43 protein-coding genes and 5 tRNA genes (2 of these 48 running past the window's edge) are annotated in these 57,671 nt (G+C 55.1%); 33 read left to right on the top strand and 15 right to left on the bottom strand.

From position 1 onward, the window contains the following. From FDY93_RS05295 to FDY93_RS05275, 5 genes are all read left to right on the top strand, one after another. Nucleotides 1–541, top strand: the 3' end of a protein-coding gene (locus FDY93_RS05295; protein WP_138234701.1) for an ATP-binding protein. 3,095 nt of this gene lie to the left of the window's left edge; 541 of the gene's 3,636 nt are visible here — the last part of the coding sequence; its start codon lies off the left edge, out of view; it ends in the stop codon at nt 539–541. Between the two features lie 157 nt (nt 542–698). After that, complete coding sequence (locus FDY93_RS05290) at nt 699–1,145, top strand: hypothetical protein (RefSeq protein WP_138234700.1); 447 nt, start codon at nt 699–701, stop codon at nt 1,143–1,145. Between the two features lie 83 nt (nt 1,146–1,228). Next, on the top strand, nt 1,229–1,699 hold the full coding sequence (locus tag FDY93_RS05285; RefSeq protein ID WP_138234699.1) for a GAF domain-containing protein: 471 nt from the start codon (nt 1,229–1,231) through the stop codon (nt 1,697–1,699). Between the two features lie 14 nt (nt 1,700–1,713). Then, the gene (locus tag FDY93_RS05280) at nt 1,714–2,457 is read left to right on the top strand and encodes a spermidine synthase (RefSeq protein ID WP_138234698.1); all 744 of its coding nucleotides are present in this window, start codon (nt 1,714–1,716) and stop codon (nt 2,455–2,457) included. Between the two features lie 113 nt (nt 2,458–2,570). Further along, a complete protein-coding gene (locus FDY93_RS05275) occupies nt 2,571–3,026 on the top strand; it encodes a hypothetical protein (protein ID WP_138234697.1) in 456 nt (151 codons plus the stop codon). Here the strand turns inward: FDY93_RS05275 and FDY93_RS05270 are convergent. Genes FDY93_RS05270 through folD form a run of 3 tightly spaced genes read right to left on the bottom strand, consistent with a single transcriptional unit; the run spans nt 3,007 to nt 5,680 of the window. Next, nucleotides 3,007–4,074 (bottom strand): class I SAM-dependent methyltransferase, encoded by a 1,068-nt coding sequence (locus FDY93_RS05270; protein ID WP_138234696.1) that lies wholly within the window; start codon nt 4,072–4,074, stop codon nt 3,007–3,009. The two genes, FDY93_RS05275 and FDY93_RS05270, sit on opposite strands and share 20 nt — an antisense overlap. Nucleotides 4,075–4,101: 27 nt before the next feature. Next, on the bottom strand, nt 4,102–4,842 hold the full coding sequence (gene rsuA, locus FDY93_RS05265; RefSeq protein ID WP_246068467.1) for a 16S rRNA pseudouridine(516) synthase RsuA: 741 nt from the start codon (nt 4,840–4,842) through the stop codon (nt 4,102–4,104). After that, entirely contained in the window at nt 4,835–5,680 is an 846-nt protein-coding gene (gene folD / locus FDY93_RS05260; RefSeq protein ID WP_138234695.1) for a bifunctional methylenetetrahydrofolate dehydrogenase/methenyltetrahydrofolate cyclohydrolase FolD, read from the bottom strand. The genes rsuA and folD overlap by 8 nt, the downstream gene beginning before the upstream one ends. A gap of 264 nt (nt 5,681–5,944) precedes the next feature. On the opposite strand from folD, the gene FDY93_RS05255 reads away from it, so the two are divergent. The 18 genes from FDY93_RS05255 (at nt 5,945) to FDY93_RS05170 (ending at nt 24,394) form a co-directional block, all read left to right on the top strand. Beyond that, nucleotides 5,945–6,021, top strand: a tRNA-Pro gene (locus FDY93_RS05255). A gap of 17 nt (nt 6,022–6,038) precedes the next feature. Continuing rightward, nucleotides 6,039–6,115: transfer RNA gene (locus tag FDY93_RS05250), tRNA-Arg, on the top strand. A gap of 210 nt (nt 6,116–6,325) precedes the next feature. Continuing rightward, nucleotides 6,326–6,401 (top strand) — tRNA-His (locus FDY93_RS05245). Nucleotides 6,402–6,580: 179 nt separating this feature from the next. Next, entirely contained in the window at nt 6,581–7,204 is a 624-nt protein-coding gene (gene cysC / locus FDY93_RS05240; RefSeq protein ID WP_138234694.1) for an adenylyl-sulfate kinase, read from the top strand. Between the two features lie 285 nt (nt 7,205–7,489). Continuing rightward, the gene (locus FDY93_RS05235) at nt 7,490–9,952 is read left to right on the top strand and encodes a DUF6351 family protein (protein WP_246068466.1); all 2,463 of its coding nucleotides are present in this window, start codon (nt 7,490–7,492) and stop codon (nt 9,950–9,952) included. A gap of 207 nt (nt 9,953–10,159) precedes the next feature. Beyond that, nucleotides 10,160–10,235 (top strand) — tRNA-Val (locus FDY93_RS05230). 65 nt (nt 10,236–10,300) lie between these two features. Further along, nucleotides 10,301–10,377: transfer RNA gene (locus FDY93_RS05225), tRNA-Asp, on the top strand. Between the two features lie 200 nt (nt 10,378–10,577). Continuing rightward, nucleotides 10,578–10,940, top strand: a complete 363-nt coding sequence (locus FDY93_RS05220) for an MbcA/ParS/Xre antitoxin family protein (protein WP_138234692.1) — start codon at nt 10,578–10,580, stop codon at nt 10,938–10,940. Further along, nucleotides 10,937–11,719, top strand: coding sequence for an RES family NAD+ phosphorylase (locus FDY93_RS05215; protein ID WP_138234691.1), 783 nt, complete (start codon nt 10,937–10,939; stop codon nt 11,717–11,719). The genes FDY93_RS05220 and FDY93_RS05215 overlap by 4 nt, the downstream gene beginning before the upstream one ends. A 31-nt stretch (nt 11,720–11,750) precedes the next feature. Next, nucleotides 11,751–12,704, top strand: a complete 954-nt coding sequence (locus tag FDY93_RS05210; RefSeq protein WP_138234690.1) for a 1-aminocyclopropane-1-carboxylate deaminase/D-cysteine desulfhydrase — start codon at nt 11,751–11,753, stop codon at nt 12,702–12,704. Between the two features lie 245 nt (nt 12,705–12,949). Beyond that, the gene (locus FDY93_RS05205) at nt 12,950–13,825 is read left to right on the top strand and encodes an NAD(+) kinase (protein ID WP_138234808.1); all 876 of its coding nucleotides are present in this window, start codon (nt 12,950–12,952) and stop codon (nt 13,823–13,825) included. Then, nucleotides 13,822–14,535, top strand: a complete 714-nt coding sequence (locus tag FDY93_RS05200; protein WP_171018899.1) for a glycosyltransferase family 2 protein — start codon at nt 13,822–13,824, stop codon at nt 14,533–14,535. The genes FDY93_RS05205 and FDY93_RS05200 overlap by 4 nt, the downstream gene beginning before the upstream one ends. After that, complete coding sequence (locus FDY93_RS05195; protein WP_220446102.1) at nt 14,535–16,064, top strand: glycosyltransferase family 4 protein; 1,530 nt, start codon at nt 14,535–14,537, stop codon at nt 16,062–16,064. The genes FDY93_RS05200 and FDY93_RS05195 overlap by 1 nt, the downstream gene beginning before the upstream one ends. After that, entirely contained in the window at nt 16,054–18,219 is a 2,166-nt protein-coding gene (locus FDY93_RS05190; protein WP_171018898.1) for a glycosyltransferase, read from the top strand. Before FDY93_RS05195 ends, FDY93_RS05190 begins: the two co-directional genes overlap by 11 nt. Nucleotide 18,220: 1 nt before the next feature. After that, a complete protein-coding gene (locus FDY93_RS05185; RefSeq protein WP_138234686.1) occupies nt 18,221–19,960 on the top strand; it encodes a polysaccharide pyruvyl transferase family protein in 1,740 nt (579 codons plus the stop codon). 96 nt (nt 19,961–20,056) lie between these two features. After that, on the top strand, nt 20,057–22,723 hold the full coding sequence (locus tag FDY93_RS05180) for an LTA synthase family protein (protein ID WP_138234685.1): 2,667 nt from the start codon (nt 20,057–20,059) through the stop codon (nt 22,721–22,723). Between the two features lie 120 nt (nt 22,724–22,843). Continuing rightward, on the top strand, nt 22,844–23,638 hold the full coding sequence (locus FDY93_RS05175; protein ID WP_171018897.1) for an ABC transporter permease: 795 nt from the start codon (nt 22,844–22,846) through the stop codon (nt 23,636–23,638). A 12-nt stretch (nt 23,639–23,650) separates the two neighbouring features. Then, nucleotides 23,651–24,394, top strand: coding sequence for an ABC transporter ATP-binding protein (locus tag FDY93_RS05170; RefSeq protein WP_138234683.1), 744 nt, complete (start codon nt 23,651–23,653; stop codon nt 24,392–24,394). 76 nt (nt 24,395–24,470) lie between these two features. Here the strand turns inward: FDY93_RS05170 and FDY93_RS05165 are convergent, their stop codons facing one another. Next, the gene (locus FDY93_RS05165; protein WP_166216155.1) at nt 24,471–25,718 is read right to left on the bottom strand and encodes a glycosyltransferase; all 1,248 of its coding nucleotides are present in this window, start codon (nt 25,716–25,718) and stop codon (nt 24,471–24,473) included. A gap of 68 nt (nt 25,719–25,786) precedes the next feature. On the opposite strand from FDY93_RS05165, the gene FDY93_RS05160 reads away from it, so the two are divergent. Next, nucleotides 25,787–26,935, top strand: a complete 1,149-nt coding sequence (locus tag FDY93_RS05160; RefSeq protein ID WP_220446101.1) for a glycosyltransferase — start codon at nt 25,787–25,789, stop codon at nt 26,933–26,935. Beyond that, complete coding sequence (locus FDY93_RS05155) at nt 26,935–28,029, top strand: glycosyltransferase family 4 protein (RefSeq protein ID WP_138234680.1); 1,095 nt, start codon at nt 26,935–26,937, stop codon at nt 28,027–28,029. Before FDY93_RS05160 ends, FDY93_RS05155 begins: the two co-directional genes overlap by 1 nt. Nucleotides 28,030–28,067: 38 nt before the next feature. Here FDY93_RS05155 and FDY93_RS05150 read toward each other — a convergent pair whose 3' ends face one another. The 6 genes from FDY93_RS05150 to FDY93_RS05125 form a co-directional block, all read right to left on the bottom strand. Then, nucleotides 28,068–29,723 (bottom strand): BatD family protein, encoded by a 1,656-nt coding sequence (locus FDY93_RS05150; protein WP_138234679.1) that lies wholly within the window; start codon nt 29,721–29,723, stop codon nt 28,068–28,070. Between the two features lie 62 nt (nt 29,724–29,785). Continuing rightward, nucleotides 29,786–31,654 (bottom strand): VWA domain-containing protein, encoded by a 1,869-nt coding sequence (locus FDY93_RS05145; protein WP_138234678.1) that lies wholly within the window; start codon nt 31,652–31,654, stop codon nt 29,786–29,788. Then, nucleotides 31,651–32,709, bottom strand: a complete 1,059-nt coding sequence (locus tag FDY93_RS05140; protein ID WP_171018896.1) for a vWA domain-containing protein — start codon at nt 32,707–32,709, stop codon at nt 31,651–31,653. Before FDY93_RS05140 ends, FDY93_RS05145 begins: the two co-directional genes overlap by 4 nt. Continuing rightward, nucleotides 32,702–33,286: a DUF4381 domain-containing protein gene (locus FDY93_RS05135; protein ID WP_246068475.1), complete on the bottom strand. Its 585-nt coding sequence runs from the start codon at nt 33,284–33,286 to the stop codon at nt 32,702–32,704. Before FDY93_RS05135 ends, FDY93_RS05140 begins: the two co-directional genes overlap by 8 nt. A 2-nt stretch (nt 33,287–33,288) precedes the next feature. Then, complete coding sequence (locus FDY93_RS05130; RefSeq protein WP_138234676.1) at nt 33,289–34,254, bottom strand: DUF58 domain-containing protein; 966 nt, start codon at nt 34,252–34,254, stop codon at nt 33,289–33,291. A 12-nt stretch (nt 34,255–34,266) separates the two neighbouring features. Beyond that, on the bottom strand, nt 34,267–35,226 hold the full coding sequence (locus tag FDY93_RS05125; RefSeq protein WP_138234675.1) for an AAA family ATPase: 960 nt from the start codon (nt 35,224–35,226) through the stop codon (nt 34,267–34,269). A 276-nt stretch (nt 35,227–35,502) separates the two neighbouring features. On the opposite strand from FDY93_RS05125, the gene FDY93_RS05120 reads away from it, so the two are divergent. Together FDY93_RS05120 and FDY93_RS05115 are read left to right on the top strand one after the other, a co-directional pair. Further along, nucleotides 35,503–40,389, top strand: a complete 4,887-nt coding sequence (locus FDY93_RS05120) for an NAD-glutamate dehydrogenase (RefSeq protein WP_138234807.1) — start codon at nt 35,503–35,505, stop codon at nt 40,387–40,389. 119 nt (nt 40,390–40,508) lie between these two features. Next, a complete protein-coding gene (locus FDY93_RS05115) occupies nt 40,509–41,549 on the top strand; it encodes a quinone-dependent dihydroorotate dehydrogenase (RefSeq protein ID WP_138234674.1) in 1,041 nt (346 codons plus the stop codon). A gap of 133 nt (nt 41,550–41,682) precedes the next feature. On the opposite strand, the gene rmf is transcribed toward FDY93_RS05115, so the two are convergent. Beyond that, nucleotides 41,683–41,886: a ribosome modulation factor gene (rmf, locus tag FDY93_RS05110; RefSeq protein ID WP_138234673.1), complete on the bottom strand. Its 204-nt coding sequence runs from the start codon at nt 41,884–41,886 to the stop codon at nt 41,683–41,685. Between the two features lie 359 nt (nt 41,887–42,245). On the opposite strand from rmf, the gene rlmKL reads away from it, so the two are divergent. Next, complete coding sequence (gene rlmKL, locus FDY93_RS05105) at nt 42,246–44,462, top strand: bifunctional 23S rRNA (guanine(2069)-N(7))-methyltransferase RlmK/23S rRNA (guanine(2445)-N(2))-methyltransferase RlmL (RefSeq protein WP_138234672.1); 2,217 nt, start codon at nt 42,246–42,248, stop codon at nt 44,460–44,462. 22 nt (nt 44,463–44,484) lie between these two features. On the opposite strand, the gene FDY93_RS05100 is transcribed toward rlmKL, so the two are convergent. Then, nucleotides 44,485–46,839: a bifunctional serine/threonine-protein kinase/formylglycine-generating enzyme family protein gene (locus FDY93_RS05100; RefSeq protein WP_138234671.1), complete on the bottom strand. Its 2,355-nt coding sequence runs from the start codon at nt 46,837–46,839 to the stop codon at nt 44,485–44,487. A gap of 21 nt (nt 46,840–46,860) precedes the next feature. Next, nucleotides 46,861–47,859 (bottom strand): PP2C family protein-serine/threonine phosphatase, encoded by a 999-nt coding sequence (locus FDY93_RS05095; protein ID WP_138234670.1) that lies wholly within the window; start codon nt 47,857–47,859, stop codon nt 46,861–46,863. Nucleotides 47,860–48,148: 289 nt separating this feature from the next. Here FDY93_RS05095 and FDY93_RS05090 point away from each other — a divergent pair, with 289 nt between their 5' ends. Both FDY93_RS05090 and FDY93_RS05085 read left to right on the top strand, forming a co-directional pair. Next, nucleotides 48,149–49,024, top strand: a complete 876-nt coding sequence (locus FDY93_RS05090; protein WP_138234669.1) for an FHA domain-containing protein — start codon at nt 48,149–48,151, stop codon at nt 49,022–49,024. A 2-nt stretch (nt 49,025–49,026) separates the two neighbouring features. Then, entirely contained in the window at nt 49,027–49,281 is a 255-nt protein-coding gene (locus FDY93_RS05085; protein WP_138234806.1) for a glutaredoxin family protein, read from the top strand. 86 nt (nt 49,282–49,367) lie between these two features. Here the strand turns inward: FDY93_RS05085 and FDY93_RS05080 are convergent, their stop codons facing one another. After that, on the bottom strand, nt 49,368–51,392 hold the full coding sequence (locus tag FDY93_RS05080; protein WP_138234668.1) for a transglycosylase SLT domain-containing protein: 2,025 nt from the start codon (nt 51,390–51,392) through the stop codon (nt 49,368–49,370). 170 nt (nt 51,393–51,562) lie between these two features. Between FDY93_RS05080 and FDY93_RS05075 the strand changes: the two genes are divergently transcribed. After that, nucleotides 51,563–53,467 (top strand): ATP-binding cassette domain-containing protein, encoded by a 1,905-nt coding sequence (locus FDY93_RS05075; RefSeq protein WP_138234667.1) that lies wholly within the window; start codon nt 51,563–51,565, stop codon nt 53,465–53,467. Between the two features lie 63 nt (nt 53,468–53,530). Here the strand turns inward: FDY93_RS05075 and FDY93_RS05070 are convergent, their stop codons facing one another. Further along, complete coding sequence (locus tag FDY93_RS05070) at nt 53,531–53,980, bottom strand: universal stress protein (protein ID WP_138234666.1); 450 nt, start codon at nt 53,978–53,980, stop codon at nt 53,531–53,533. Nucleotides 53,981–54,190: 210 nt separating this feature from the next. Here FDY93_RS05070 and FDY93_RS05065 point away from each other — a divergent pair, with 210 nt between their 5' ends. Both FDY93_RS05065 and topA read left to right on the top strand, forming a co-directional pair. Next, complete coding sequence (locus FDY93_RS05065; protein ID WP_181954058.1) at nt 54,191–54,760, top strand: hypothetical protein; 570 nt, start codon at nt 54,191–54,193, stop codon at nt 54,758–54,760. Between the two features lie 293 nt (nt 54,761–55,053). After that, nucleotides 55,054–57,671, top strand: partial view of a type I DNA topoisomerase gene (topA, locus tag FDY93_RS05060; protein WP_138234665.1) — the 5' portion only. Its footprint extends 124 nt past the window's final position; the window shows 2,618 of its 2,742 coding nt (coding positions 1–2,618); its start codon is at nt 55,054–55,056; its stop codon lies beyond the right edge, outside the window.

Genomic DNA, 57,671 nt, shown 5'->3' with positions numbered 1-57,671 from the left:
ACAACTCGCCCGCCGCGAACTGGACCGCATCAGTGATTACCGCAACTATCGCAATTACGAAATCTACAAGGAACCGGAGGGCAAAGAGCCTATTGCGCTGAGCCAGTACGGCACCGGCTCAGGCGGTCAGCTGGAAACCCCGGCCTACATCATCCGCTCCGCGGCGGTCACGTCCGCATTCCGTTTTAATGACGGCAGCAGCCACCTGAAAATGGTACTGGTGGATGAGGCCTTCTCGAAAATGGACGAATCCCGCTCGCGGGAGGTGATCCGCTATCTGACGGAAACCCTGGGGCTGCAATTACTGTTCATCATGCCCAGCAGTAAATCCGGCCCATTTATGGACCTGATTTCCAACCAGTTCGTGTTCAGTAAATGCCCGAGCCCTAAACCCATCGGTGAGCTCAAAACCCGTGTGTATGTTGACCGCAAGGTGTGCAATCAGGAAAAGATTGCCGCACTCTGGGCTAACCACCGCCGCACCATCCGCCAGCAGGCGAGTCTGGAGTTTCTGGACATGCTGGAGACAGTGGAAGGCTGAATCGGATCTGATGAAATCGTAGCGGCCCAGCCAGTCATTTATTGAACTTGCGTTTTACGCGCCAGTTCGCGGAAGATATCTCCACTTCCGCTAGTATTCGGCGGGCCATTAACGGCACATCTAAACATACATTCGCGCTTGAGCAGGGGAGGCTGGGATGCGTCAGTTTTCGATTTTGTTGGTCTTCGTGGTGGCTTTCGGCGGTGCTGCAGTGCTATATGAACAGGAAAGTCGCAAGGTTAAAGGCGTGTTGTCCCAGATCACCGATCTGCAGGCCAAAGTGGGAGACATGCAGGCCGAAATCAATCGGCTGAACGCGGAGCTTGAAGCGGTGAAGGTTGCCGAACGCCGCCGCCCGAGTCTGAACAATATCGCCGCCCGGGTGCTGAATAACGAGCCCGCCAAACCGGTGTCGGCAAGTGGCCAGTCGTCTGGCGCTGCGGCGAGCCTGGTAGCTGGTGATGTGACCGCTCCTGGCCCCGCCATTCGCGGCCGCGGTGAGTCTGGGGATGACGCCGAATGGTCCAGGCCTACGGTGGATGCAGAGGCGCGTGAATCCCTTGGTGCTGACGGAACCGAAGCGGTGGCTGATCCTTATCGGTAGTCGACCGACAAATCGCGACAAGTCTTTACAAACAGGCCCGCTTAACCAAGCGGGCTTTTAGTTTTAAATGTCTGGAATCTGTTATGACGGTAACCGCATTCTATCAATCCTTATGTGACCAGCTGTCCGGGCTGTTGTCAGGTGAGCGTGACTGGCTGGCGAACACGGCCAATGCCAGCGCGCTGTTGTTTCTGGAGCTCCCGGACATCAACTGGGCCGGGTTTTATTTCCTGTGCGGTGATGAGCTGCGATTGGGGCCATTTCAGGGCAAACCGGCCTGTACGCGTATCCCGGTAGGTGCGGGCGTGTGCGGTACTGCAGTCAAGATGGGTCAGTCGCAGCTGGTGGAAGATGTCCATCAGTTCCCGGGACATATCGCCTGTGATGCTGTTTCCGCATCGGAAGTCGTGGTGCCGTTGTACAACGGCGATCGCTGCATCGGCGTGCTGGATATCGACAGCCCGCAGGTGGCCCGGTTTACCGAGCAGGATCTCGCCGGTATTGAGGCGTTTGCGCAAACGCTTCTGCGGCACTCCGACCTGCCGACAGAATAGATAAAGGCTCGGGGATGGCGCTGATCTGGCGGAAGCAGGTTGGGATTACCCGTTACGAGGTCAGGACTCACGGGGCTACGGTGCGGCTCTACAGTAACGGTGTGTTTCACTCTCAGTGGAATCCGAATGATCCGCTCAAGGGTTCTCTGTGGGAATTGCTGTTACTGCCAGCATTTTTTCGGTCGCGACAAGAGCTGCGGCGGGTATTGATTCTAGGCGTCGGCGGTGGTGCGCTGATCCGTTTGTTGCAACACTTTGTGGCGCCGGATCAGATAGTTGGCGTGGATATTGATCGCCATCATTTGAGCATTGCGCAAAAGTTTTTCGGGGTGCGCGAAGCCAATCTCATTTGTGCCGATGCCAGACAATTTGTTGCCGAGCTTGCTGCTAGTAATTCCGAATCTTTCGACTTGATCGTGGATGATCTGTTTGGTCATTGCGACGGTGTGGCAGAGCGGGCCATTACTGCGGATCTCCGCTGGAGCAGCCAGCTATTGAAGCTGCTCGCTCCTGATGGACTGATAGTCAGCAACTTCGGTAGTCGCCAGGAGCTGCTGCAGAGCGGCTGGCGTGCTCCGGCGATGCGTGCACACATGGCGGGCGCTTATTCTGCCGATCTTCCCGGCTATGAAAACAGTATTGGCATATTCAGCAGGGCGCCGCTTTGCCGTTCGGTTCTGACGGATGGGGCACCAGCGCAGATCAATCCCTCCAACCCCTCGCGCAGACTGGACGCCCGCTTGCGGAAACTTCGGTGATAGTGCCCGGTACGGTAGCGGATAGCGCGCACCCAAGACACAAACCGGATTGGCGCCTGAATGATCCGTGAGTCTATACTGATTTTAGGCAGTTGTTTTCCCGGGATCAGTTGATGCGCTACAAGACCTTGGAAGATGTGATTCAGGAGGGGAGGGAGTTCCACCTGAAACTGAGTCGGCTATATGAAGAATTCGAATTAGTGGCTGCGAATGCGCGGGCGGTTTTATTGTTGGACCAGCTCAAGCGGCGTGAATTGTCGATGACGCATACACTTGAGAATTTCCGTGAGGACATCGGTGAGGGCGCACTGCATACCTGGGTCCAGTTTGCCCCGGAGGGGCGTGAGCCAGAGCTGCTGCAGCGTCTGAGAAATACCGATATCACGGATGTGGAAGCCATTGGCAAGGTGGCGATGGACATTGAGGTCTATCTGGCGGATCAGTACCGGGATCTGTTGCTGATCGCGGATACGCCAAGCGCCAAACACGCGCTGGAGCGTTTGTTGGAGCTCGAGCAGCTGGAAGAGCATACCCTGTCTACCAACCTGTTTAATTTGCGCGATATTTGACGGTCTCTATATTGGATTTGGTCAGTCGATAAACGCAGAAACCGTGCTCCTTGTTCAGCAGTTCCACCTTCTGGAACAGTCTCTCGGCCTTCCTGCCGATGGGTATGAATTCATTGACCACAAAAAGCGCAGTGCCTTCGGGGCACAGTATGCGCGCCGCTTGTTGCAGAAAGCGGTCGGTGAGATCACCTTCCACCTGGAATCCCTGGTGAAACGGCGGGTTGCAGATCACCAGTTGCGCGGTGCCGGTTCTGATTTCCGATCCCGCATCGCCGGCAGTTACCGTGCCGTGAATATTTCGCGCCTGAAAATTTTTCCCACAGGCGAGAATTGCCGCCGCGTTGTTGTCCGTCGCCTGAATATAAAGTTTCTCCCGCGAGGGAAGTAAACTGGCCAACTGAGTGCTCAGGTAGCCGTACCCGCAACCGAGATCGACGACACGAAAATCCGCGGTGTTGTCTGCCGGCAGGCATTGGGGTAGTTCCCTCACCAGCAAGGCGCTGCCAACATCAATTTTATTCCAGCCAAACAACCCTGGCTTGGACCAGAGACCATCCAAGGCTTCCGGCTGGCGCAGGCGTGTGTAGTCGGTATCTTCCAGCGGCACGCCGGTTTTTCCGGCATGAAAAACGCTGGTGCTCAGATAATCATTGCCATGTTTCTGCAGTTGCTTGGGGCTGCCAAGTCTTGCTGCGGCCTTTTGCGCATAGGTTTTGATACCGCTGGACTTTTCGCCGAGAAGCAGCAGCTCTCCACCATACTGCAGTACTTCTGCCGCAGCGTTGATGACATGGTGTACCGCAGCTTTTTCCTTCGAAACGGGATAAACGATGCGGGTATATTTCTCGCCCTTACTGCCCAATTCAAAATCACAGAAGTTTGCGGGAATACCGGTCGCTTCGGCCGCGCAGACAATATCCCAGCGATTGCTGAGCAGGCTGCCGGCAAAGTGGATGCCGGCAGACAGCAGCGCTTTGCTGTTTTCGTCCGCAATCCAGAGGGTGTATTCGTCGCTGTCGCGAAGAAGTTGAGAGAGCAGGGTTTGCATAGTCCAGATATCTGTTTATCGCCGCGATCAGTCCGCTTCGGACGCGCTGGCATCTGCTCCGCCGACACTGGCGATTTCCTCGGCGCTGAGCAGGCGGTATTCCCCTTCGGTGAGTTCTTCATCCAGCACAATGTCTCCGATGCGCTCGCGGTGCAGTTCCAGCACCCGATTGCCGAGTGCGCCGAACATACGCTTGACCTGGTGGTAGCGGCCCTCGCTGATGGTAATGCGGACCTCATTGCGGTAGAGAATTTCCAGTTCCGCGGGTTTGGTGCGCTTCTTTTCGTTGTTCAGCCAGATACCTTTGGCAAACTTGTCGACCGCGCTCTCATCAATGGGGTTGGCCAGATGCGCGTAATAGGTCTTGGCGCAGTGATGCCGGGGCGATGTGATCCGGTGAGACCACTGGCCGTCGTCTGTGATCAGTACCAGGCCGGTAGTATCAATATCCAGGCGGCCCGCAATATGCAGCTTGTGTTTGTTGGGTTCGTCCAGCAGGTCGAGCACCGTCGGGTGCTCACCATCTTTGGTGGCGCAGACGTAACCCAGTGGTTTATTCAGCATGAAGTAGCGCGGGCCGGCCTCCGTGAGCAGATCGCCGTCCAGGCAGAGCTCGTCGGTGTCGAGGATTTTGGCGGACGGGTCGGTCACCGTCACGCCATTGACGGTGATCCTCTGTTGTTTCGCCGCCCGCTTTACTTCCGCCCGCGACAGGTCCGTGACCTGGCTGATGGCCTTGTCGAGGCGCAGGGATTTACCTTCAGCCAATCTTCTTCTCGCCGGAATCAACGGACTGATAGATCAGGGTGTTGATGGTCATGGGACCAACGCCACCGGGAACCGGGGTGTAAGCGGCGACGCGATCCACCAGCGGGCCGAGTTCGATATCGCCAACACCACCCGGGTGGTAGCCGGCATCCACCACCACGGCGCCATCTTTGATCCATTCGGCCTTGATAAATTCCGGGCGGCCCACGGCGCCAACAATGATATCGGCGCGGCGAATATGGTCCGCCAGGTCCTTGGTGCGGGAGTGGCAGATGGTAACGGTGGCATTGGCGTTCAGTAGCATGGCCGCCATAGGCTTGCCGAGAATCGGACTGCGGCCGACAACCACTGCGTGCTTGCCTTCAAACTCGATATTGTAGGCTTCGAGCAGACGCATAATGCCCTTGGGCGTCGCACACCCATAGGCCTCTTCACCCATGGCCATGCGGCCAAAGCCCAGACAGGTCACGCCGTCGACGTCTTTTTCCAGCGCGATTGCATCGAAACAGGCGCGCTCATCAATCTGCTCCGGTACCGGATGCTGCAGAAGGATGCCATGTACATTCGGGTTGGCATTCAGTTCTTCGATTTTTGCCAGCAACTCGTCAGTAGTGGTGGAAGAGGGCAGCTCTACCTGCAGGGAATCCATGCCAATACGGCGACAGGCATTGCCCTTCATCTTTACGTAGGTCGCCGAAGCGGGATCGTCCCCCACCAGAATGGTGGCGAGGATCGGCGTTTGGCCGCCGCTTTTTTCTTTCAGTGCGGCTACGCGGGAAGAGAGTTCTTCTTCGGTTTTCTGGGCAAGGGCCTTGCCGTCCAGAACCAGTGCAGACATAGAAATATCTCAACTTGATCGAAGAGCTGGCGTCAGAGAACGGCAGGCTCTACTTGGAGGTTGTGTGGAAGCTTTATGAAAGGGCGCTATTTTCGCACAGGCGGCGAACAATTTCCCCATCCAGTCGCGGCCGGTGACCGTGCGGCCGGGTACGGATAGAGGAAAGGTTAAACTACTTTAAAAATAATAGGTTAGCGGCGTTGACACCCCCGGGGGTCGCAAGTAATATGCGCGCTCTCGAACGGGGGCAACCCCATAGGGAATCGGGGCATAGCGCAGTCTGGTAGCGCGCCTGCTTTGGGAGCAGGATGTCGGGGGTTCGAATCCCTCTGCCCCGACCAGATTTCCGGGTTTTCTTGCGCCCGTAGCTCAGCTGGATAGAGCATCCGCCTTCTAAGCGGATGGTCGCAGGTTCGAGTCCTGCCGGGCGTGCCATTATTTATGGTGGCTGCGAGCTTGGTGGACTTGTGATTGTCCGCTGCTGGCCTCAAGTCGCAGGACTATTCCGGCCAGTCAGCACCGCTGACTGGCGCCAGAACAATCGCAAAGCTGAGCTTTGCAAACAATTGTTCTGGCCCTGCCGGGCTTTATGCCAGGGCAGGACATTGGTGTCGCCACAGGACATCAATTAAAACTTTATCAATGGTGGCCGTAGCTCAGTTGGTAGAGCACAGGATTGTGGCTCCTGAGGTCGCGGGTTCGATCCCCGTCGGCCACCCCATATTTGACCTGTTGGTCCCATGAACCCGGCTTTATGCCGGGTTTTTTGGTTTTAGGCTTTTATTGTTCTATGGGTTGCCTTTACCTGGGTTAGGGCGATCTAGGATAATGTGCGCCAGTTTTGTAATTTCGGTCGTGGAATTGGCCGAATCCAGCCACTTTGGTAGTTAGGGGAAGAATGTGACGGAAGTAGTTGAGCGCAAGGCAACCAATGTTCACTGGCACGATGGGGAAGTAACCCGTGGTGACCGTGCTGCGATGCTGGGGCATAAAGGGGTCACTTTGTGGTTCACCGGCCTGTCCGGCTCCGGCAAAAGCACCGTAGCGGTTGCGGTAGAGAAAGCGCTTGCCGCTCGCGGTGTGCTGAGCTATCGCTTGGATGGCGATAATATCCGTCTTGGCATCAATTCAAACCTGGGCTTCTCCGCGGAAGATCGCCAGGAAAATATCCGCCGTGTGGGTGAAATCTCCAAGCTGTTTGCGGATACCGGCGTGGTTGTGCTGAGCAGCTTTATCAGTCCCTATGCGGAAGACCGCGCCATGGTGCGCAAGGTGCATGAAGAGGGCGACCTGCCGTTTATGGAGGTCTTTATCGACTGTTCGCTGGAAGCGGCGGAAGAGCGCGACCCCAAAGGCCTGTACAAAAAGGCCCGCGCAGGGGAAATTCGCGGCTTTACCGGTATCGACGATCCCTACGAGGCGCCGGCAAACCCGGAGTTGCATCTGCGCACAGACCAGATGACCCTGGAAGACGAAGTGGATGCGGTGATCAAGTCTCTACAGGCGCGCGGCATTATTGTCTGACGCCTTTTGGATTGGCGGCCCGCCGTTTAATTTTTCGGCGTGCTGCCTGCCCCTGCTTTTGGGGCAAAAAATGGTGCGATTTGCTTACAATATCCGGATTTCATTCTTCTAATAGCCGCTTTCTGCGGTCTAAATTTTAAAACGACCCGCACGACGCACTTTCTGCGTATTCCTTTCTCATTTTCTTCGAGTTTACTACTCCGCCAAGTCTCCGACGCTTTTCCCGGCGCCACATATACTGTTGCTGTGCCACCTCGATTGCTTGATCTGACAGGCTGATGCAGTGTGATTGCGCGCTGCGCTGGCACAGGGAAGACGAAAAGGTGTACGGAGGCGTATATGGCTTGGAGCGAACGGAATTTCTCCGCGCGGCGGTTCGGCACTCGGCGGATGATAAAGGCCGTCGCAATTTCATTTTTTGTGTTGTTGGGATTCGGCGGTTGGTTTGTGTATGAAAAACTGCCCAGAATTCCAGGTGTTCCTAAGGCACCTGTCGTCGGTGTGCCCCAAGGCGCCCTGGATCACGCTCCAAAACCAGCCTATGCTGGGGAGCATCCGCGTAAGAGTGGTCGCCCAACCGAATATTTCCCGTTCCCGATTGCAATTGGCGAATCAGGTCCGGTAGAAACCCTGTTCTCTGGCCCTTCCACGTATCCTTTCCTTTGCGGCGAAAATACCGTTACTAACGCCCAGCCACTGGTCGATAACCACAATGGTGAAGGTATACCCGTGTTTGCGCTGGATGACACTGGCAACCAGACGGATGAAGTCATCGGGTACAGCCGGGATTGCAGTCACACGACGTCCGTCTCTTATTACTACCGCAGTACGCAGGACGGTGCTTTCCATCCATTGGGAAACGCGAACAATGACATCGATCAAGTAACTGTTAATGGCAAAACCACAGACTTTGTCGTGCGCCTGGAGACGGGAACAATCAATCGTTTTTTCTATGCGATTGCAGCACTACGTGGTGACAGCGAGACGGCGGACAAGCCGACAATCAGCAACTGGAACAAGCGCCTGATATATCAATTTCGCGGCGGTGTGGGCGTTGGGCGCCGTCAGGGCAATATGAGCCGGAAAGCGATTATCGAACGCCGAGAAGATCAGCTCGCCCGAGGCTACGCGGTAGTCTACTCCACGGCAAACCAGACCAGTAATCACTACAATATCTGGCTTGCGGAAGACACGGCTCGGCGCCTTAAAAAGCAATTTATCGCGCTGTATGACGAGCCCATGTATACCGTGGGAATCGGTGGCTCCGGTGGTGCCATCCAGCAGTATCTGCTGGCCCAGAACGCCCCCGGTGTTCTCGATGCCGCACTTCCCCTCTACTCCTATCCGGATATGGTGAGCCAGACCACTTATGTGTTCGACTGCGAACCGCTGGAATATTTTTTTGACGTGGTCGCTGCCGATAATCCTCGCTGGAAGGATGTGACCGAGCGCGAGGCGGTTATCGGTCTGGCTTCACAGAAAGAATTTGATCATCGGTTCAAGGCTCTGGAAAACGTTGCAGCGCTGTTTGACGGCCGCTACCGCAATACTGCGGAAGGCTCATCGGAGTGCGTTCAGGGGTGGCGAGGGCTAGTGCCACTGGTGAACAATCCCAACTTTGTGCACTTTAGCCAAAGCTTTGCCGATCCGGTCGCCAGGAATACTCACTGGACCCACTGGGAGGATCTTCGCGATTTTTACGGTGCGGGACCGGATGGCTATGCCAACAGTGCCTGGGATAATCAGGGGGTCCAGTACGGCCTGGAAGCACTGAAAAAGGGTGAAATCAGCATCGATGAATTTCTGCGTCTGAACGCGACCATCGGTGGATGGAAGGCTCCCACCGAGCAGGGCGGTGAAAAACTCTGGTTTATGAATGGTGATGTGTTCCCTGTCGAGCTGTCGGTATGGAGTGAGCACAATATGAATCTCGGCAGCCTGGATAACCCTGCACCTCGAAGTGTGGCGAGTGTTGAAGCCATTGAAGGAATCTATCGTTCCGGGCATGTTTTTCTCGGCGATGTGGAAATCCCGATAGTTGACGTGCGGCATTATCTTGAGGGCGAACTGGATATGCACCACAGCCTTGCGTCCTTTTCCAGCCGCGAGCGAATCCGCCGTGCCCGTGGGCACTCGGACAACCAGCTGATCTGGATGAGTCACAAGGGGTACGATCCCGTTGACGAGGCGCTGGATATCATCGACCACTGGATGCAAAGAATTATCGAGCACCCCGAAATGGGTGTGACAGGCAACAAACCAGTTGAAGCCACCGATCGCTGCTTTGATAAAAATGGCAATGTAATGGCAGCGGGGCCGAGTGTGTGGGACGGCTCCTGGAACAGTAAACCGGCAGGGGCGTGTATGCGGAAATATCCTATTTACAGCACTCCTCGCCAAGTGGCTGGCGGCCCCATCACCGGTGACATATTCAAATGTGAGTTGCAGCCTCTTGAGCGCGCTATTGCCAAAAACACCTACGGCGTGGCGTCCGCCGCGGTCGTGGAACACATTGAAGACATGCGCAGAGTCTTCCCGGATGGCGTTTGCAACTTCAACGCACCAGATGTTGGGCGCCCGAAAGAGCGGCTTTTCGACCAGGGCGGCGATGTCATTATTGCAGGGCATGTGATCAGCGCAGATTATCGTCAGTTGCCGGGAGACATCGCCCGGGATGCTGAGGTGCGACAAGAAGAGATCATGCCAGTGCCAGTATCTGACGGTGGGCAGGAGTTGGGCACGGACTGAATTGAAATCGACAGAGCAATTGCGCAAGAGAGTAGAAAACGAACTTTTGGTTAACAAAGATACAGCGAAGATGCCCGGGGAATTTTGGCGCATTTTTTGTTGACACAACAACGCAGTCCGGTATGATGCGCCTCGCTCTCGGGGGATGACCCAGAGTCGCGAGGATGTCTCAGGAAATCTGCAGCAAGGTTTTCTCAGAATCCAAGTGGGTGGTTAGCTCAGTTGGTAGAGCGGCGCCCTTACAAGGCGTAGGTCACAGGTTCGACCCCTGTACCACCCACCAAATCCTGATTTGTAGGAGCCTGCTTGCAGGTGAACCGTCAAAGACGGAATAGATCAGGCTACCGCGGACCGGTAGTTCAGTTGGTTAGAATGCCGGCCTGTCACGCCGGAGGTCGCGGGTTCGAGTCCCGTCCGGTCCGCCATTTACCCGAAGGCCCCGCTTGAAAGAGCGGGGCCTTTTTCGTATCTGTGTCCGCAAAACCGTGACCTTCCGGTCCTACGTTCGGTATGTCGAGCCCAGCTCAGCTCTCTCGCTATTTCCACTTAGTCTTGCAAGTTGCAGTTTGTCCTATCCTGACATAGAATTTGGTCAAATGTCCTCTAAACCCATTCCGGAGGCAAAATGGCTAACCCCGCCTATCCCCCTCAAGTTTCAGAAGATCAGGTCCTTCTTGAGGCCACGCTCAACACTGCGGACCATCTCGGCCTGAAGAAGAAAGAGCTCAGTGAAATCATCCACCTGGATGACCGCACTCTGCGCCGTCGCAGCGGTCTTGCCCCTCAAAGCGCTGAGGGTCAGCTGGCCCTGCTACTGATTCGGGCCTATCGCTCAGCATTTGTACTTATGGGAGGGGAAGAGGGGGCCAGAACCTGGTTCGCCACGGCCAATCGAGCCCTCAACGGGGTTCCGCGGGAACTCGCATGCCGTATTGAAGGGCTGGTGCGTATCGTTTCTTATCTGGATGCCATGCGAGGCAAGGTTTGATCGATCTCCGCGACAAGATCCGACAATCCGCCACACGTCTGATTGGCCGCCTGTACCGCATCATTGAGTCGCAGGAGGAAATAGCCACCCGGAGCCTGGTCGACAGCCTGCAAAAGCAGGAAGTTCTTGAGAACCTGCTGGAACAGAGCAAGCCACAGCGGCTTCCCGGCAGTGAACACCTTCACTATCTGCTGGCCACTCCCTTTCGCTATCCGCCACTTCCATGGGGCTCACGCTTTGGCGGCATTGCGGAGCGCGGTATCTTTTATGGCAGTAAAACCGTAGCGACAGTCCTCGCAGAAGCGGCTTATTATCGGCTGCTGTTTTTGAACGACATGCAACAAGCGCCCACCGCTCCAGTCACAAGCTACCACCAGATTTTCGCCGCGAAGTACTGCGCAGACCCGGGTGTGCGGCTTCAGGCTGAGAGCTGGCGAGAGCACTGGCCGTCGCTTACCCATCCCACTGAATATGGATTCTGCCAGCAGCTTGGTGCACAGATGCGGGAGTGCGGAGTGCAGGGCCTGGAAACCCCATCTGCCAGAGCATTGTGCACCGGGTTAGCTCAGCTGCCGGTCAACGGCGGGGAAGGCATCAACGTCGCCCTGTTCGACCCCGGAGCCCTGCTGCGCCGACCACCTACAATGGAAGCGGAAGTTACCGCAGAGTCTGACCAGCATGGTGTTTCCTTCCTGGTGAAGTCTGGCAGCAGTGTGGAGTCCAAACATTTTGAGCGCGCATCGTTCCTGCAATCCGGTCAGCTGCCCCAGCCCGCATAAAGCGCCGAGCAAGTAGGACGACAAGCAAAGAATGATCCGCTACCTCACCGAGCTCAGCCTCGACGCCTTCATCGAAGCCGCCCGCAACGTACCCTATCAGCAGATCCGCTCAGACCTGTTCCCCGGCATAGACCTCTGGATACGCCGCGACGACCTCATCGACCCGCTGATTTCCGGTAACAAAGCCTACAAATTGATCTACAACCTCCTGGAAGCCCGCGCCCAGGGTAAAGACACCATCATCACCTGCGGTGGAGCCTGGTCAAATCATATACATGCGACTGCGGCGGCGGGGCAGCGCTTTGGTTTCCATACGATCGGCATTATTCGAGGAGAAAGACCGCCGACGCTCAGTGCCATGCTGCAGGATGCTGAGCGCTTTGGCATGTCATTACGTTTTGTACCCCGAAAGCTCTACCACGAGCGTAACGAATCGCACTTCCTTACCCAGATTGGCATCGCGCAAGAGAGATACTGGTATGTACCGGAGGGGGGCGCGAATGACCTTGGTGCCAAAGGGGTTGCGTTACTGGCCGATATCATCAGGGAAACGAGGCCGGTAGCGTTCGATGAATGTTGGGTTGCCTGTGGCACGGGGCTTACGCTCGGCGCACTTGCGGCCCGCATGCCTGACAGAACTAGCCTAACTGGAGTCCCGGTGCTGAAGGCCGCAGGCAGTATCCGCAAATCGGTAGAGATGAGGGCCGCAGACGATGGCCGAGAGCTGCAAATCAACCTGATCGAAGACGCTCATCATGGTGGTTATGGCAAGTACAGCGCAGCATTGCTGAGGACCCAGAAAGAATGCGAGTTCATTGGGGGGTTGGGACTTGATCATGTCTATACCGCAAAACTAGTGTGGGCCGGCGCAAAGGCCATTGAACGATCTGAAAGAAAAAAATCCACGCGCTGGCTCGACGAACTGCCCCGGATCCTTTTTTTGCATACTGGCGGATTACAGGGGAGGCGCGGGCTGGTTGGCTGAAAGGAAGGCTGAGACACTGATCTGTCTGAAATATGATCAGCTTGAATGGTGATTGAACGGTCACTTTTGCTTGGCCGAGGTGTTCGACTCACTGTTTTTGCTCAGGCATAATTGCCCGTCATCGAATATAAACTTGATTGCTTATTAACCACTTGTTGACGGCCCCGTCTAGAAAGTGGTCAGTTTTGCAGCTAATCAATAAACACAGTACTGCATTGGCCCAAATTCGGGCACCTGGGGGAGCGGTGTCAGAATTTCAGAATATTGGCCTTATCGGCCGCACAGAAAGTGACAGTGCAGCCCTTTCGCTCAAGCGTCTCATGGCGTTTCTCGAGCGTGAGGGCTATTCAGTCGTGCTCGAAAAAAACACAGCCAATGACGTATCTAATCACGCGGCTCGAGTATCTAGCAAAGACAAGCTCGGAGAACTCTGCGATCTCGTAATTGTTGTTGGTGGCGATGGCAGTCTCCTGGCAGCTGCTCGCTCCCTGGCGAAGTTCAGTGTTCCCCTTCTCGGTATAAATCGCGGTCGTCTCGGGTTCCTTACAGATATTACCCCCGACGAAATCGAGCAAAAAGTAGGCGATGTGCTTTCGGGAAAATATATGGCGGAAAGCCGTTTTTTACTCGACATGTCAGTGACTCGCAATGGTAAGCTTGTTGGTAAAGGCTCATCATTAAATGATGTGGTTATTCACCCTGGTGAATACATTCGCATGATCGAATTTGACCTTTTTATTGATGGCCAATTTGTTTATACGCAGCGATCAGACGGTCTGATTGTTTCGACACCTACCGGCTCAACCGCCTACGCGTTATCTGGTGGCGGCCCTATTATGCATCCCAAATTAGATGCGATCGTTGTTGTGCCCCTAAATCCACACACTTTGAGTAGTCGCCCTATTGTTGTCGAGGGTAGCAGTGAGTTCAAAGTTATCATTGGTGAGCATAACGCTACACATTCATATGTGACTTGCGATGGTCACGAGCAGGTAGTGACAGAGCCTGGAGACGTAATTCGAATCCATAAGAAGCCGCACAGGCTCACCTTGATACACCCGATTGATCACAACTTTTACGAAATCTGCCGATCGAAATTGGCATGGAATTTAGTTTTATGATTTCCGTAGTCGTAACCTTTCATAATGAGCGAACTCTCGCTCAGATTACACTAAATTCAATTCTCCGCTGTAGAAAATATTGTGAAAAATTTGAAGAACCTGTGCAGTTAGTCGTTGTGTTTGACTCGGTCGATGCAATGACAAAAAAAATTGTTGAATCTCATCCGTGTGTGCGGCCGAATGACGTGCTGCTAAATGTCAATTATGGAGACTTGGGTTTTTCGAGGAATAGAGGTATCTCGGCGGCGGATGGTGAATTTGTGGCGATACTCGACGGCGACGATTTGTACTCCGAAAATTGGTTGTATGCAGCAAAGGAACTAATTAAACGGAAAGGGAAACATATTGTTTGCCATCCAGAAATTGTGGTTAATTTCGGGAAATATAATTCCTACGCTTGGCAAATAGACCAAGAAGACGCTGGTTTTGATCCCGATGGGCTGCTTCTATCTAACTATTGGACTTCTTGGGTAGTTGCGCACAAGGAAGTCTTCGCAAGTATTGAGTATGCGGAAAGTAATCATCGCCAGCAGGGGTTTGGTCATGAAGACTGGCACTGGAATTGCTGCACCATAAAGGCGGGTTACATCCATAAAGTTGTTCCCCAGACTAGTGGTTTTTACAGAAGGAAGCACTCTTCGCTCTTGAGTGAACAGTTGCAGAATAGGGTTTATATCAGAAAAACAAATTTCTTCCATTGTGAAATATGATGTTTAGATTGCTGTACAAATTATCCTTGGCGATATATCGACACTTCTTGAGGCCTGTTATTAGGCGTTTGCCCGGCAACCTTTCCTATCGCACTGTCGCCTGCTTGCACCGTTTAAGGCGCGCGCTGTTCATTAGCAGCGATGACTCGGCACAAGCCATGGGTTGGCCGGTACACTATACAGCAGAAAAGAGAAAAGGTATCCCGGCTTGGCTTCGTGAAGAAATGCTGTCATTGGCAAGCCTTGAGTATGAAATTAATCCTAATATCATCCAGAGTCATGGTCTTGAATTTGCTCCACTTGCGATCCACCCTGCTGGAGGCCGTGTTTACCGGAAGCTCATGAATCTAGTGGCGCACAGGGAGGGATACGATTACATTTTGATTGCGCCCTGGGTAAAAATGGGTGGTGCTGATTTGGTGACCTTGTGCCACCTTCGTTATTTATCCAAGCGTAGAGTTAGAGTTTTGTTAATTTTAACAGAGGTAACTCATTCTGCTTGGCTCGATAAGGTTCCAAAAGAGATTGATATCTTGCAGTTTGGAAAGGAGGCCTCTTGGCTTTCGCCTATTGAGCAAGAGTCCGTACTGATGCGCTTGTTAATCCAGTTGGAGCCACGCTGTGTTCATAATATTAATTCGCGGCTCGCATGGAGCTGCATTAAGAATAGCGGGAAAACGCTGGCAGCAATTTCGGATGTATATGTCTCACTTTATTGTGATGACTACGATAAGGATGGCTGTCCAGTTGGCTATGGCCGCGAATTCTTGCGGGAGTCGGCTCCATATATCCGTAAAATCCTGACTGATAATTGTAGCTACCCGGAGCAGATATGCGCGGCATACGGACTTCCTTTGGCAGCATTTGAAGTGGTAAAGGTTCCCACTGACGAAAGCCTGTTGAAGTTACCCATCAGTAGGTCGGAAGGAAACCGAAAAGTAATCTGGTCAGGAAGATTTGATCCTCAAAAGAGACCGGAGCTTCTTCTGGAGGTGGCTAAGCTCTTGCCGGATGTGGAGTTTCATGTATACGGACAGGCTGTTGTGAGTGGAAGAAATAAATTAAGCCATTTTGAGTCTCAAAAGAATATCACCGTATTTTCGCCTTACTCGAGCTTTCAGGCTGTTGCAGAAGATTATAGGGTGCTGCTAAATACATCCGCATGGGACGGGCTGCCCAATATATTGGTGGAAGCTGCAGCATCGGGCATGGTTATAGTTACCTCAAATGTAGGTGGAATTACTGACCTTGTTGATGAAGTTACGGGGTTTCTGGTTGATAACCATAGCGACCCGACGGCTTATGCAGAAGCTATCACTCAGTGTTTGTCAAACATAGTTGTGTCTAGCAAAAAAGCTGAATGTGCAAGGCTACGGGTTCTCCAAAATCACTCCTGGCGAGCTTTTGAATGCAAGTTGGATGAGGTTTTTGCAAACCTCTGGGGGCGTAATCGGATGGTGCAGTGGGCGCAGGCTGCTGAGAAAAAACATCTGTGTGAAGGTGTTACAGAGCGTGAAAATGAAAAATAAAAAAATCGACGTAAGTATTGTTTTGAATATGCACCGCGAGTCATTGTATTTGCGACCCACTCTAGAGTCGATTAAAGAGTGTGTTGTTCAGGCTAAGATGAATAATATTTCTTGTGAGCTCGTGGCGGTTTTTGACAGATCAGATAAGTTAACGTGCGATGTTTTTTTTAGTGTTGATCTTTCTATCTGCGACGAGGTAAAGGTAGTCGATGTCGATGTGGGTTCTTTAGGGCTTGCTAGAAACGCCGGTATATCACAAGCCTCGGGTGAGTATATTTGGACATCCGATGCTGATGACCTGGTTTCGTCCAATTGTATCGTGGAGTTATTGCGAACTGCGAAGTCGCATAAGAGTGGTAAAACTGTTGTTTTTGTTGAGTACCTTTGCGCCTTTGGTGAACAGTATCACGTAGTGCGATATGTCGATTCCAAGTGGTTGACACCTGCAGATTTTGCACTGCAGCATCCATATGTCTCCCGGATATTTGTCGCGCGATCAGTTTTTGATGATTTGCAGTATCAAGACTTGCAGCTGACAAAGGGGTTTGCCTACGAAGATTGGGATCTTAATTGTCGGCTTCTGGCAAGTGGCTATGAATTTCTCGTTGCGAAAGATACGGCTTTCTTTTACCGACAGCGGGAGGGTAGCCTACTAAAACAGGCCAACTCTATCTCCTCCAAGTTGATACCTCATAACAGCCTGTTTGAGCGAGAGTCCTTCTGTGCGTTAGTGCGTGAGCATGTCCTAATGACTGAGGTGTCCCACGAGTTCTTTAAAACACGGAAGCAGATATTGGCCGAAAATAACACTGAGTTATTCATGCGGTCTGAGAAACTTCAAGGTTTCCTGTTGGATGCGGTTCGGCTAGAGCCAGAGGTGGAGCTTGCATCTGTTGAAAAGGCAAGTAGTTACAGTCCGGTTCCTTGGCGAGAAGACCACTGGGGGATGCAGCTTGGGGCTTTGTTTTCTTTACTGGGGCGTCACTCTTTTTCTGATGTGGTGCTCCTGCCTTGGTTGCGACCCGGTGGCGCTGAAAAATATATATTGGAGATCCTAAATGGAATTTCTCAGTGCGAGGCAGATGCCAGGATATTAGTTGTAACTGGCCAATCTTCGAAAGTACATGAATGGGTGGCTAGATTGCCCAGAAAAGCAGTTTTTATTGATTTATTTAATGCGTTTCCTTCTTACGATGAGAGTGAGAGGGCTGCGTTGTTGGTGCGTGCTTTGCTTGCAGTGAGTGAGCCAAAGGCGAGACTTCATCTCAAATCGTCTCCTTTTGTGCACAATTTTTATGATGCTTATTCGGGGGTTCTTTCTGAGGCTTTCAGGCCTGTGTATTATCGCTTCTCAGATGGTTACTACGAATGGAAGGACGAGGTAGCGCGTGGCCCATGGGGCGTTAAGGTAATGCGAAAACATCTAGAAAGTTTCTGGAAAGTAGTCAGTGATTGTGACGCTATTGCGCATATGGATGAAGCCGTTCTGGGGAATCTACAGTCGAAGTACCACACATTATATGCGAGTTGCAGCCCACCTGAGTTTCAGGTGAGTCTCGAAAAACCAAAGTTTCGACTGTTATGGGCATCTCGAATCGCGCCTGAAAAGCGTCCGGACTTACTGGTGGAAATTTCTCGTATGCTTAACATGACTAAGCATGTCTTGCAAATAGATGTGTTCGGCTCTATCGAGGAAGGGGTTGATTCATCGCAGTTTTTTGACGTTGAAGGTACCTCGATTGAGTATAAAGGAAGCTTTAGTGCTTTTTATGAGTTGCCCATCGAGAAGTACGATGCCCTTGTATATACCAGTTCATTCGATGGTTTGCCGAACGTTTTGCTAGAGGCGATGTCCGTCGGTCTTCCTGTCATTGCTCCAAATGTAGGTGGTATTGGCGAGTTGGTGGTGAGTGGCAAAACGGGCCGCCTGGTAGAAAATGCAGGAAGTAGTGCTAAGTTGGTCGAAAATTACTTGGAAGCAATAAGCGAATTGTACGCCCATTGGCAAGGGGTCTCGGATAACGCTGCGCGAGGACGGGAGCTCGTTAAGAGCAGGCACTGCTCGAGCGTATATATGGAGGCTCTGGTGGATATATTTGAGCTCAAGCAAAGGGGCAAAGTTTTAGAGTCTGAGTTGGCTGTGAGTGTCGCATAATATGGAACTCTATTTTTATGCGCCTAGGGAAAAAGTGGAACTCTTAAGTGGGTCTCGCCAAAAGGCATTTCTTGCTGGTGGTGATTTTGGATACGGCAATTTCGGTGATGTGCTTCAGCATGCGGGCGCGATCTCGGTCGTACGTGATAATTCAAGTTTGGCCGTTATAGCTGTTCAATCAATCGCTACCATATCGAAATTTGGTGATATAAGGAAAACCCAAAAATCATATGGCGTAGACTGTCTTCTTTTTGTGAGTGATGCGCCTCTCGATGAAGACTGTGAAAAAAAATTTGGTTTGGAGCCCGTAACCTCGATTTTGAATGTTGCTTATGTTCAATTGTATGGCGGTGGATTCCTGAATGGATTGTGGGGTGACTATGTACTTAACGTTATAGAGGCTGTCTTGAGTCGAGCAGGTAAGGCAGCATATGTGATATCGGGACAGCAGGTTTCTGAAGATTTTATTGATAGGGTGGTTGCCCATGTTAGTAAATTCAAACCGTTGCTCTTTGGCGTTCGCGATCAAAGGTCTGAGCAGCTGTTGAGCTCAGCGGGGATTGAAGTCGAGTTTTCTTTTGATGACGCAGTCGAGCCTCTGTTGAAGTTGCGAGAGCTTCTGCGTGTTAAAGCTGGATCGGGTTTGTTGGTTCATCTTAATACATCAGACTATACGGGTAACGACACTGCCCTCCAAGAAATTAGGGCTGATTTAACAGTGATGTCGCGTGTGTTTGGGGAGGGTGCCCCTTTAACGTTGTTACAGGCATATCGTGATTCAAGAGAAGAGGTTGTAGATTCAATCGAGTCCGTTAAGCGTTTGGATTCGGGGTTTAGTTTCCCAGACATCCGACTAATTCAATTGATGAATGTTTTAGATCACCCTGGTTCGAGCAGCTCGCTGATGCCCCTCATTGGTGATTTTGCGTATTCTTGCTCTTATCACGTTACTTTGTGGATGCAACTTTGTGGTATTCCGTGTTGGTTGCGAGGTGAAAATGCTTATTATCGCCAGAAGCGGGAGGCTCTCGGGGTTACTTTTGACTCTTTCAGTGATTTTTTAGCGGGCCGGAAGGTGCCTGACCACGCGCAGAAACTAAACCTGAGATCGAGTTGGTTGGGTAATGTAACGCGCATCTTAAGGGAGCTGGATATCGTCAGTGATTTGATTGAGTTTTCACTACCTTCAAGTGATTGCGTGCTCCTTAATTTTCGCTACAAGGGAGATCCGTCGTTAAGTGAACGCTTGAGTTTCGCGTGGGGGCAGAAGCTGCATATAGATGGACTATTAGAGAAAGAAAGAGAAAAAGCAAATTACTCCGCTGCAAGGATTGCCGAGTTAAATTGTGATAATGAGGAACTTCGTGAGCGCGGGCGAGCAATGATCGGTCGCATCACTGTTTTAGGGCAAGAATTGCATAAGGTTAGCTCAGACAACAATTGGTTGCGTGTGGAGCTGGATCGCTTGAGTCAGGACAATGTACGGCTTCAATCAGAAATAAATCAGTGTTTGGATGCTCAAGAAGTTGCACGCTTTCAGTTAGATAGAGTTTATCAAAGTACATCTTGGCAGTGGACTAGGCCTATGCGTGTATTAGTTAGATATTGTAGGACTGCCCGCTTTGATGCAGCCGGCGAAATTGGGCTATTTGAAGCTTTGCGACGGTCGGCTTATAAATTTCGCGTGTCGCCGAAAGTTCGCACGGTAGTAGGCAGCGTTCTCAACAAATTTCGGCGGTAACTGGATGTATATGTTGAAAAGTGCTTATGAAGCTTCGCGCAGTGTAGGTTCTCGGCAGCTTCCATTTCGATTAAGTTTGCATTCTGAGGGTGTAGTGTGAAATTGTCGGTTCGGAATTTCCTGTCTTGCTTATTCTTGCTGGTTTTTTTATGGCTCTTCGTTGTAGCGTCTGATCCGTATGTTTCGATAGGGTCGCCTTACATTGCGCATTTGCTAAATCTTTTGTTGCCGCTGGCTTTTCTATTTTCAATTTGGTGTGTTAGTGGGCGGATGACTGTTGGTTTGCTTGTTACGGTACTCCTAGTTTCTGTTGTTCATTATGCAGGAAGAGTAAAGGCTGAGTTTCTTGGCGAAAGTCTGGTGTATGCTGATCTGTCAGTGATTTCCTCGGTCGCTGAGAGTCCTGAGTTGGTTTTCGGGTTTGTCTCGACGACATTTTTTGTTTTTATTGTGGCATCGGCACTAGCACTTTTCCTTGTTTCTTATTTCCTAAAAGGTGTTGCTAAATCCTCATATTTATCGCGCGTTTCTGTTGCCTTGGTTGGGGGGGCGCTGTTTCTATTTTCGGGATTTTATCGGACTCCCGCCGTTATTCCTGCTCTCGGGTGGGAGTTTTTCCAGCAAAATAGTGGTGCTGCAAATGCGGGTATTATTGGAAATATGCTTCTCGGAAGAATGTCCCAAGAGAGTATCGTGGTAGAACCCGATATTGCATTGGCCGAGAAATTTTGGGTCGAACCTCGGGTCATCGCGGCCCGAAGCGCGCTCGAGCGACTATCGGTCACGCCAGATTTTCGGCCCGACATTGTGATGGTTCAGAGTGAGTCCTTGTTTATGCCAGGCAAGCTTTGTGGCATGCCTGAAACGCCGGTTTTGCCGAATATTTCTAGCCTCGGGAGCCCGCGCGGAGGGGAGCTAGAGGTGCCGGTTTTTGGTGGGCGGACACTGCAGAGTGAATTTGAGTCATTGTCGGGAGTGCCAATCAGCGCCTTCCCTCATTCGATGTTTGCTTACTATGACTTGTTGAAGAAAAATATTGCGGCAATGCCGCGAGTGTTAGCAGAGCAGGGATACAACACTGTTGCGATACACCCGAATAAGGGTGGTTTTTGGAACCGAAATACAGCAATGGGGCGTTTGGGTTTTCAAACCTTTCTGGATATTAACGCATTTTTATCCGATCGAGACGAATCCATTAGGGGGCATGTGAGTGACCTGTCTCTAGTCAAGGCAGTGCTATCGCAGTTGGATTCTGCGAATGGCCCCACATTTGTGGAAGCGATTACCATGGATAATCACGGGCCCTGGGGTGCGGCGACGGGAAATACCAGTGAGGGCTTGCCTGTCCCAGATATGTTGAATCCTGAAGCAGCAAAAATTTTTACCGATTACTTGGCGCGAGCTCGAGATGCTGACTCTGCTTACGGATACCTGATTGATGCGCTTAGGCGTCGGGAACGGCCAACGTTGGTAGTTTTCTTTGGGGACCATATGCCTGCATTGCCAAGTGTGTATAAATCGCTTTGCTTTAAAAATGGATTAAAGCCAGAAGAGCAATTGCCCCCATATAGATTTTGGTCCAATTTTTCTACAATCGATCTGCCGGGAAAAACAAGTTCATATTTAATTCCTGGTCTTGTTTTTCGATCGGCAAACTTACCGATGCCGGATTTTTTTCTCGCGAATGCAGTTATGGGGGTAATTCAGGCTGATAGCGAGATTTCCGCAGAAGAAAAATTAAAAATAAAGCAGCAGTATGAACAACTATCTATCCTGAATATGACGACGGGCGCGGAGATTGATTCGAGCGTTCGCACAGTTATATCCCGTCCAGCAAAAATTGCTGACACTCTCAAGCGCTTTCATGTTGGTGGGGCTGCGTTTTCTTCGGATAGCGTACTCAAGCTTGATAGTGATACGCAATTCTCTACCTTTAGGGGGGCTGGAGGTGTACGGAAGATTTCGATTCGTCCCTACTTAGATCGCGCTATGTTGAGAAGTTGCGCTGAGCACGAGGTGACGGGTCAAGCGGCCGCAGGGATTTCTGTTAAAGGTGGTGGTCGTGAAATATATCGCGCGCCAATGCAACGTGGCGCGTTTAGGTTGGCAACGTTTAGCACAGCTGGCTTGAAAGATTTTAAATTTGAAGCTTATGGACTTGGTGAAAACTGCCCCTCTATAAACCTTAAGATCGTTCAATTGCAGTGCGATTCTCCTCAATGCGAACAGGGGCAGGAGGATGTTGATCTTTCCTTTGAGGTAGAGCCACGCTTCCACCGTGATTTCTTCGCGGACGATTTAAAATCACTTAAAAAGATCTACCCCGAAGGCGCGTCTAGCTCTTCCAGACGGCGCGAAGCGCTTGATTGGCTGTTAAGTAGGGTGGTAGATGAGGAGATTGGTTACGGTCCATTTCGTGTTCATCCGGATCATCAGATATTTATGCATCCTAGTGAGAGTGTGTCGGCCAAAATGAAAGTTGATGTTTCTGGGTCCAAGTCTCTTACTTTGACTCCTCGAATAGATCCTTTGTCCGCTCATTGTCGCGTCCTTAATGAACCTGGACGTGAAGCTGGGTTGGTTGGCTTAACCATTAAGCTAGATGGAAAAAATGTTTTCGAGGGGGCTATTGATCGAAAATTCAATGAACTTGTTACGCTTAGCACTGAAAGTCACCAGCTACTTGAGATTATCGTAGATAAGGGGAATGAAGTGTCCTGGTGTGATTGGTTTTCGGTGGGTGTTGATCGCGTTAATTCTTGATGGCTGAAATTTTGGTGAGCCTTTGGGTGTTTCCAAGAGTTAGTACCATGACGACAGACTGCTCGGCGGTGCTTCTTCTTAAGGGAATGTTTGGTTTTTATATTATTGAAGATGTGGTTTATGCAGTTTAGTACTGGAACATTAACCGATATCGCTAGCGCGTTTAAGCGGATCTCCTTGGTGGGAGCTCTGGGCTGGCAGGATGTGCGGCAGCGCTATCGTAGGTCGGCGCTCGGCCCATTTTGGTTGACCATTAGCATGGGGATTATGATCGGGACAATCGGCTTGGTGTTTGGCAAACTTTTTAATTCCCCTATGGTTGAGTTTTTACCATTTTTGGCCGCCGGAATAATTTTGTGGACATTTATATCGTCTGTAGTGACGGAGGGGTGTTCAGAATTCGTTTCTGCGCAGGGAATTATCAAGCAGTTGCCGATCCCACTGTTTGTGCATACCCTAAGAATGATTTGGAGAAACTGTATAATATTGTTTCACAATATTATTATTTTTCCTGTTGTTTTGTTAGTTCTGGGGGGCAGCTTTAATGCGAATGTTATCTTTGTCGTCCCGGGCTTTCTTTTGTTGTTGGTTAATCTGGCTTGGTTGGGCTTGATGCTTGGTGTCGTCTGCGCGAGATACAGAGATTTGCCGCAGATTGTATCGAGCGCTTTACAGGTTCTTTTCTATTTAACTCCGATTATTTGGATGCCGAAGCTTTTGCCCGAGAGGGCTGGCAGTTTCATATTGGATTTCAATCCCGTCTTTCATTTGATTGAAGTAGTTAGGTCTCCGCTATTAGGACAGGTGCCATCTTTTGACAATTGGCTTGTGTCGACCTTTTTGGCAGTCTCTGGTTGGGTTGTTGCTATTTTCTTCTACGGCCGATATAGAAAACGTTTGCCCTATTGGCTTTAAGGTTGCTTGAGAATGACTGTTATTGACTTTAAAAACGCGTCTGTTGACTTTCCTATTTATAACGCGGGGGGGCGATCTCTTAAGAAGCGCTTGATGCAAGTTGCAACGGGTGGCCAGATTTCGGCGGATGGCCAGGGGCGGGTAATTGTCAGGGCGCTTGAGGATTTGAGCTTTGAGTTCAGTGAAGGCGAATGTGTTGGTTTGGTTGGACATAATGGAGCAGGAAAGAGCACCTTGCTTCGAGTGTTGAGTGGTGTCTATTCTCCTACAGAAGGTGAGGTTTCAATCCGAGGGGCCGTCGGCTCGCTTATTGATATTTCTCTTGGTATAGATCAGGAAGCAACTGGTAGGGAAAATATATATATCAGGGGAGCATTGCTGGGGTTGTCACGCAGGAAGATTGACGCTGCACTCGATAATATAATCGACTTTGCAGAACTTGGTGATTTTATTGATATGCCCGTTCGTACGTATTCCTCGGGTATGCATCTGCGTTTGGCTTTCTCGGTCTCTACGATTGTTCGCCCCGATATATTGATTATGGATGAGTGGCTGTCCGTAGGTGATGAGGGTTTCAAGCAAAAGGCTGAATCTCGTATGTCTGAACTTGTGTCCTCGAGTAAGATTGTTGTTATTGCTAGCCATTCAAAAGACTTGATTTTGAATATGTGTAATCGGGCAATTTGGCTTGAACACGGCCGTATCAGAATGGATGGGAGTGCTAGCGACGTTTGTAGCGCATATTTTGGGGGATAGGAGGAGGGGTAGCGGCGGCCTATGGTAAACAGTGTTTGTTTGATCTTTTTTAGCTACCTGTGGCCGCGTGGAAAGATTACGTTTTTTTTACCATTGATATGTATTCTTTGATTATTTCTCTTGCAATGTCTTTGGCGCTTGCTGCGACGTCGGGCTTTGGAGCAACAATTTTTTTGTTAGTTATTGCCTCAATAAGTTTGCTGAGAGCCTCATGATTTCCCATTGGGAATAGTGCCGCTTGGTCTAAAAGTTCAGCGCAACCGGGGATGTCGCTTGCAATCACTGGAATGTTCCTTGCCCCTGCCTCTAACAGTACTTGCGGCTGGTTTTCTGGCCACAATGACGGCAAAACCAGAAGGTCTAGCTTGTCCATGAGGGGCGTCGTTTCCTCTTCTTGAATTTCTCCTAAGTATGTCGTCTTTTTGTATCTTTGAAGTTCCCTGTCTGCATAAGTAGGTAGAGCTTTTTTGCCTGCGACTATTAAGTGAATCTTTTCGTTATTAAGGGCTTTTAATGCTTGTGTAATTATGTGAAGGCCCTTGTGAGGTGATAGTGCGCCTAGGAAACCAATGCTAAATGTATCGCCCGTTACGCTAGCGGTTGTTTTCGGCTCGAACCATTGGGCAGATAGCCCTGCAGGAAGATATTTGCAGTTCTGTAGTTTAAAATACTCTTCTAATAAGCTTTGGCCGGTTTTGGATAGACATATGACTGCGTGAGCTTCTTTAAGGATATCGTGTAAAGTTTGCTTTCTATTATCCCAGAGCGTGCTTTCGCCAGATTCTATATTTTTGCTTTTAATAAGTTGTGCAGTGAGATGGGCTCCAATCTCTGTTTTTGCTGCGAAGTTGATAGTAGGGTTGCGATGTGTTTTGGCAATACACTTTAAGCAAGTAAATTCTTCTGTAAAACCATGGCAAAGGTTGCCGTCACTCAATGTGAGGGTTTGTTTTGGGCAGAGCCACCAGAAATCAGTAACTGATATGATGTAGGGTATGTTCAATGCGCGCGCGGCATATACTATGTTTACTCCAATATGACCTGGATTAACCAAATGGAGTATGTCAGGCTTTTCTTGCTTTAATAGTTCAATATATGCCTCTATTGGCGCACCTTTGACGGCAGTCCATCCAAGCGTTGATAAGGTTTTGTATGGGATACTATTCCATACACCTCCGCTGTGACCTCTTCCTTCGGGGTCTCCCCCGGCTACAGAGACTTCGCAGCCATATGCTATGAGTTCTTTTCCAAGGTTGCGGATGTAGCGTTCAGTCCCTTGATTGTATCCTGGACCAAATTGCATGGTAACGAAGAGAATCTTCATGTTGACCCCGATAGTGCTGAAGGCGCAAATATACATTATTGCTTTTTAAAACAATAGGTTATCATTGCGTGTTGAGTCTTCCTGAAAGAGAACTTTCTTTGCGTTCCGAACTTCGAATCCTTCACTGTTACAGAACTTTTTACCCTGAGTCAAAGGGTGGGCTTGAGCAAGTTGTTCTTGAGCTCGCACAAAATACGCACGGCAGCGGTGTATTGACTCTCGCAAAGGATCCTGGGCAAAGGATGCTTGATGGGAAACTTCCGGTGTTGGCAGAGCGGCGCTGGGTGTCAGTTGCGTCCTGTTGTATTGGGCCCGGCTTGGTGAGGAGGCTGTTCCGGTTAAAGGCCAAGTTATTGCACTTCCATTTTCCTTGGCCGTTTGGCGATGTGACTTACTTGTTGGCGGGGAGGTCTCGTCCGCTAATCATTACCTATCATTCGGACATCGTGCGTCAACGCGCTCTCAGCTTACTCTATTATCCTCTGATGAAAATATTTTTGTCCCGCGCTGACCGCATAGTCGCAACTTCACAAAACTATATGGATAGTAGCCCTGTATTGGCCGACTTTCGAAGTAAGGTTGAGGTAATCCCTCTAGGGATTTCTGAGCAAGAGTATCCAGTACCTGCCGATAATGACTTGTTAAACATGGAGGCACGCTTCGGTAAAGATTTCATGTTATTTGTCGGCGTTCTGCGGTATTACAAAGGATTGGAATATCTTATTAGAGCGTCTGTCGGGAGACCATACCGGGTGGTTATCGCGGGTAAAGGGCCTGAGCAAGCGAAACTTAAGGTATTGGCTGATGAGCTGGGAGCGGACAGTATCGTTTTCACAGGTTATATCAGTGATTTAGAAAAGGCGGCGCTCATGAAGCTGTGCCGGGCAGTAGTCTTTCCTTCCCATTTGCGGTCAGAGGCTTTCGGGGTAACGTTAATCGAGGGTCTAATGTATGGAAAACCCCTAATTTCCTGTGAAATTGGCACGGGTACTAGCTACGTTAATGCCGATGGAGAGACGGGGCACGTGATTCTTCCCGCAAATCCCGATGCGCTTCGCGAGGCTATGGATGACCTGTGGAATGATCCGGTTAAGGCAGAGCAGATGGGGCAGGCCGGCCGGCTGCGCTACGAGTCATTATTTACCGGTGAGCGAATGGCGGCAGCGTATCAAAAGCTTTACACACAGGTGCTTGAGGAGAGAGGGCTGGCGACGTAATGGCCCGAATTGCTGTAGATGCGCGTCCGCTCTCAATTCCTACTACTGGGATCGGAAGATATACGCATGCCATTATGAGGCGCCTACTGGACAGTGAGCACCACTGGTACCTGTATAGTCATCAACCACTTCTACATGAATTTGAGGGACTGCCCAATGTGACGGTGCGCTGTGGCAGTATGCAGCACGCGGGATTGGGATCTTTGTATGCCCAAGTTGTTTTCCCTCTTTGGGCAGGCAAGGATCAAGTCGACTTATTTTGGTCTCCGCGCCATCATCTTCCGCTGTGTTTGGGAAAGTCGCTACCCAAGCTGGTAACAATTCATGACTTAGTGTGGCAGCGATTCCCTCAGACCATGTCTCGGCTGGGGCGGCAAATAGAGCGTGTCTTGATGCCCCCATCCCTTAAGTTCGCAGACGCTGTGATTGCGGTGTCCGACAGTACGGCCAATGAAGTGCGAAACTCGTTTCCAGGTACTGCTGGCAAGATTCGCACGATTTACGAAGCCCCTTTTTTAGAGGCGACGGAGGGGCCCTACTGCGATGGAAATTATTTTCTTTTTGTCGGCACTATTGAGCCGAGGAAAAATCTTCCAGCACTTTTGCGCGCATATCGTATCTATCAATCCAGACTCTCTCGTCCGTTACCTTTAAAAATCTGCGGTGGCAAAGGCTGGGGGCTGCCCGAATTGGAGAGTCTTATTGCTCAGGAGGAGCTAGGGGATTGGGTCGAGTTGCTTGGCTACATTCATGACGATCAGTTGCCCGCTCTGTACCGTAACGCAAGGGCTCTACTTATGCCTTCGCTCTATGAGGGCTTCGGGCTACCCATTGTCGAGGCTTTTAGTCAGGGAACGCCAGTAATAACCTCAAATCGTGGCGCCATGCAGGAAGTTGCCTGCGATGCTGGGTTACTGGTTGACCCTGAATGTGCCGAGGATATGGCCGCGGCACTAATGGAGCTGACGAGTAATAGCGCTCTGCTCGAGGAACTTCAACAGCGTGCCCAGGCTAGGGCGAAGTTATTCAGCTGGGATCACGCAGGCGAACAAACGTTATCACTCATTGAATCACTGCTTGCTTCCAAACGATAGCCAGCAGTGGCTGCTGAATAGGTAAAGAGAAACCCAGATCACCCATTAAACAGGCCGGGTAGTGTGTTTGATGCTGGCCTGTCCTCATCCCTAAGGTGCAGGAGCCTCCCAGCTAGTAATTGTAGTTGCTGTCGATTAAGGGGTTTTGCAGGAGTTTTGTATGTTGCATCATTCAATATTTGAATGGCATCTGATAGCTCGCCGATGTTTAGCCTGTTTGCCGCGCTCTCCAGGCTCGTAGTTCCAGTATCCGGCCAGCGTCGGTCAACCCATTGCCGAAGGGCGACCTGAATTTCTTGTGGACTCCCTGTGTTTATCAGCTTGATGAGTTTCTCTTCATCTCCGTGATTCTTCGTTTTTCTTATTACTCTGGTGGGTGCCTCCATATTTTTATTTCTTTTTGAGTAAAAGAAATAAATGACCCATAAAAAGTGTGAAGCGATTGCCGCTATTGCTAATTTTTGCCAGAAACCTGGTTTCACTTCAGTGGCGCTAGGCCTTTCCGGGGTTACAGGGGTGCTAGTGCCTGGGGTGCTGGAATCCAAAATGGGTGCCCCAGATACATTGAAGCGAAATGCCGGCAACTGGGTCGCACGCTGCTGCCCATTTTTGGTATCCCACCAGGTGATCGTTATCGGCGGTAATTGATATTGCCCTGGTTTGGTTGCGACGATGGCGGTGGTTTCAATACGTGTACCGGTGATTCCGTTCGCTCCGGCTTGATCTTCTTTTTGTGCCTGGTCGGGGTACACCTTTAGCCCTTCGATATTGAGCGTTGGCAGCGGTGGCAGTTGCGCCGCACGCAGCCCTTCGGCGCGCAAAGTGATGATCCGGGTAATGGGTTCCCCAACCTTGAATTCTTCTGGATCTTTGCTCCAGCTCTGCACCAGGCCGAGGCTCGCGGCCGGTAACCAGTGGCTGCCGCTGTAGCTGTCCGGTTTGGGTTCTACTTTTACAGTTTTAGCTTCCGAGCGCAGACGGATACGTTGAGCATTGCGGTTGAACAGGGAGAAGGGGTCTCTTCTGCCTGTCACGGCAACATAGTTCAGTGCCGGGATCTGCAGTTCGCCGGAGCTTTCCGGGAAAACGGCGTAAGTCAGTTCGTAGACGGCGTGGCCTACGCCCTGGATTCTGCGCTCGTAGCGCTGTTCATCCACTTTTTCCACGTGGGCGCCGGGAATCTGCAGCGGATCGGTGGCGATGTCGTGGAGGCCTACGGTGGTGTAGAGGCGGACCTTGACGAGCAGCTGTTCCTGGACAAAGAGTTTGTCTTTATCCAGTTCGACTTCGAGAAATGCCTGGCGGCTGTTGCCGCTAGGGGATTCGCCGGCCTTGCTGACGGTGATGGGGATGGCGTCTGACACCTGGCCGTGGAGATGCAGGGAGGGGACGAACAATTTGCCTTCCTTCAACGGCGCCAGGACGACAGTCCACTCGACGAAGCTCTCCGCTCGTCCGTTAAATACACGGTACTGGTTGGATTGCTGGCGGGAGAGGACTTCGAAGTCCTGTTCCAGCAGGTTGAAGTCCGGTTGGCCACCGCTTTGTGATCCGCTGTAGCGCAGGGTGAGGGTGAAGGTCTCGTTGATGGCGAGTTCGTTGCGGTCGACGCTGGCGGTCAGGTCCTGGGCGTTGGCGACGAAGGACAGCACTAGCAGCAGGATGGCTGTCAGCAGTTGAATCATTTTGGGCATAGGTTCGCCTGCAGGCAGGCTCCTACAAGAGATATTCGTGCAAGAGTTATTTGTGGAGTTGGTTACCATCGCTGGGTGGCTCCGTTTTCCGGGGGCTGCCATTCGCCGCTGCGATAAGCGCGGCGGCGTTGCAGGCTTTCGTATTTGAATTTCTCGCGCATCAGGCCGGCGGGATCGTCAGGGATCTGGCGCAGCCATTGGTCGAGAGCCTGCTGCGTTTCCGGGTCGAGTGGACTTTCCTGGTCGCTTGGTTGGGCTTGAGCAGACTGTTCCTGTTCGTTTCCTTCCTGCTGTTCGCCGTTCTGGGCCTGTTGCTGTTTGCTGTCGGATTGTTCCTGCTCTTCCTGACCGGAGGGGGATTGCTCCTGGTTGGAAGGCTGCTGGTCCTGTGTATTCTGCCCGGCACTCTGTTGCTGGGACTCGTCGCCCTGTTGCTGGTTTTGCTGCTGATCCTGCTGTTGGCCCTGCTGGTTTTGCTGATTCTGGTCCTGCTGCTGGTCGTTCTGCTGTTGTTCGCCGGATTGTCCGCTCTGTGACTGCTGCTGTTGCTGCAGTTTCTTGAGCTGCTCGGCAATTTCCCGATTGTGAATGGCATCGGCAAATTCAGGGCTTTGCTGAATGGCCTGGTCGAAGGCGCTGATCGCCTCATCAAAGCGCCCTTGCTGGGTAAGGCTGTTGCCGAGGTTGTAGAGCCCCTGGGGATCATTGCTCTGGGCGAAATTTTTTGCGGCAGCATCGAATTTGCCGGCGCGGTACTGCGCAGTGCCGCGCCATTGGGAGTTTTCAAATTGCTTCGCCGCACCCGCGGCATCCCCCTGTTCCAGCAGCTCGCGACCCTGTTGGTTGGGGGTTTGCCACAGATTCTCAAGATCGGCAGCGCTCGCGTCATTACTGGAAAATGCGGTCATCGCCAGCGTCAGCGGAAGCGCGCAGGCGAGAGTGCCCCTGCGAAACAGCAGCAAGGTGAAGGGCAGTAACAGTAAAACCAGCCAGGGGCCTTCTTCGTACCACTGGTCGAATTCGCGCTCGGTTAGTTCGGCCTGCTCTGGCGTGCTGTTTTCGGGAAGCACGCGGGCAATATCGCTATCGTCCACAGTAATCTGGGCAAATTCACCGCCGGTGCTGCGAGCGAGGCGAGTGAGTTCGCGGCGATCAAAGTTGGTGATGATGATCGCACCGCTGTCGTCGGTGACAAATCCACTGCCATTGCTTTTGGGAATGGGGCTGCCGTCACCACTGCCGACCGCGAGAATCGACAGGCTGACATTGCTGCCGCTGAGCGAGTCTTTAATGGTGCCAATGGCAGCCTTGTCGATGCCATCGGTGACGGCAAGCAGGCGCCCGCTGCCATTGGCGCCGTCGCGGATCAGTCTGAGTCCGGTGTCCACCGCCATTTCGATATTGCTGCCGGGTACCGGCATGATTTGTGGCGATAAGGAGGGCACCAGGTTGGCAATGGTGTCGGTGTCGTCGGTCAGCGGTGTCACCACATGGGCTTCACCAGCGTAGGCCACGAGCGCAGTGAGTCCGTCTTTGCGCTGTTTGAGGATGTCCAGAATTTTAAGGCGTGCGCGGGTAAGGCGATCTGGGGCGAGGTCTGTTGCCATCATCGAAGGCGACAGATCCAGCAGGATTACCAGGGCATCCTGGTTGCTGTATACCGGGGTTGGCAGCTTGCGCCAGCTGGGGCCGGCGAGGGCAATGATGGCGCAGGTCAGCAGGGCAAAAATCAGGGTAAACAACCACGGGCGCTTTTCCCCGCCGCGCATCAACAAGTGGGGCAACAGGTTTGGGTCAATCAGCTTTTGCAGACCGCCGGCGGCGAATACGGTGCGCGCCAGTGCCCAGCAGGCGAGGGCGGCGGGCAGGATCAGCCACAGTAGGGCGGGACGCAGGAAATGGAACTGACCGAGATCGCTCACGAAATTCATACCTTGAGTCCCCCATTGCGGTGACTGTGGGCATTTTCTGCCGCAGATCTGCGCGCCGATAGGTTGGAGAGCGCGGTCGCCAATAGCGGTGCTGCGGCCCAGAGTGCAGCCAGCAACAGCGCCAATCCCAGCGGCCATACATACAGAGAGCGCAGTGGTCGGTAGGTTTCCGCTTCCTGTTCGACCGGTTCCAGGCGGTCCAGCTCGGTATAAATTTTTGCCAGTTCCTCGGGATTGTGCGCGCGAAAATAGCGGCCGCCAGTCTTGTCGGCAATCGATTGCAGGGTTTCACTATCGAGGTCGCGGGACGGGTTGACCCGGCGCGCACCAAAGCGGGAGCCGAGCAAACCGGGTTGCACCATTTCTTCCGCGCCGACGCCGATGGTATACACCTTTACCCCGGCCTGTTTTGCCAGTTCCGCTGCTTTTAACGGCTCGACTTCACCGGCAGTATTGGCGCCATCGGTCAGCAGAATCAGCACCCGCTGATCTGCCGGGCGCTGGGTGAGGCGTTTCACGGAGAGGCCGATGGCATCGCCAATCGCGGTGCCCTGTCCGGCAAAACCAATCTGCGCTTCCGCCAGCAGGGTGTCGACGGTCTCACGATCAAAGGTGAGTGGTGCCTGCAAATAGGCGCGGGTGCCGAACAGCACCAGGCCGAGACGGTCGCCTTTGCGGCGCAGCACAAAGTCGCCCACGACATTCTTTACCGCGGTGATACGCATGGCGGGGTTGCCATTCAGGATCATATCCGGGGTTTCCATGCTGCCGGATATGTCCACGGCGATCAGTAGGTCGCGGGCGCTACTGGTCTGGGTAATGGGTTCGCCATACCACTGCGGGCGCGCCGCGGCAGTAATCAACAGGGACCAGATGAGCCAGAGCAGAAAAAGATTGAAATAGTTGCCGCTCGCGCCGCCACTTTTGCGCGGGAGCTGCTGGTAGTAAGGGACTTTCAGCGCGCTGTTAAGCGGCTCACTCTTGGGAAGCAGGCGGCGGGCGAGCAGGGGCAGTGGCAGAAGTAAAAAGAGCCAGGGGAGAGCGAATTCAAACAACGCCGGCCTCCTGGTTTTTCGTCGGTTTAACGTCTGCTGCCGGGCGCACAGGCTCGGACTGGTGTTTGCGCACCCAGCTGATGGCGAATTCCCGCAGCTTCTCGAGCGCCTGCAGGTCGCCGTCGGCGCCGCTGTACAGGTTCTCAATGAGCGCCGCGCGCGCCGCCTCCGGCATTGGCACTTCGGAGGAATTCTCTAGGAAACGGATCCAGTTTTGTCCGGTGAGCGGGCCAACGGCTTTGCGACCAAAGGTCACTACAGCTACCCGTTTCAACAGTACGTTAATGTCCTCGATCGCGCGGGGGGCGCTGAGGTCTAGCGCTTGCAACAGTCGCACGCCTTCGCTCCGGTAGAGATTGCGACGGCGCCTCTGGCGCAGGCGAATGGCGAGCAGAATGGCGGCAAACAGCAGCGCTACTAGCGCGCCAGCCAGAATCCACCAGCCGGGTGCCAGCGGCCACCAGCCGATGGGGGTCGGTTCGTGAATATCTCTCAGTTGCGCCAACAACTCCTGCATTTCCGGGGGCATTGGATTGGCTGGCGCAGGTGCGGCCTGCTTCGGTGACAGCGGCAACATGGTCACGCCGGCCTCCGGCCATTGGTCGCTGTGCGCTCACCGTAGCGGTTGAGTAGAACCGGGACCACGGGCTGGGTATTGTCGAAATCCAGCAGCGGCAAATGCAGACGGCGGCAGAGTTGCGCGGTTTGTTCGCGCGCCCGCGCCTGGTCCTGGGCAAACTGCTGGCGCAGCCCACGGCTGGATTTGCCAAGGAAGGTGCGCTGCCGGCCATCGCTGATGGTCAGCGCCTGATCAGGCAATTGCTGCTCAAGGGGATCGGTAATACGCAGTACCTGCATGTCGGCGTGGCGGGTGAGCAGATAGAGTGGTTGCTCGCAGCTTTCGTCGAGATCGTGGCAGTCGCTGATCAGAAACAGGGCGCTGCCGGGGCGGGCGATGCGACGGGCTTCTTCCAGCAGAACGCTGAGCCGCTGGCTGCCGCCGCTGGCGATCGGGCTCTGCAATGCGCAGGCGGTCTCGACCATGCCATGGATTGCGGCGAGCACGGCGTGGTGACTGCGGCGCGGGCGCACCGTGTCTACATCTCGGTCCGAAAACAGCAGGGCGCCGATGCGGTCGCCGTGTTGCAAGCCAGCCCAACACAGTGCCGAGGCGATACTGCAAGCAGCCACGGACTTGAACGCATTCTGGCTGCCGAAAAACATCGGCGAGCGCAGGTCCAGCAGGATCACCACCGGGCGCTCGCGCTCTTCCTGAAACAGTTTGGTGTGGGTCTTGCCTGTGCGTGCGGTTACGCGCCAGTCGATGGAGCGCACGTCGTCGCCGGGCTGGTAGTAACGTACTTCCTCAAAATTCATGCCGCGACCGCGATAGCGGGTCAGAAGATTGCCGGCCTGGTCGCTGCGATTAAGACGCGGCTTGAACAGGCGCAGCTGGCGGGCGATATGGCGCAATCGCACCAGCGGCGCCACTTCCGGGTAGGCGCCGCGCAGGTTCAGTTCGCTGTGGTTGATCGCTTTCTGCACTTCCTTCAGACCCTAGATCGCCGGTACCTGTTGCAGCAGGCGGCGTATGACCTGGTCGGCGTTGGCGCCGGCGGCTTCCGCTTCAAAACTCAGCAGCAAGCGATGGCGCAGCACGTCTGGTGCGATTGCCATCACATCGTCCGGGGTTACATAGTCGCGCCCGGCGAGCCAGGCATAGGCGCGCGCGCAGCGGTCCAGTGCGATGGTGGCACGGGGGCTGGCACCGAAATCGAGCCAGGAGGCTAGTTCCGCGTCGTAGCGTTGGGGCTCCCGGGTGGCGATAACCAGTTGCACGATATAGGTCTCCACCGCCTCCACCATTGTCAGGTCGAGGATCTCTTTGCGGGCGGCGAAGATGGTGTCCTGACTGACCACCGCTTTGGGATGGCTTTCCCCAAGGCTTGCCTCGGCACGGGCCAGTTGCAGAATTTTTCTCTCCGATTCCGCGTCGGGATACGAGAGATTGACCTGCATCAGAAAACGGTCGAGTTGGGCTTCTGGCAGTGGATAGGTGCCTTCCTGCTCAATGGGGTTCTGGGTGGCCATCACCAGAAAAAGACTGGGCAGCGCATAGGTTTTGCGACCCACACTGACTTGCCGCTCCGCCATGGCCTCCAGCAGCGCGGACTGCACCTTCGCCGGGGCGCGGTTGATTTCATCGGCGAGAATCAAATTATGGAATACGGGGCCGGGTTGGAAGTGGAACTCTCCGGTTTCCGGGCGGTAGATATCTGTGCCGGTAATATCCGCCGGCAAAAGATCCGGCGTGAACTGCACCCGGTGAAAGTCACCCTCGATGGCATCCGCCAGCGTCTTGATGGCTTTGGTCTTAGCAAGACCCGGTGCGCCTTCTACCAGAAGGTGTCCGTCGGCGAGCAATCCGATGAGAATCCGATTGACCAAAGTTGCCTGGCCAATAATCTGCTGTTCCAGCCATTCACCCAGAATTTTTATCTGCTCGCGTGTGTCCATATCGTCACTTCTTTTGCCAATTTCCTGTTTCAATACGCTGCCCGGGATGAGGGGCTAACTATCATTAGAGCATCTCTATATATAGCCACTTGTCCGGTTTTCGCGGGCCGGTTGATTTTAGCGGCGATGCGCTGCGAGGCAACCGCTATGCTCGCTTGGGCGACCTCAAGGCGGCAAAGTAGACAACAAAACTGACGTTTTGTTCTACGTTAATGCAGCAAATTTAGCATTCTTGCCCGCGATGGTGATCGCGGCGACGGGAGGAAGCACGTGAATATGGCGACGGTCATTACCGATAGCCGGGAAGAACTGCTGGCGCAGGTCAGCGGATTCATCCGCGAGAAGCTGGGGGACAAGGCAGAGCCGGTGACGGCCTTTGCGGAGCAGTTTCTGAACCAGTACCCGCTGGAGGACCTCTCCGGGCGGCGCCTGGTGGATGTATATGGATGCATCTATACCTGCTGGGACTTCATCCAACAGCGCGCCGCCGGCGAACCCAAGATCCGGGTGTTCAACCCGCGCCTTGAGGAGCAGGGCTGGGAATGTTCCCACACCGTGGTGTGTGTGCTGCAACGGGACATGCCGTTTCTGGTGGATTCGGTGCGCATGGAGATCAACCGTCGCAATACCGTCATCCACTCCATCAAAAGTACCGTGATGCGATTGCAACGGGGCGACGATGGCCGCCTGCACCAGCTTTTGCCTGTGGGGCGCAAGCTGGAAGACGAAGCCGCGGGCGATCCCGGCGTCTCCAGCGAGGCGCTGATTTACCTTGAAATCAACCTCGATACCTCTGCGTCCCATGCGTCGGATCTGGCCCGCGCCATTCGCGAGATCCTCGGCGATGTGGAACTGGTCGTGGACGACTATGTGCCTATGCTGGACACTTGTGCAGCCATGGAAGACCAGTTGCACGCCAGTGTTGCGGATAATGATGCCCATCTGGAAGAGGCCGCAGCTTTCCTGCAGTGGATGCGCGATGGCAACTTCACTTTCCTCGGTTATCGCGAGTACGAATTCAGTCAGGAGGGTGACAAGAAAATCCTGTGCGAGGTGGAAAATCGCCGCCTGGGGATTTTCAAGAACCTACAGCAGCCTGCGGAGCCGACACCGGAATACGCCTTCAACGAGGGCAAGCAGCGCTTCTACCAAGGGCCGAACTTTCTCACCTTTGCCAAGTCTTCGGTGAAATCCCGAGTGCATCGAGCGGCCTATTCGGACTACGTGAGTATCAAACGCTACGACGCCAATGGCGAGGTCATCGGTGAGTCCGCATTCATGGGGCTTTACACCTCGCCGGTGTACACCGAAAGCCCGGCGAAGATCCCTATCATCCGCCGCAAGCTGGCCTCAGTGATGGAACAGAGCGGCCTTGCGCCTCACAGTCACGACGGCAAGGCGCTGAAGCGGATTCTCGATACCTTTCCCCGGGACGAACTGTTTCAGAGCAGCACCAAAGAGCTGTTTGAAACCACCCTTGGGGTGCTGGCGATGAACGAGCGCGCGCGTCTGAAGCTGTTCATGCGCAAAGACCCCTTTGGCAAGTTCGTCTCCGCCATGGTGTATGTCCCGCGCGACCAGTTCAACAGCGAGGTGCGGGAGAAAATCAGCAACCGTATCGCCCGCTCGGTGCACGCGCTGGATTCCGATTTCACCACCTATTTTTCCGAGTCCATCCTCGCCCGCGTACATCTGGTATTCCGGGTCGACCCCAATGAGCCCGTAGAATTTGATGTAGCGCGACTGGAGGCGCAAATCGTGGATATTACCCGCAGTTGGGAAGATGTTTTCCAAAGAGCTCTGATTGAAACCCACGGTGAGGAAGAGGGCAGCCGACTGATCAGCACGTTTGGCCAGGCTTTCCCAGCGGGTTACCGCGAGGATTTCGAGCCGCGCATTGCCGTACAGGATGTGAACTTTATCCGCGAACTGAGTGGCGACAGCCGCGTCGCCATGAGCTTCTATCAGCCGATCGGCGCCGAGCCAGGCAGCCTGCGTTTCAAGGTGTTCAACCTGGGGAGCGGCCTGACGCTTTCTGATGTGATTCCGGTGTTGGAGAATCTCGGCCTGCGGGTAATGGGCGAATTCCCCTATACCATCCGCCCACAGGGGCAACAGGATGTGTGGATGCACGAATTCCATCTGGAATTCGGCCTGCCGACGCGCATCGATGCGCAGGCGTCCCGCGCCCTGTTCCAGGATGCATTTGCAGCGATCTGGGACGGCGTTGCCGAGAGCGATTCCTTTAATCGCCTGGTGCTGGCGGCGCGTCTCAACTGGCGCGAAGTTACTATGCTGCGCGCCTATGCTCGCTACCTGAAGCAGACCAAGTTCAGCGCGAGCCAGTCCTACATTGCCGCCACACTGGCGAACCATGTGGAAATCACCCGCAACCTGGTGGCGCTGTTCCGCGCCATGTTCGACCCGCGTATCAACAGCGCGGATCGCCAGGACCAGTCGCGGGTGGAGCGCCTGATCAAGAAGATCCACGAAGGTCTGGATGCCGTCGACAACCTGAACGAAGATCAGGTCATCCGCCGCTATCTGGATCTTATCCGCGCAACCCTGCGCACTAACTTCTTCCAGCTGGACGATCACGACCAACCGAAGGATTACATCTCCATTAAGTTCAGCCCGCGCAATATCCCGAATATTCCCGAGCCGCGCCCGGAGTTCGAAATCTTTGTTTACTCGCCGCAAGTGGAAGGCGTGCACCTGCGCGGCGGCAAGGTGGCCCGCGGCGGGTTGCGCTGGTCCGATCGCCTGGAGGATTTCCGTACCGAAGTGCTGGGTCTGGTGAAAGCGCAGGCAGTGAAGAATGCGGTTATCGTTCCCAGTGGCGCCAAGGGTGGTTTCGTGGTGCGTCGTCCGCCGGCAGATAACAGCCGCGAGGCGTTTATCGAAGCCGGCATCAAGTGCTACAAGACCTTCATTCGCGGCCTGTTGGACGTTACCGACAACCTGAAAGATGGTGAGGTAATTCCTCCGGAGCGCGTGATCCGCCGCGATGGGGACGATCCCTATCTGGTGGTCGCCGCGGACAAGGGCACCGCGACCTTCTCGGATATCGCCAACGGTATCGCCGCCGAGTACGACTTTTGGTTGGGGGACGCCTTCGCGTCCGGTGGCAGTAACGGCTACGACCACAAGAAAATGGGTATTACCGCGCGCGGCGCCTGGGTTTCCGTGCAGCGCCACTTCCGCGAAATGGGTATCAATGTCCAGGCGGAAAACTTTTCTGTGATTGGTATCGGCGATATGGCGGGCGACGTGTTCGGCAACGGCATGCTGCTTTCCGAACATATTTGCCTGAAAGGGGCTTTCAACCACCTGCACATTTTTGTCGACCCGACTCCGGATGCCACCAGCAGCTTTATCGAGCGCAAGCGTTTGTTTGAGCTGCCGCGTTCCAGCTGGGCGGACTACAACCGCAGTCTCATTTCCAAGGGGGGCGGTATTTTCGAGCGCCGCGCCAAGTCGGTAAAAATTACCCCGGAAATGCAGCAGGCGTTTGATATCAAGGAAGACCAGCTGACACCCAATGAGCTGATCAGTGCGATGCTGAAAGCACCGGTGGACCTGATCTGGAACGGGGGTATAGGTACATACGTTAAGGCGACCAGCGAGAGCAACGCGCAGGTGGGCGATAAGTCCAACGACAACCTGCGGGTCAATGGCAACCAGCTGCGCTGCAAGGTATTTGGTGAAGGCGGCAATCTGGGTATGACCCAGCGTGGACGCATCGAGTTCTCCCTGAACGGCGGTCGCTGTAACACCGACTTTATCGACAACGCCGGCGGTGTGGACTGTTCCGACCACGAAGTGAACATCAAGATCCTGCTGGACAAAGTGGTCGCCAATGGGGATCTCACCGACAAGCAGCGCAACCAGCTGCTCGGCGAAATGACCGAGTCGGTGGCGGAGCTGGTTCTGGACAACAACTACAACCAGACCCGCGCGCTGAGCGTGGCGGAATACCAGGTGGGCGATCGGTTCGACGAATATCGCCGCACCATCAACTCGCTGGAAGCGGAGGGCCGCCTCCGCCGTGCGCTTGAATTCATTCCAGACAACGATACCCTGAATGACCGCCAGAACAAGGGCCTGTATCTTACCCGCCCTGAACTCGCCGTACTGATCTCTTATGTAAAGGTGAAGCTGAAAGAGGAGCTCTTGCATGCGCGCATCATCGACAATGCGCGGGTGCAGGAGGCGGTCGAGTCCGCTTTTCCGCCGGCGCTGGTCGCGCGCTACAAAGGGCTGGTGTACGACCACCAGTTGCGCCGGGAAATTGTCTCCACCCAGGTGGCTAATGAACTGGTCAACAGTATGGGGATCACCTTCTATCACCGCATCAGCGGCGCGACCGGTGCGGATATCGACACCATCGCGGCAGCCTATATTAGTGCGCGAGATGTGTACCTGATGCCGGAGTTCCAGGAGGGCGTTGCGGCGCTGGATTACAAGGTGCCGGCGGAGCTGCAGATGCAGTTGATGAACTCCATGATCGGCCGTGTGCGCCGTGCGACCCGCTGGTTTGTGCGCAACCGCCGCGCTGACCTGGACCCGGCACAAGAGCGCGAACTGTTCCTGGAGCCCGTGCAGCGGGTTATCCGCGCCTTGCCGGAAGTGCTGAGCGGTGAACCGTTGCGTGAATGGCAGCGTCGCCATGACCAGTTCCTTGAGGCGGGTGTTCCGGACAACCTGGCGATGCTGGCTGCATCCCCCACCTACCTGTTCTCCGCACTGGGTATTTCCCAGTCGGCCCGTGCCAGTGACCGCCCGGTGGAAGAGGTGGCAAAAATTTACTTCGCGCTGGCCGACAAACTGGGGCTCTACTGGTTCGGCAACCAGATCATCGAACTGCCGGCGGAGAGCTTCTGGCAGTCGCAGGCGCGGGAGACCAGCATGGACGATCTCGACAGCCAGATCTCCAAGCTCGCCATTCACATCCTGCGCCTGGCCGGCGATGACGGGCTGGATATCGACAGTGCCGTCGCGCGCTGGGTGGATATCATGGCCCAGCCGATCCAGCGCTGGGAGAATCTGGTCAAGGAGCTGAAGTCCTCACCGCTGGGCGACTTCGCCATGTTCACCGTCGCCCTGCGCGAGCTGATGTACCTGGCCAACGCCACCGCCGATCAGGAATCCCTGACGGTCTAAACGTACCGCTATTTCCGGCCGGAAATTTCCGCCGGAAATCCGTACAATACGCGAGCCCGCCCACAGAGATCACTCCGTGGGTGGGCTCTCATCGTTTGGATTGCTATAAAAGGAAGCCCATGTACCAGCATCTGCGCAAAGCTCTGTTTGCGCTGGACCCGGAGCGGTCTCATCACCTTTCCCTCGATGCCATCGGTGCCGCCGAGCGCCTCGGGCTCATGTCGCTGTTTACCAAGCCGGTTCCGGACGACCCGGTGGAGCTGATGGGGTTGACCCTGCCAAATCCGGTAGGATTGGCCGCGGGCCTCGACAAGAATGCTCAGGCCTTTAACGGCCTTGGTGCGCTGGGGTTTGGCTTTGTGGAAGTGGGCACGGTCACGCCGCGGCCACAACCCGGCAACCCGCAGCCGCGCCTGTTCCGCCTTCCGGAGGCCGAGGCCATCATCAATCGCATGGGGTTCAACAACCTGGGCGTGGATTACCTGCTGGAACAGGTAAAGCGGCGTCGTTACTCCGGGGTCCTGGGAATCAACGTCGGCAAAAATTTCGATACCCCAGTGGAAAAGGCCGCGGATGATTACTGTCTGTGTATGGAGAAGGTGTATACCCACGCGGATTACATCACCGCGAATGTGTCGTCACCGAACACCAAGGGGCTGCGGGATCTGCAATTTGGTGACAGCCTGAGCCGGCTTTTGAGCGCGCTCAAGGAGAAGCAGCAGCAGTTGGCCTCACAGCACGGGCGCTATGTGCCACTGGCTGTGAAAATCGCCCCGGACATGGATAGTGACGCCATCGCCCAGGTGGCCAGAACCCTGCGCTCACATAACATCGACGGCGTTATTGCTACCAACACCACCATCGACAAATCGTCGGTTGCGCATCTTGAGCACGGCGCCGAAGAGGGTGGTTTGAGTGGTCGCCCGCTGACCGAGCGATCCACCGAAGTAGTCCGCACTTTATCAGCGGAACTCAAAGGTGAAATTCCTATCATCGGCGTTGGTGGGATTTTTGACGGTGAATCCGCCGCGGACAAGATCCGTGCGGGGGCTACCGCGGTGCAGATTTACTCGGGTTTCATCTACCGTGGACCAGAGGTGATTCGCGAGGCGGCTGCAGCCATCGCCGAGCTGCACAAGGGACGGGTGGTTTCCGGTTGAAGCACCTGTAACAATCCCGGGCAACCATTCTTTAGGCTGCCCGGGATTTTCAGTGGCGCTGGCCAAGGGTGTTTGCTGGCCAGTGATGTTTAAGGGTGTTTGAAAGCGGCTCTGAAAAATACCATGCGGCCAATTACATGTTGGCTAAGCGCTGAGCCTGCGCCGCACGCCCGAATCCACTCCAGTAATCCTGCCGACCCTGTCGCCATCCGTTTACCCATTCCTGATGCAAGGATCCGTTTTCGTGCGGACAACTGTCGTGGTTTCTGCCCTCCATGGCAGCAACGTAACCTTTGTGAAAAGCTCTATCGTTGGGATTACGTTTTTGGCGTTTCATAGATGCGATACCTCTGGCAATTTTTAGCGGTTTCTGACCTTCCTGGTCCGATTTCCCAATCTTGATTCCGAATCAAATTTTCCCCCTTTTACAGAATCCAGCTTATTGTGGAATCTGCCTTGCTAGAAGAGTTGCAGCCAACCTGAGGGGCGTGTACCGGTGCGACCCAACCTTTATAAAAACGGTATTTCCTAGACAAAAACGTACTAGCGACTCCGGTGGCCCGTGCATCGCGTCGTTATAGGGAGAATGCCATCCTGGTTTCCGGTATGCTTGCGGCCTGCCGAACGCGGATTGGCTAAAACACCGTGATTGTTATTGCCAGAATCCCCATCCACTGATTGACCGAGATCGAACCATTGACTGCTCAGTTTTCTTTCACCGCCACTTGCCCAAAAGGGCTCGAAAATCTGCTCGCCGACGAGCTTCGCACCCTCGGCGCCGAGGTGGAGCGGGAGCAGCCGGCTGCCGTGCGGTTTAACAGCGATCTGGCGATGGCGTACCGTATCTGCCTATGGAGCCGTCTCGCCAACCGTGTATTACTGAATCTGGGCTTGGCACGGGTCGCGGATGCGGAAGCGCTGTATCAGGCTGTCGTCGACATTCCCTGGGAGGAGCACATCAGCCCTACCGGTGTACTCTGGGTACAGTTTTCCGGCACTAACCGAGAAATCCGCAACAGCCAATTCGGTGGGCAGAAGGCGAAGGACGCCATTGTCGATCGCCTTCGCTCCGCCACCGGTGCGCGCCCGGATGTGGACAAGCGGGACCCCGATCTGACCGCTATGCTACGCCTGCACCGGGACAGCCTCGAAATTGCTATCGACCTGTGCGGCGACAGCCTGCACCGCAGAGGGTACCGCACTCACATTGGTGCCGCGCCGCTGAAAGAAAACCTCGCTGCTGCGCTGCTGATGCGTGCAGGCTGGCCGCAGATTGCCGGGCAGGGGGGCGCCTTGCTTGACCCCATGTGTGGCTCCGGCACTTTTCTGGTGGAGGGGGCGCTGATGGCCGCCGATGTGGCGCCAGGCATCATGCGCGAAGGATTCGCATTCGAGCGCTGGCTGAACCACCAAAATGACCTGTGGCTGCCATTACGTGAAGAGGCGCTGCAGCGACGCGCGGACGGCCTGGCGAGAACCCTGCCGGAAATTCGCGGCTACGATGCAGATGCCAAAGTGCTGTTTGCAGCGGAGTCGAATATTGCCCGCGCCGGTTTGGAGAAACATGTGCGCGTCAGCTGTCGACCGGTTGCTGCGTTCAAGGCGCCGAGCCACCGCGAAGTACAGCCGGGTCTGGTGATTACCAATCCGCCCTACGGCGAACGTCTCGGCGAGCAGGAGGCGCTGCGTGAAACCTACGCAGAACTGGGGCGTCAGCTGAAGCGGGAGTTCGGCGGCTGGAAGGCCGCCGTGTTCACCGGTAACCCGGAACTCTGTCACTCCATGGCGCTGCGATCGCACAAGCAGTACAAACTGTTCAACGGCAGTATCCCCAGCCAGTTGCTGTTGTTTGATGTCCATCAGCAGAGTGAAGGTGAGCAGGGTGGCGAGCAACATGGTGGAAAACCCCGCGCGCAACTCTCCGAAGAGGCGCAAATGGTGGCCAACCGGTTGCAGAAAAACCTGCGCACTACCGGCAAGTGGGCGCAGAAGAGTGGCATTAGCTGTTACCGTCTGTACGATGCGGACCTGCCGGAGTATTCGGCGGCAATTGATATTTATCGGTCGCTTGAAGGGCAGACATACGCCCACATTCAGGAGTATCGAGCGCCGGCAAGTATTTCCGAGGAAAAGGCGCGCCGCCGCCTGAGCGACCTGGTGCGTGCGACCCGGGAGGTGCTGGATCTGCCCGCGCGCCATGTGTCGATCAAGGAGCGCCGTCGCCACAGCCACAAGGAGAGCGGCAGCCAGTACCAAAAGCGCAACGAAACCAATGCGCGGAGGGAGTCCAACGCGGAATTCTGGGTTGACGAATACGGTGCGCAGCTGGAAATCAACCTGTGGGATTACCTGGATACCGGGCTGTTTCTGGATCACCGTCCGGTACGTCAATACTTGCGACAGATTGCCAACGGCAAAAAACTGCTCAACCTGTTCTGCTATACCGCCACTGCGACTGTGCAAGCGGCGCTCGGCGGTTGCCCGGAAAGCACCAGCGTTGATTTATCCAAAACATACCAGGCCTGGGCGCAGCGCAATTTTCGCCAGAACCGCCTGGACCCTTATCGCCACCAGCTCGTCGAGGCAGATTGCCTGCAGTGGCTACAGGCCGCGCAGCAGAACCGGCGCGGCCATTACGATGTGATTTTTCTCGACCCACCTACGTTTTCCAATTCGGCAAAAATGCAGGGCGTGCTCGATATTCAGCGGGACCATGTCGATTTGATCCGCCAGTGCATGGCGCTTCTGCGTCCAGGTGGCACCTTGCTGTTTTCCAACAACCTGCGCAGTTTCAAGATGGATGAGAAGTTGCTGGATGAGTTCGCGGTGGAAAATTTGTCGTCCAGACTGCTGGACAAGGATTTTCAGCGCAATCCGAAAATCCACAATGTGTGGGAAATTCAGGCGAAGTAACCCGAAACAGGATGGAGCTGGGTTACAGCTCCATCACGAGTCGGAAGCCCACTTCTTTTGAGCTGGCCTGCTCGCTGAGACCGGTGCGGTAGTCGGAGCTGATATTGCGCAGCGGCTCGCGCATAGAGCCGCCGCGTACAACGCGCAGCTCGCAGTTTTTCAGCTGTACAGGGCGCGCATCGCCGCGGTGATTGGTGAAGTCGCCGAGGAAACAGTCCTGTACCCATTCCCCCACATTGCCCGCGGTATCGTACAAGCCGAACTCGTTGGCCTTGTAGTTGCCCACCGGTGCCGTAGAGGTGGTGAACAGGGTGTTGAACTCACTGGCACAGCCGCGGCGGCAATTGGCTTTCCCTTTCGCACTACCGTCCCCCCACCAGAAGGGAGTGGTGGTACCGGCGCGCGCTGCATATTCCCATTCCGCCTCGCTGGCCAGTCGATATTTCTGACCACTCTCCTCGCTCAGCCAGCTGGCGTAGCGCTGTGCATCCTGCCAGCTGATATTCACTACCGGCCGTGTTCCCCGGCCCCAATTTTCATCACTGGGCAGGGCGCGCCCGCTGGCCTTGGCGAAGCGGTCGTAATCGTTGAACGTAATCTCTTGGGCGCCGATGGCATAGGGTTTATTGATGGATATCTTATGTTCGGGACTGGTGAACGGGCGCTGATTGTTACCCATGGTGAAGCTGCCGGGAGAGATTACGACCATCTCCGGTCCGCGACCACCGGACCGCAGTGGTGATTGAAAAGTCCTGCCGGGGAAGTATTTGCGCTCCAATTCAACCGCCAGATTGATATCGGCAGTACTGATCTCGATCCAGCGGCGCACGGTACTGTAGCCTGGCTTGCTTACCTCAATATCGTAGCGTCCCGGCTCCAAAGCGATGCCTGGTGTATATCTCGGAACGATGTTCATGATGCGAATACGCGCATCGTCCGGCTTGACGGAAACCAACAGCGAAAAGGTAGCGGGCGCTTGTTCGGACACCGGAGCACTGATGGGCTTGGGTTTGGACGCCGGAGCCGGAGTACTGTCAGCAATATTTTCTGTAGGCCCCCCCGGCTTGGTAATCGGCGGTGACGCGGAGATGGGTTCGCCTGTTTCCTCGCGCAACGCCGGTTGTATCAGATTCGCTGATGCCCCGGTCGCAGGTGAATCCTCTTGAATGGCCAGCGCTGTGTCGGCCGGTGAGTGCGCCACGCTTTCCGCTGATTCCGTCGCCGTGCGGGAGGTGGTTGTTGCGGACCACTGGGGATTTTTGCCCCAGATGATCAGCGTCACCACCGCGGCAGCGCTAATAACCATCGCCAGGCGCCAGGAGCGGCGCTTGCTGGGCGTGTTCTGCTGCAGCACCTGCTGGAAGCGCATGATGGTCTGCTGCTCCGCCCGGGGGTTCTGTTGGTGCAGTGGCTTGTCTCGCCAGCGTGCCCAGGCGGCACTGAGCCGGTCGCACAGGGTACCGTAGAGTGTCATTAACAGCGCCCGCAACAGGCTGGAAACACGCACGGAGGTGTTGTTGAGTTTGGTGGCATTGCCGGGGGGCTTACCTTCCAGCGCCGCCAGCAGCTGATCTATCGCATCCACTACATCCAGGCCACGCTGATAGCGCTGATCCGGATCTTTGGCGAGGAACCGGTCGATCAGGCCCTGGTACAGTGAGTGCCGGGCGGGCAAACGCGGTATCGGATCGGTCAGGTGTTTGATGGCGATGGCCACCGCTTCTTCCGCCTGATAGGGCACGGCACTGGTGAGCATCTCGTAGAGCACCACGCCAAGGCTGTAGAGGTCTGCGCGACCGTCTACGGCGGCACCGCGCGCCTGCTCCGGGCTCATATAGTGGGGGGTGCCCACCACCATACCGGTGCTGGTCATGCGTGTGGTGCGGGCCACAGCGCGGGCGACGCCGAAATCCGTAAGCACGGCGGAGCCGTCTTCACGGAACAGGATATTTTCCGGTTTCAGGTCCCGGTGCACGTAGCCCTTGTTGCTTGCGTGATCCAGCGCCATGGCAATCTGGCGAGTGATATGCAGGGCTTCCAGAGGTTCGATGGCGCCGCGGGTGAGGGCATCCGCTACCGAGCCACCGGGCAGGTAATCCATGGCGATATAGTTGAGGCTGCGATAGCGGCCGATATCGTGGATGGCAACGATATTGGGGTGGGAGAGCTGGCCAACGATATTGGCTTCCCGCTGAAAGCGCTCACTGAAAATTGGATCGGCGTTCAGTACAGGCGACATGACCTTGAGCGCCACCTGGCGACCCATGCTGCGCTGGGTGGCGAGGTAGACTGTGGACATGCCTCCCTGATTGATCTTCTTCAGGATCTGATAGCCGGGAATTTCCAGCGAGGCGACACCGCTGCTGACAACTTCCATTCGCGCCCGTCCCCAGTTCCGTTAACCGTTCAGCAGCTGCCAGGCTGCGTAAATACCCAGTGAAAAAATAATCGCAAGGGTGGCGATCCTGGCAACCAGTGTGCCGGGAGACGAAAACAATTGCCGGGATGCAAGTGGCTGGGGCAGTGTGCGGGAGTTCAGGTTTTCGTTGTTTGCCGTCGCTGAATCCGGCGAGTTGATGACTTGAACGGTGATGTTGTCGCGTCCACCGGCATCAAGCGCCGCCGCGACCAGCAGTTCGCTGGCGCGCTGGTTATCCGGTGTGTTTGCCAGGATCTGGCAGATTTCTTCCAGGCCGACATCGTTACTCAGGCCGTCACTGCACAGTAGCAATTTTTGTCCGGGGTTCCAGGCAAATGACGCGCGGTCGATCTCAAGTGTCGGATTTGCGGAGCCGCCGATACAGCGTGTGATCACGTGACGATTGGGGTGGCTCGCAGCCTCTTCCTGGTTGATGGCTCCCGAATCCACCAGCATCTGCACGTAGGAGTGATCTATGGTCAGCTGCTTGAGCGTGCCGTGAGGTGCTTTGGTGTTGCCTTGATTGCCGGCATCAGTGGCCGGCGGCGTCCACAGATAGGCGCGGCTGTCGCCGACCCAATAGATATGAAAGTAATTCCCGTCTTCGGCCACCACCACGGCGGTGGTTCCCATGGCGGTTGAGTTTGTCTCTTCCCCGGCGAGCAACGCATGAGCGCGGCGCAGGGCCTGTTCGTAGTGCCGATCGGTGGCGGAGGAGCGCTGGATTTCTTCCACCACGGTCTGGCTGGCAATCTCTCCGGCGTGGTGGCCGCCGAGGCCATCGGCCACGACCCAGATACCTCGGGACTCGTCGCCCCAGAAGGCATCCTCATTCTGCTCACGGCGATAGCCCGGGTGGGTTGCGCCGGCACTGCGCACCGTTGCGCGGGCGGCGGGGCGGCTTACCTCGCTGGCAGGTTCTTTACCACCGGTATTTCCGCTGGTACCGACGTTGGCATCTACCTTGGCTTCACTCACTGGTATACAACTACCTGTTACCTGTCGTTATTGTCGCAAGTGCAAAACCGCGCAAATCCTTGCGGCTTTCGACACTTCCATACTAGAGCCTGCCGGCATTGTAAGCTGCAAACCGATTCACAGGCCAATGAAATTGGCCGTGATAAACTTCCCGCAGCGGGGTTCTCAGATACCCGTAGTTGCGTCTCCGCCGACGCGCGATCTGTTGGTCGATAGATTCTTAATTGGTTCGCTAGCGGCCTTGGTTGAAAAATGTACGCCGTTCTACGCATTCGAGGAAGCCTGGACAATGCTGAAACTTTGTGATGTCAAAGATGCCAGTCAAAGTGTATGGCTGGTGGCACCCAAGGTCACAATCGGCCGGGGCAGCCAGTGTGATCTGACACTGACGGACGCTTCGGTAGCAAAACTCCACGCGGAGATTCTTGTCGATGGGGAAGAGCTGGAGCTGCGCAATCTGGCTGGAAACGGTCAGATATCCGTCAATGGAAAATTGATCGACGGCAGTTGCCGGCTGCATCGCAACGACCGGGTGCAACTGGGTGAGCGGAATCTCGCGGTGGTCGATCCGAAGATCACCCGGCTCAAGGCTGCTGGCACGAATGCGAATGTTTCCTGGGCGCTGCGCGCCAATCATCCCGCCATCGTCGGACGGGTATTCCCGGTGCGTGAGAGATCCGTGGTGGGGCGCTCGGATGAATGTGACCTGACCTTCGCAATGTCCCACTTGTCCCGTCGGCACGCGCGCCTCGAAGTACGCGAGGGGCTGCTGTTTGTGGTGGATCTGGGCTCTGCCAACGGCACTTTCCTCAATAATCAACGGATCACCGAATCCCGCGTGCGCCGCGGTGATGAGTTGCGCTTTGACAGTCTCAGTTTCAGCGTGGTGGGCCCCGCCGACGATATCGACAAAACCACGGTGCGGCAGGCCGTTCCGCTGCCGGAAGCGGCGCGTCAGAGCGCCGCGTTAGCGCAGGCCATTGACAGGGCGCGCACGCGCTCGACGACATCAGTGCCGCCGCACTCTGAGTTTCCGCCGGTCTCGTCTCTGGGCTCCAGCGACGTCACCGGTGTCCGGGGGTACGTTTGGATCTGGATTTGCACGCTGTTGGCGGCGGCCGCCGCCGGCGGCTATTTCTGGGCCCAAAGCCAGGGGATGATTTGAACGTGTCGCAACGCGCGCTGTTTTTTTATACCACCCTCGGCTGCAGCCTGTGTGAAAAGGCAAAGCCGGAGATCTGGCCGCTGCTGGAAAAGTTTGATCTGCGTCTGCAGCCGGTGGATATTGCCGATGACGAGGAGCTGACACGGCTCTTTGGCTGGAGTATTCCCGTGGTGGGGCTCGGCGAGGTCGAGGACGTCCTGTGCTGGCCATTTACCACCAGCGAACTGGCGTCCTGGCTTTCGGCCCGGCTGTCATGAGCGTTTATCCAACACGTTAAAAATGGGACGCTGGCAGCAGGGCGCACCGACGCTTTCCTGCGTATTCTCCGTGCGCCCAACACCCGCTACAGTCGGGATTCCGCCTCAGTTTTAGTCAGTAATGGCGCCTTGTCTCCGCTGCGATAGGCATAAATGACCGAGTACGAGAGTACGTTCTGCACGTACTTGCGGGTCTCGCTATAAGGAATGGTTTCAATCCACACGTCGAATGGCAGCTTCTTTCCTGTGTCTTTGAGCCAGCCTGCAACCCGTGTCGGCCCCGCATTGTAGGCCGCGGCGGCGAGAAACCGGTTGTTGTCGAAGCGGTTCAGCAGCGAGTTGAGGTAGTAGGCGCCGAGAGTGATATTCGTACTGGGGTTCAGCAGGTCCCAGCTGCGCCGGTAGGGCACCCCGGCCTTACGCGCGGTCGCGGCGGCGGTGGAGGGCAGGAGCTGCATCAGGCCCATGGCGCCGGCGTGGGATTTTGCATCATGGCTGAAATGGCTCTCCTGGCGCGCCACTGCCAGCACCAGATAGGAATCCAGTGCGGTCTTCTTGCCCATGTTACTTGCCACATCGCTGACGATATCGGTAAACGCCAGCGGGAAGCGCAGTTCGAGATCATCCAGGTAATTCGCGGCCAGAATCGACTGGATCGATTTGTGATACCAGCCCCAGGCGCTGGCGATTTTCCCTGCGGTCATCAACTCCTCAGGCGTCATTTTTTCCGTGGCGTAATCCCACTCCCTGCGCGCGTGGTAGAACTCGCCGATCGCCTGGAGCTCCCGCGCGCGCTGCATACCCGGGCGCGCAGCCACTTCGTCCACCTGCTTGGGGGTAATCGGCACCGGGCGGTCGACAAAGCTGTATTCACGCTGGAGGGTATCCGACGCGAGGAACCCGTAATAACTGCGCTCGGCGGCGGCCTTCTGCAGGAGCTTGTCGGCCTGGGCCCGTCGCGCGGGGTCATTTTTCGTATTCTGCTCGTTGATGGCCCTGGCTTTCCAGTAAAGCCAGCGGTCCAGATTCTGCTCGTCGGCGGGCAGGCGGTCGATCCAGAACTCCACCTGCGCCCAGTCCATTTCCCGCAGCGACTGGCGTATCAGCCACTCGGAGGTGCGCAGGTCAAAAAACCCGGGGCTGGATTTGATCAACGCTTTGAGGCCTTCCTGATCGTCCTGGCGGGCGAACTGCAATGCCAGGTAGCGCAGGAAATCGTCGCTTTCCTCCTCGGAAAAGAGATAGCTTGCGCTGTACCGCTGCCACGCGGACTCGGCCTTTTGCGCATTCTGCGTCGCCAGCCGGCGCAGGCCGATGGATACAATGTCGCGGTATTCCGGTTCTTTGCGGGTAAAACGGTCGTAATTCAGGATCAGTTCGGGCTTGCGGTAGACCTCGCGCATCAACTCCGCGCGGCGGGCACGGTCTTTGTCCAGCTTGCGGGCAATATAGCCGGCCAGATCCAGATTGCCGGCGCTGATGGAAAGCGCGTGGCGTTTCCAGGTGCGTTCCTGGGTGAGCCCACCGTCGGCAATCCAGCGGTTGAACGCCGGGTCACACTCTTTTGGTTGGGACGCGCCGACGGTCCAGAGCTCTTCGATCAGGGCGTAGGCTTCTTTTTTGTCGCCATAGCGCGACAAGGCATCGACGTAGTAACAGCGCAACTGAGTTCGGGTGATCCATTCCGGGCGGTAGTATCTCAGGTAATCGCGGAAGCGATCGCGCCCTCCCAACTCACGCAGTACGCGGATGCGCATCCAGTCGCCAACGGCAGTGCCGTCGTACTTCTCCAGAAACGCGTCGATGTCGTCATAGGGCAGGCGTGAGAGATTCTTACTGATGTTCCAGTAGTCGATGTAGGGCAGCAGCGGATAGTCTTTCAGCTCTTTCTTAAGTTGCTTCAGCCGGCGCTGGTCATTGTGGGCGATGGCCATACGGGCATCCTGCAGCTTCTGGCGCTGGGCAACAGCCGCTTCGGCCTCGCGGACCCCGCTGGATTGTGCCTTGCCAGCCGCAGATGCTTCTGCGCCCGCGAGCGGCGGCACAGCGGCGAGGCCGCCCACCAACAGATTGAAGAGGATAATGGCGAGTCCTTTACTGCCAATCGACATACTGAACACCCGATTGAGAAATCGCTTATTCGAAGGGCGCAGAATAAAGCGTAAAATGTCCGTTTTCACCTGGGTATCTCTGAAAATCTCTATGGTCGAGTGGTCTTTCGCGACCGCTGCTCGCGCCGTTGATTTGTTGAGATGCTCCAAAACCATTGTAGTGTTTATTTATGTTGCTTCAGTTGGATGGCGTTTGTTTACGCTATGGCGTGCAGGTACTGGCGGATCATGTGAGTGCCAAAATCGAGCGGGGAGACCGGATCTGCCTGGTGGGGCGCAACGGCGAGGGAAAATCCAGCCTGTTGCGCCTGATCGGCGGTCACGGAGATCCCGACGAGGGCGAGATCATCCGCCAGAGCGGTACCGTACTGGCCACGCTGGAACAGGCGCTGCCAGATGATTGCGACCACACGGTTTATCGATATGTGGCCGAAGGGCTCGGTGATGTGGGCGGTTGGCTGGCAGAGTACCGAGACAACCAGAATCCCGATCTGCAGGCGAAGATCGACAGTGCGCACGGCTGGGAGCTGCTCGCCCGAATCGACAGTGTGCTCGACCGCCTCGACCTGGATGAAAATGCCCGCGTCATGGATCTTTCCGGCGGCTGGCAGCGCCGTGCCGCACTTGCCCGTGCGCTGGTGACCGAACCGGATCTGCTGATTCTGGACGAGCCCACGAACCACCTGGATATTGCCGCGGTGGAATGGTTGGAAACCTTTCTCGCCACCTATCGCGGCGCGCTGCTGTTCGTGAGCCACGACCGCGCACTGGCCCAGCGACTGGCGACGTCGGTATGGGATCTCGATCGCGGCATTCTGCGGGTGTTCAATTGCCCCTTCGACCGCTACCAGCAGGAGAAAGAAAAGCAATTGGAGGAGGAGGCCCGCAACGACGCCCTGTTCGACAAAAAGCTGGCCCAGGAAGAGGCGTGGATCCGTCAGGGCATCAAGGCCCGCCGCACCCGCAACGAGGGCCGTGTGCGCGCTCTGCAGGCGCTGCGTCGCGAGCGTCAGGCCCGCCGCGAGCGCCAGGGCGTGGCGAAGATGTCGCTGGATGCGGGCGAGCGCTCCGGCAAGCTGGTGGCAGAACTGAAGGGAGTGAGTTTCGGCTTTGCCGATGAGCACGGCGATCTGGTTCCACTGATCCGCGATCTCGACTTCACGCTGATGCGCGGTGACAAGGTCGGATTGATCGGCCCCAATGGTGCCGGCAAGAGCACATTGATCCGCCTGTTACTCGGCGAGCTGGAAGCACAGGCCGGCAGCGTCCGCCTCGGCACCAAACTGCAAGTGGCTTATTTCGATCAGCGCCGGGATACGCTCGACCCGGATCAGACCGTGGTTGACAACATTGCCGAGGGGCGGGAAACCATTGAAGTGGGTGGCAGCAGCCGCCATGTGATGTCGTACCTGAGCGACTTCCTGTTCACCGGCCTCAAGGCCCGCACCAAGGTGGGTGCGCTGAGTGGTGGCGAGCGCAACCGCGCGCTGTTGGCGAAACTGTTCAGCCAGCCGGCAAATATCCTGGTGCTGGATGAGCCTACCAATGATCTGGATGTGGAAACCCTGGAGTTGCTCGAGCAGCTGCTATTGGATTTCCCCGGCACGGTACTGCTGGTCAGCCACGACCGGGCTTTTCTCGACAATGTGGTGGAGAGCTGTCTTGCATTCGAGGGCAATGGTCTGGTGCGGGAATACGTTGGTGGTTACCAGGATTTCGTGCGTCAGGGCGGGCGCTTTCTCAGCGCAGAGGAGCAGCTCAGGTCGCGCAAGCGGGAGCAGTCGTCAGGGTTGGCAGGGGAAAAACCCGCAACCGCGAAGACCGCGGATACGAGCGCGGTCGCGGCGCCCAAGAGCAAAAAACTCAGTTATAAGCTGCAGCGCGAACTGGACGCACTACCGGCGCAGATTGAGACCCTGGAAACGGAAATTGCCGCGCTGGAAGCCGAGATCGGGCAGCCGGATTTTTATCAGCAGGACAGCGAGCAGGTGCAGGCGCGGTTGCAAAAACTGACAGAGCTGCAGCAGGCGCTGGAAACGGCCTTTGAACGCTGGGCGGAACTCGACGGTATGTAGCCCCCGACGGATGTCAGCGGAGACTGCTGCTGGGGCGAAACGCCCCGGTAGCTATCTCGCGATTCAGTTGGAATCGCCGGGCGGATGCACCCGCACTGCCAACACATCGCATCCAGCGCCATGCAGCACGCCATTGGCGGTGGAGCCCAGTAACAGCGCGAGTCCGTGGCGACCGTGGCTGCCAATGACAATCAGATCACAATCGGTGTCCTCGGCCAGACGGTGAATTTCCGTAGCCGGCTGGCCGAGCACCACATGTTGCCGGTCGGCGGGAATATTCAGGCTGGCGGCGGCCCGTCGCAGCTGTTCTTTTGCCTGGTTCTGCAACTGTTCCTGCACTTCGGAGAGGTCCATCGGAATATCGCCGCCATAGGCAAACGTGAGCGGCTCAATGATGTGTGCCAGCCTCAGCTGCGCGTTGCTTACTGTGGCAATTTGCGCGGCGCGGTCCAGAACTTGAGAGGATTCTTCAGAGAGGTCCAGTCCTACCAGAATGTTTTTGTAGCCTGACATGCGGCCTCCGCGAATTGGTGAATTTCAGGCGCATCGAGGTGGATTGACGGAGCGCCCGGTTGCTTCATTGAGTCTACTTTAAAAAAACACGCTTGACACAGCGGTGGTCTTGCGGGGAAAAATGCGCGCCGGAAATGGGGTGTCCCGCCGCTATCAGGGGCGCGGAGACGGTGACCCAAGTTGTTTTTTGCCTTTCCACAGGGAGTGTTCATGTCCAGTTGGCTGCCAATCATCATCATCATCTTCGCTGTCACACTGGTGATCGGGCCGGTGATGTGGTTAAAGCCCAGCAGCCGTGACAAAAAACTGGCGGATTTACGCCAGCGCGCCGCCAGCTCCGGACTCAAGGTACAGATACAGCCGCTGCCGGAATCACAAGGGAAAGGCACTGCCGCGGTTTATTTCTCCCAGTGGCGAAACCCGCGTCGTCTGCAGAGCGGTTGGGGGCTGGAACTGCAACGGATGCCCCATGATCTGAATTTCGACGGCGTTTGGGACTGGCGCAACAAGCGCGAGGCCCCCGAGGTGGCCAAACCCTCTCTTAAAGAACTGGTTTCCATGCTGCCGGCGGATGCCACCGCGATTTTCGCGAACGACGCCGGTCTCGGCGTGCAGTGGCAGGAGCGCAGCGGTGACAGGGGGCTGGATGCCATCCTGCATGCGCTGAGCGCAATGCGCCCGGTAATAGAGGAAGCAATACGCCTGCCACAGCCCGGGGGTAACTCAGACGGAAAACCGCTCGATAGTGGTGAAAGCCCGGATTCGCGACGCAATTCCTGACGTGCCCGGTGTTTTTCTGAACTAATGTATCTAGCGGCCGTCCCCTGAGCAAAGTAAACGAAATAGGCGCGTGATGCCTTGTATCGCGTGAGAATACAGCAGGAGTCCACGGAGAACCATCTGCTGGATGGTGGGTCAGAATTGCGTGCAAAGCAGTCAATTTGGTCACCAAATTGTGACGATTGCTTGACCACACCGGGGGCGGAGCATATATATTCGCGCAGCGCACCGCCGTAAACGGCTGTCGCCGCAGGTGCGAAAGCAGTAAATTTTCTATTAAAAATCAGAAGCTTATGGGTAAATCACTGGTCATTGTCGAGTCTCCGGCGAAGGCAAAAACGATCAACAAGTATCTCGGCAAGGACTTTATCGTAAAGTCCAGTATCGGCCACATCCGGGATCTTCCTACCGGTGCCTCCAGCAAACAGCCGGTGGATGCCAAGGAGCGCGCCCGCCGGGCGGCGGAAACCCGCAAGCTGTCCAAAGAAGACAAAGAGGTCTACAAGCGCAAGAAAAGCCATGAGCAGCTGATCAAGCGTATGGGGATCGACCCGGATCACAACTGGGAAGCGCACTACGAGATCCTGCCTGGTAAGGAAAAAGTGGTTGACGAGCTACGCAAGCTCGCCGCCAACGCCGACACCGTGTATCTCGCGACGGACTTGGATCGCGAGGGGGAGGCCATTGCGTGGCATTTGCGCGAGGCCATCGGCGGCAGTGAACAGCGCTTTCGCCGTGTGGTTTTCAATGAGATCACCAAGTCCGCGATCCAGGAGGCATTCAAGAGCCCCGGCCCGCTGGATATTGACCGCGTAAACGCCCAGCAGGCACGCCGTTTTCTCGATCGCATCGTGGGTTACATGGTGTCGCCATTGCTGTGGGAAAAGGTTGCCCGCGGCCTGTCAGCCGGTCGTGTGCAGTCTGTGGCGGTGCGCCTGGTGGTTGAGCGCGAGCGGGAAATCCGCGCGTTTATCCCCGAAGAGTACTGGACGCTGTTCGCGGACACCGAAACGGTCAAATCCGACGCGCTGCGTCTGGAAGTCAAAAAGCAGGGCGGCGAGAATTTCCGCCCGGTCAACGAAACACAGGCCATGGCCGCAGTGCAGGCACTGCAGTCCAGCAACTTTGAAGTTACCTCGCGCGAAGACAAGCCCACCAGTTCGAAGCCGGGCGCACCCTTTATCACCTCCACCCTGCAGCAGGCGGCGAGCAATCGTCTCGGCTTTAGCGTGAAGAAAACCATGATGATGGCCCAGCGTCTGTACGAAGCCGGCTACATCACCTATATGCGTACCGACTCCACCAACCTGAGTGCGGAGGCTGTGGCCTCGGTGCGGGAGTTTATTGGCGAGAGTTACGGCGAGAAGTACCTGCCGGATAATCCGAACCGCTACAGTAGCAAAGAGGGCGCCCAGGAAGCGCACGAGGCCATTCGCCCTTCCGATGTGCGGGTCAAGCCCAACATGTTGTCCGGTATGGAGCGGGATGCCGAGCGCCTTTACACCTTGATCTGGCAACAGTTCGTTGCATGTCAGATGACACCTGCACAGTTCACGTCCACGTCTGTGGTGGTGAGTGCCGGAGACTTTGAGTTGCGCACCCGCGGCCGGGTTATCCGTTTTGACGGCTTTCTCAAAGTGGCGCCGCCGCAGAGCAAGAAAGACGAAGATCTGGTATTGCCGGACATCAAGGTTGGGGAAAAACTCAATCTCAAGAAACTGGATCCGAAACAGCATTTCACCAAGCCGCCGGCGCGCTTCAGCGAGGCAGCCCTGGTAAAAGAGCTGGAAAAACGCGGTATCGGCCGGCCGTCTACCTACGCGTCGATTATTTCCACCATTCAGGACCGCGGCTATGTGCGCCTGGAAAACCGTCGTTTCTACGCGGAAAAAATGGGCGACATCGTCACCGACCGTCTGAGTGAAAGCTTCACCGATCTGATGGACTACGGTTTCACCGCGAGCCTGGAAGAATCCCTGGATGCCGTGGCCGAAGGGAAAAAAGGGTGGAAGGCACTTCTGGATGAGTTCTACACGGACTTCAGCAAGCGTCTGGAACAAGCTCAGGATACCGACGGTGGCATGCGACGCAATGCGCCCACGGATACCGATATCAAGTGCGGTCAGTGCGGCCGCCATATGCAGATTCGCACCGGTTCCACCGGCGTTTTCCTGGGGTGTTCCGGCTATGCGTTACCGCCAAAGGAGCGCTGCACCAACACCATGAATCTGGTGTCCGGCGAAGAGGCTATCGACGCGGATAAGGATGACGAAGCCGAAACCCGTCAACTGCGGGACAAACATCGGTGCCCCAAGTGCGGCACAGCCATGGACAGTTATCTGGTGGACGAGCAGCGCAAGCTGCATATCTGCGGAAACAACCCGGACTGCAACGGCTTTGAGGTAGAAAAAGGTACGTTCAAGATCAAGGGTTATGACGGCCCGCTGATTGAGTGCGACAAGTGCGGCAGCGACATGCAGTTGAAGTCTGGCCGCTTTGGCAAATACTTCGGCTGCACCAATGATGCCTGTAAAAACACCCGCAAACTGCTCAAGAACGGTCAGCCCGCGCCGCCGAAAATGGACCCGGTACCCATGCCGGAGCTCGCCTGTGAAAAGGTCGACGACACCTACATCCTGCGCGACGGTGCTTCGGGTCTGTTCCTGGCTGCCAGCCAGTTCCCGAAAAACCGCGAGACTCGCGCGCCGCTGGTGAAGGAGCTGCTGCCGCACAAGGATGAGATTGATCCCAAGTACAGTTTCCTGTTCTCCGCACCTACGGAAGACAGCGAGGGCCGGGATACGGTTGTGCGTTTTAGCCGCAAAACCCAGGAACAGTACGTGCAATCCGAGGAAGACGGCAAGGCAACCGGCTGGAAGGCGTTCTATACCGGCGGTAAATGGCTGGTAGA

It is taken from the genome of Microbulbifer harenosus (assembly GCF_005771435.1).
Lineage (GTDB): Bacteria > Pseudomonadota > Gammaproteobacteria > Pseudomonadales > Cellvibrionaceae > Microbulbifer > Microbulbifer harenosus.
This window is presented reverse-complemented; position numbering and strand designations above follow the sequence as displayed.

Excerpts from the sequence above, each read along its gene's own strand:
- FDY93_RS05155 (WP_138234680.1), top strand. The coding sequence starts at position 26,935 with ATGGCCCGAATTGCTGTAGATGCGCGTCCGCTCTCAATTCCTACTACT.
- FDY93_RS05195 (WP_220446102.1), top strand. The coding sequence starts at position 14,535 with ATGTTTAGATTGCTGTACAAATTATCCTTGGCGATATATCGACACTTC.
- FDY93_RS05170 (WP_138234683.1), top strand. The coding sequence starts at position 23,651 with ATGACTGTTATTGACTTTAAAAACGCGTCTGTTGACTTTCCTATTTAT.
- FDY93_RS05185 (WP_138234686.1), top strand. The coding sequence starts at position 18,221 with ATGGAACTCTATTTTTATGCGCCTAGGGAAAAAGTGGAACTCTTAAGT.
- FDY93_RS05210 (WP_138234690.1), top strand. The coding sequence starts at position 11,751 with ATGATCCGCTACCTCACCGAGCTCAGCCTCGACGCCTTCATCGAAGCC.
- FDY93_RS05145 (WP_138234678.1), bottom strand. The coding sequence starts at position 31,654 with ATGAATTTCGTGAGCGATCTCGGTCAGTTCCATTTCCTGCGTCCCGCC.
- FDY93_RS05200 (WP_171018899.1), top strand. The coding sequence starts at position 13,822 with ATGATTTCCGTAGTCGTAACCTTTCATAATGAGCGAACTCTCGCTCAG.
- folD (WP_138234695.1), bottom strand. The coding sequence starts at position 5,680 with ATGTCTGCACTGGTTCTGGACGGCAAGGCCCTTGCCCAGAAAACCGAA.
- FDY93_RS05280 (WP_138234698.1), top strand. The coding sequence starts at position 1,714 with ATGGCGCTGATCTGGCGGAAGCAGGTTGGGATTACCCGTTACGAGGTC.
- FDY93_RS05275 (WP_138234697.1), top strand. The coding sequence starts at position 2,571 with ATGCGCTACAAGACCTTGGAAGATGTGATTCAGGAGGGGAGGGAGTTC.
- FDY93_RS05120 (WP_138234807.1), top strand. The coding sequence starts at position 35,503 with ATGGCGACGGTCATTACCGATAGCCGGGAAGAACTGCTGGCGCAGGTC.
- FDY93_RS05270 (WP_138234696.1), bottom strand. The coding sequence starts at position 4,074 with ATGCAAACCCTGCTCTCTCAACTTCTTCGCGACAGCGACGAATACACC.
- FDY93_RS05080 (WP_138234668.1), bottom strand. The coding sequence starts at position 51,392 with ATGTCGATTGGCAGTAAAGGACTCGCCATTATCCTCTTCAATCTGTTG.
- FDY93_RS05090 (WP_138234669.1), top strand. The coding sequence starts at position 48,149 with ATGCTGAAACTTTGTGATGTCAAAGATGCCAGTCAAAGTGTATGGCTG.
- FDY93_RS05070 (WP_138234666.1), bottom strand. The coding sequence starts at position 53,980 with ATGTCAGGCTACAAAAACATTCTGGTAGGACTGGACCTCTCTGAAGAA.
- FDY93_RS05065 (WP_181954058.1), top strand. The coding sequence starts at position 54,191 with ATGTCCAGTTGGCTGCCAATCATCATCATCATCTTCGCTGTCACACTG.
- FDY93_RS05100 (WP_138234671.1), bottom strand. The coding sequence starts at position 46,839 with ATGGAAGTTGTCAGCAGCGGTGTCGCCTCGCTGGAAATTCCCGGCTAT.
- FDY93_RS05290 (WP_138234700.1), top strand. The coding sequence starts at position 699 with ATGCGTCAGTTTTCGATTTTGTTGGTCTTCGTGGTGGCTTTCGGCGGT.
- rmf (WP_138234673.1), bottom strand. The coding sequence starts at position 41,886 with ATGAAACGCCAAAAACGTAATCCCAACGATAGAGCTTTTCACAAAGGT.
- FDY93_RS05190 (WP_171018898.1), top strand. The coding sequence starts at position 16,054 with ATGAAAAATAAAAAAATCGACGTAAGTATTGTTTTGAATATGCACCGC.
- FDY93_RS05175 (WP_171018897.1), top strand. The coding sequence starts at position 22,844 with ATGCAGTTTAGTACTGGAACATTAACCGATATCGCTAGCGCGTTTAAG.
- FDY93_RS05165 (WP_166216155.1), bottom strand. The coding sequence starts at position 25,718 with ATGAAGATTCTCTTCGTTACCATGCAATTTGGTCCAGGATACAATCAA.
- FDY93_RS05125 (WP_138234675.1), bottom strand. The coding sequence starts at position 35,226 with ATGGACACACGCGAGCAGATAAAAATTCTGGGTGAATGGCTGGAACAG.
- FDY93_RS05150 (WP_138234679.1), bottom strand. The coding sequence starts at position 29,723 with ATGCCCAAAATGATTCAACTGCTGACAGCCATCCTGCTGCTAGTGCTG.
- FDY93_RS05075 (WP_138234667.1), top strand. The coding sequence starts at position 51,563 with ATGTTGCTTCAGTTGGATGGCGTTTGTTTACGCTATGGCGTGCAGGTA.
- FDY93_RS05115 (WP_138234674.1), top strand. The coding sequence starts at position 40,509 with ATGTACCAGCATCTGCGCAAAGCTCTGTTTGCGCTGGACCCGGAGCGG.
- FDY93_RS05135 (WP_246068475.1), bottom strand. The coding sequence starts at position 33,286 with ATGTTGCCGCTGTCACCGAAGCAGGCCGCACCTGCGCCAGCCAATCCA.
- FDY93_RS05220 (WP_138234692.1), top strand. The coding sequence starts at position 10,578 with ATGGCTAACCCCGCCTATCCCCCTCAAGTTTCAGAAGATCAGGTCCTT.
- FDY93_RS05285 (WP_138234699.1), top strand. The coding sequence starts at position 1,229 with ATGACGGTAACCGCATTCTATCAATCCTTATGTGACCAGCTGTCCGGG.